Annotated in this window: 47 protein-coding genes; 20 read left to right on the top strand and 27 right to left on the bottom strand. The window is 73.3% G+C overall.

Annotation, left to right across the window (positions count from 1 at the left end):
* Positions 1 to 69: 69 nt before the first annotated feature.
* The 3 genes from ABVB68_RS01495 to ABVB68_RS01485 all read right to left on the bottom strand — a co-directional run bounded on the left by ABVB68_RS01495 (position 70) and on the right by ABVB68_RS01485 (position 2,331).
* Complete coding sequence (locus ABVB68_RS01495; protein ID WP_353598966.1) at positions 70 to 261, bottom strand: DUF397 domain-containing protein; 192 nt, start codon at positions 259 to 261, stop codon at positions 70 to 72.
* Positions 262 to 450: 189 nt separating this feature from the next.
* Positions 451 to 1,308, bottom strand: coding sequence for a helix-turn-helix domain-containing protein (locus tag ABVB68_RS01490; protein WP_353598965.1), 858 nt, complete (start codon positions 1,306 to 1,308; stop codon positions 451 to 453).
* Between the two features lie 267 nt (positions 1,309 to 1,575).
* Entirely contained in the window at positions 1,576 to 2,331 is a 756-nt protein-coding gene (locus ABVB68_RS01485) for a GOLPH3/VPS74 family protein (protein WP_353598964.1), read from the bottom strand.
* A gap of 181 nt (positions 2,332 to 2,512) precedes the next feature.
* On the opposite strand from ABVB68_RS01485, the gene ABVB68_RS01480 reads away from it, so the two are divergent.
* The gene (locus ABVB68_RS01480) at positions 2,513 to 5,407 is read left to right on the top strand and encodes a D-alanyl-D-alanine carboxypeptidase (RefSeq protein WP_353598963.1); all 2,895 of its coding nucleotides are present in this window, start codon (positions 2,513 to 2,515) and stop codon (positions 5,405 to 5,407) included.
* A 219-nt stretch (positions 5,408 to 5,626) separates the two neighbouring features.
* Positions 5,627 to 7,678 carry a DUF8823 domain-containing protein gene (locus ABVB68_RS01475; RefSeq protein ID WP_353598962.1) on the top strand — a complete coding sequence of 684 codons (2,052 nt, stop codon included), beginning with the start codon at positions 5,627 to 5,629 and terminating at the stop codon, positions 7,676 to 7,678.
* Positions 7,679 to 7,751: 73 nt separating this feature from the next.
* Here the strand turns inward: ABVB68_RS01475 and ABVB68_RS01470 are convergent, their stop codons facing one another.
* Positions 7,752 to 8,600, bottom strand: a complete 849-nt coding sequence (locus ABVB68_RS01470; protein ID WP_353598961.1) for a hypothetical protein — start codon at positions 8,598 to 8,600, stop codon at positions 7,752 to 7,754.
* Between the two features lie 99 nt (positions 8,601 to 8,699).
* On the opposite strand from ABVB68_RS01470, the gene ABVB68_RS01465 reads away from it, so the two are divergent.
* Positions 8,700 to 9,488, top strand: coding sequence for an SDR family oxidoreductase (locus tag ABVB68_RS01465; protein WP_353598960.1), 789 nt, complete (start codon positions 8,700 to 8,702; stop codon positions 9,486 to 9,488).
* A gap of 124 nt (positions 9,489 to 9,612) precedes the next feature.
* The gene (locus tag ABVB68_RS01460; protein WP_353598959.1) at positions 9,613 to 11,178 is read left to right on the top strand and encodes a sodium:solute symporter family protein; all 1,566 of its coding nucleotides are present in this window, start codon (positions 9,613 to 9,615) and stop codon (positions 11,176 to 11,178) included.
* Between the two features lie 76 nt (positions 11,179 to 11,254).
* On the opposite strand, the gene ABVB68_RS01455 is transcribed toward ABVB68_RS01460, so the two are convergent.
* Positions 11,255 to 11,707: a BP74-related protein gene (locus ABVB68_RS01455; protein WP_353598958.1), complete on the bottom strand. Its 453-nt coding sequence runs from the start codon at positions 11,705 to 11,707 to the stop codon at positions 11,255 to 11,257.
* Positions 11,708 to 11,969: 262 nt separating this feature from the next.
* On the bottom strand, positions 11,970 to 13,082 hold the full coding sequence (locus ABVB68_RS01450) for an ADP-ribosylglycohydrolase family protein (protein WP_353598957.1): 1,113 nt from the start codon (positions 13,080 to 13,082) through the stop codon (positions 11,970 to 11,972).
* 496 nt (positions 13,083 to 13,578) lie between these two features.
* On the opposite strand from ABVB68_RS01450, the gene ABVB68_RS01445 reads away from it, so the two are divergent.
* A complete protein-coding gene (locus ABVB68_RS01445; RefSeq protein ID WP_353598956.1) occupies positions 13,579 to 14,088 on the top strand; it encodes a DUF2165 domain-containing protein in 510 nt (169 codons plus the stop codon).
* Here ABVB68_RS01445 and ABVB68_RS01440 read toward each other — a convergent pair.
* The 3 genes from ABVB68_RS01440 to ABVB68_RS01430 all read right to left on the bottom strand — a co-directional run bounded on the left by ABVB68_RS01440 (position 14,081) and on the right by ABVB68_RS01430 (position 18,362).
* The gene (locus ABVB68_RS01440; protein ID WP_353598955.1) at positions 14,081 to 14,641 is read right to left on the bottom strand and encodes a hypothetical protein; all 561 of its coding nucleotides are present in this window, start codon (positions 14,639 to 14,641) and stop codon (positions 14,081 to 14,083) included. The genes ABVB68_RS01445 and ABVB68_RS01440 overlap by 8 nt on opposite strands.
* Before the next feature lie 59 nt (positions 14,642 to 14,700).
* Positions 14,701 to 17,286, bottom strand: a complete 2,586-nt coding sequence (locus ABVB68_RS01435; protein WP_353598954.1) for a bifunctional FO biosynthesis protein CofGH — start codon at positions 17,284 to 17,286, stop codon at positions 14,701 to 14,703.
* 230 nt (positions 17,287 to 17,516) lie between these two features.
* On the bottom strand, positions 17,517 to 18,362 hold the full coding sequence (locus ABVB68_RS01430) for an LLM class F420-dependent oxidoreductase (RefSeq protein ID WP_353598953.1): 846 nt from the start codon (positions 18,360 to 18,362) through the stop codon (positions 17,517 to 17,519).
* A gap of 534 nt (positions 18,363 to 18,896) precedes the next feature.
* On the opposite strand from ABVB68_RS01430, the gene ABVB68_RS01425 reads away from it, so the two are divergent.
* Positions 18,897 to 20,279 carry a CehA/McbA family metallohydrolase gene (locus tag ABVB68_RS01425; RefSeq protein ID WP_353599144.1) on the top strand — a complete coding sequence of 461 codons (1,383 nt, stop codon included), beginning with the start codon at positions 18,897 to 18,899 and terminating at the stop codon, positions 20,277 to 20,279.
* Between the two features lie 348 nt (positions 20,280 to 20,627).
* On the opposite strand, the gene ABVB68_RS01420 is transcribed toward ABVB68_RS01425, so the two are convergent.
* The 6 genes from ABVB68_RS01420 to ABVB68_RS01395 form a co-directional block, all read right to left on the bottom strand.
* A complete protein-coding gene (locus ABVB68_RS01420) occupies positions 20,628 to 22,079 on the bottom strand; it encodes an aldehyde dehydrogenase family protein (protein WP_353598952.1) in 1,452 nt (483 codons plus the stop codon).
* Entirely contained in the window at positions 22,076 to 23,806 is a 1,731-nt protein-coding gene (locus ABVB68_RS01415; RefSeq protein WP_353598951.1) for an N-acyl-D-amino-acid deacylase family protein, read from the bottom strand. Before ABVB68_RS01415 ends, ABVB68_RS01420 begins: the two co-directional genes overlap by 4 nt.
* A gap of 87 nt (positions 23,807 to 23,893) precedes the next feature.
* Entirely contained in the window at positions 23,894 to 25,012 is a 1,119-nt protein-coding gene (locus ABVB68_RS01410) for an LLM class flavin-dependent oxidoreductase (protein WP_353598950.1), read from the bottom strand.
* A 110-nt stretch (positions 25,013 to 25,122) separates the two neighbouring features.
* A complete protein-coding gene (locus ABVB68_RS01405) occupies positions 25,123 to 25,893 on the bottom strand; it encodes an SDR family NAD(P)-dependent oxidoreductase (RefSeq protein WP_353598949.1) in 771 nt (256 codons plus the stop codon).
* A 9-nt stretch (positions 25,894 to 25,902) separates the two neighbouring features.
* Positions 25,903 to 26,826 carry an LLM class F420-dependent oxidoreductase gene (locus ABVB68_RS01400; RefSeq protein WP_353598948.1) on the bottom strand — a complete coding sequence of 308 codons (924 nt, stop codon included), beginning with the start codon at positions 26,824 to 26,826 and terminating at the stop codon, positions 25,903 to 25,905.
* A complete protein-coding gene (locus ABVB68_RS01395) occupies positions 26,823 to 28,052 on the bottom strand; it encodes an amidohydrolase family protein (protein WP_353598947.1) in 1,230 nt (409 codons plus the stop codon). The genes ABVB68_RS01400 and ABVB68_RS01395 overlap by 4 nt, the downstream gene beginning before the upstream one ends.
* Before the next feature lie 189 nt (positions 28,053 to 28,241).
* Here ABVB68_RS01395 and afsR point away from each other — a divergent pair, with 189 nt between their 5' ends.
* Complete coding sequence (gene afsR, locus ABVB68_RS01390; RefSeq protein WP_353598946.1) at positions 28,242 to 31,223, top strand: SARP-family global regulator AfsR; 2,982 nt, start codon at positions 28,242 to 28,244, stop codon at positions 31,221 to 31,223.
* A gap of 204 nt (positions 31,224 to 31,427) precedes the next feature.
* Entirely contained in the window at positions 31,428 to 31,610 is a 183-nt protein-coding gene (afsS, locus tag ABVB68_RS01385) for a regulatory protein AfsS (RefSeq protein ID WP_353598945.1), read from the top strand.
* Between the two features lie 155 nt (positions 31,611 to 31,765).
* On the opposite strand, the gene ABVB68_RS01380 is transcribed toward afsS, so the two are convergent.
* The gene (locus ABVB68_RS01380) at positions 31,766 to 33,373 is read right to left on the bottom strand and encodes a FadD3 family acyl-CoA ligase (protein ID WP_353598944.1); all 1,608 of its coding nucleotides are present in this window, start codon (positions 33,371 to 33,373) and stop codon (positions 31,766 to 31,768) included.
* An 86-nt stretch (positions 33,374 to 33,459) separates the two neighbouring features.
* Between ABVB68_RS01380 and ABVB68_RS01375 the strand changes: the two genes are divergently transcribed.
* From ABVB68_RS01375 to ABVB68_RS01365, 3 genes are read left to right on the top strand one after another with little or no spacing between them, the layout of a single operon-like run.
* Positions 33,460 to 34,614 (top strand): lipid-transfer protein, encoded by a 1,155-nt coding sequence (locus tag ABVB68_RS01375; protein ID WP_353598943.1) that lies wholly within the window; start codon positions 33,460 to 33,462, stop codon positions 34,612 to 34,614.
* Between the two features lie 2 nt (positions 34,615 to 34,616).
* A complete protein-coding gene (locus tag ABVB68_RS01370; protein WP_353598942.1) occupies positions 34,617 to 35,024 on the top strand; it encodes a Zn-ribbon domain-containing OB-fold protein in 408 nt (135 codons plus the stop codon).
* The gene (locus ABVB68_RS01365; protein WP_353598941.1) at positions 35,021 to 35,800 is read left to right on the top strand and encodes an enoyl-CoA hydratase/isomerase family protein; all 780 of its coding nucleotides are present in this window, start codon (positions 35,021 to 35,023) and stop codon (positions 35,798 to 35,800) included. The genes ABVB68_RS01370 and ABVB68_RS01365 overlap by 4 nt, the downstream gene beginning before the upstream one ends.
* A 9-nt stretch (positions 35,801 to 35,809) precedes the next feature.
* Here the strand turns inward: ABVB68_RS01365 and ABVB68_RS01360 are convergent, their stop codons facing one another.
* The 3 genes from ABVB68_RS01360 to kbpA form a co-directional block, all read right to left on the bottom strand.
* On the bottom strand, positions 35,810 to 36,475 hold the full coding sequence (locus ABVB68_RS01360; RefSeq protein WP_353598940.1) for a hypothetical protein: 666 nt from the start codon (positions 36,473 to 36,475) through the stop codon (positions 35,810 to 35,812).
* Positions 36,476 to 36,598: 123 nt separating this feature from the next.
* Positions 36,599 to 38,929: an outer membrane protein assembly factor BamB family protein gene (locus ABVB68_RS01355; RefSeq protein ID WP_353598939.1), complete on the bottom strand. Its 2,331-nt coding sequence runs from the start codon at positions 38,927 to 38,929 to the stop codon at positions 36,599 to 36,601.
* Positions 38,930 to 39,098: 169 nt separating this feature from the next.
* On the bottom strand, positions 39,099 to 39,833 hold the full coding sequence (gene kbpA, locus ABVB68_RS01350) for an AfsK-binding protein KbpA (RefSeq protein WP_353598938.1): 735 nt from the start codon (positions 39,831 to 39,833) through the stop codon (positions 39,099 to 39,101).
* Between the two features lie 134 nt (positions 39,834 to 39,967).
* Between kbpA and ABVB68_RS01345 the strand changes: the two genes are divergently transcribed.
* A complete protein-coding gene (locus tag ABVB68_RS01345; RefSeq protein ID WP_353599143.1) occupies positions 39,968 to 40,603 on the top strand; it encodes a TetR family transcriptional regulator in 636 nt (211 codons plus the stop codon).
* A 75-nt stretch (positions 40,604 to 40,678) separates the two neighbouring features.
* Here ABVB68_RS01345 and ABVB68_RS01340 read toward each other — a convergent pair whose 3' ends face one another.
* The gene (locus tag ABVB68_RS01340; protein ID WP_353598937.1) at positions 40,679 to 41,131 is read right to left on the bottom strand and encodes an Lrp/AsnC family transcriptional regulator; all 453 of its coding nucleotides are present in this window, start codon (positions 41,129 to 41,131) and stop codon (positions 40,679 to 40,681) included.
* 82 nt (positions 41,132 to 41,213) lie between these two features.
* Here ABVB68_RS01340 and ABVB68_RS01335 point away from each other — a divergent pair, with 82 nt between their 5' ends.
* Positions 41,214 to 41,831, top strand: coding sequence for a LysE family translocator (locus ABVB68_RS01335; protein WP_353598936.1), 618 nt, complete (start codon positions 41,214 to 41,216; stop codon positions 41,829 to 41,831).
* Here ABVB68_RS01335 and ABVB68_RS01330 read toward each other — a convergent pair.
* Together ABVB68_RS01330 and ABVB68_RS01325 are read right to left on the bottom strand one after the other, a co-directional pair.
* A complete protein-coding gene (locus ABVB68_RS01330) occupies positions 41,828 to 42,328 on the bottom strand; it encodes a nitroreductase family deazaflavin-dependent oxidoreductase (RefSeq protein WP_353598935.1) in 501 nt (166 codons plus the stop codon). The two genes, ABVB68_RS01335 and ABVB68_RS01330, sit on opposite strands and share 4 nt — an antisense overlap.
* On the bottom strand, positions 42,328 to 43,512 hold the full coding sequence (locus tag ABVB68_RS01325; RefSeq protein WP_353598934.1) for an acyl-CoA dehydrogenase family protein: 1,185 nt from the start codon (positions 43,510 to 43,512) through the stop codon (positions 42,328 to 42,330). The genes ABVB68_RS01330 and ABVB68_RS01325 overlap by 1 nt, the downstream gene beginning before the upstream one ends.
* A 113-nt stretch (positions 43,513 to 43,625) precedes the next feature.
* Between ABVB68_RS01325 and ABVB68_RS01320 the strand changes: the two genes are divergently transcribed.
* Entirely contained in the window at positions 43,626 to 44,798 is a 1,173-nt protein-coding gene (locus tag ABVB68_RS01320) for a thiolase C-terminal domain-containing protein (protein ID WP_353598933.1), read from the top strand.
* Between the two features lie 139 nt (positions 44,799 to 44,937).
* Positions 44,938 to 45,606 carry a pyridoxine/pyridoxamine 5'-phosphate oxidase gene (locus ABVB68_RS01315; RefSeq protein ID WP_353598932.1) on the top strand — a complete coding sequence of 223 codons (669 nt, stop codon included), beginning with the start codon at positions 44,938 to 44,940 and terminating at the stop codon, positions 45,604 to 45,606.
* Between the two features lie 162 nt (positions 45,607 to 45,768).
* Here ABVB68_RS01315 and ABVB68_RS01310 read toward each other — a convergent pair whose 3' ends face one another.
* The gene (locus ABVB68_RS01310; RefSeq protein WP_353598931.1) at positions 45,769 to 46,167 is read right to left on the bottom strand and encodes a Zn-ribbon domain-containing OB-fold protein; all 399 of its coding nucleotides are present in this window, start codon (positions 46,165 to 46,167) and stop codon (positions 45,769 to 45,771) included.
* Complete coding sequence (locus tag ABVB68_RS01305; RefSeq protein WP_353598930.1) at positions 46,167 to 46,616, bottom strand: DoxX family protein; 450 nt, start codon at positions 46,614 to 46,616, stop codon at positions 46,167 to 46,169. Before ABVB68_RS01305 ends, ABVB68_RS01310 begins: the two co-directional genes overlap by 1 nt.
* 354 nt (positions 46,617 to 46,970) lie before the next feature.
* On the opposite strand from ABVB68_RS01305, the gene ABVB68_RS01300 reads away from it, so the two are divergent.
* The 4 genes from ABVB68_RS01300 to ABVB68_RS01285 all read left to right on the top strand — a co-directional run bounded on the left by ABVB68_RS01300 (position 46,971) and on the right by ABVB68_RS01285 (position 52,399).
* On the top strand, positions 46,971 to 48,149 hold the full coding sequence (locus tag ABVB68_RS01300) for a flavin-containing monooxygenase (RefSeq protein ID WP_353598929.1): 1,179 nt from the start codon (positions 46,971 to 46,973) through the stop codon (positions 48,147 to 48,149).
* A gap of 107 nt (positions 48,150 to 48,256) precedes the next feature.
* On the top strand, positions 48,257 to 50,488 hold the full coding sequence (locus ABVB68_RS01295) for an acetate--CoA ligase family protein (protein ID WP_353598928.1): 2,232 nt from the start codon (positions 48,257 to 48,259) through the stop codon (positions 50,486 to 50,488).
* 209 nt (positions 50,489 to 50,697) lie between these two features.
* On the top strand, positions 50,698 to 51,462 hold the full coding sequence (locus ABVB68_RS01290) for an enoyl-CoA hydratase/isomerase family protein (RefSeq protein WP_353598927.1): 765 nt from the start codon (positions 50,698 to 50,700) through the stop codon (positions 51,460 to 51,462).
* A gap of 340 nt (positions 51,463 to 51,802) precedes the next feature.
* Positions 51,803 to 52,399, top strand: coding sequence for a flavin reductase family protein (locus ABVB68_RS01285; protein WP_353598926.1), 597 nt, complete (start codon positions 51,803 to 51,805; stop codon positions 52,397 to 52,399).
* A gap of 10 nt (positions 52,400 to 52,409) precedes the next feature.
* Here the strand turns inward: ABVB68_RS01285 and ABVB68_RS01280 are convergent, their stop codons facing one another.
* The gene (locus ABVB68_RS01280) at positions 52,410 to 53,714 is read right to left on the bottom strand and encodes an MFS transporter (protein WP_353598925.1); all 1,305 of its coding nucleotides are present in this window, start codon (positions 53,712 to 53,714) and stop codon (positions 52,410 to 52,412) included.
* Between the two features lie 71 nt (positions 53,715 to 53,785).
* Between ABVB68_RS01280 and ABVB68_RS01275 the strand changes: the two genes are divergently transcribed.
* Positions 53,786 to 54,904, top strand: a complete 1,119-nt coding sequence (locus ABVB68_RS01275) for a GlxA family transcriptional regulator (RefSeq protein WP_353598924.1) — start codon at positions 53,786 to 53,788, stop codon at positions 54,902 to 54,904.
* On the opposite strand, the gene ABVB68_RS01270 is transcribed toward ABVB68_RS01275, so the two are convergent.
* Both ABVB68_RS01270 and ABVB68_RS01265 read right to left on the bottom strand, forming a co-directional pair.
* A complete protein-coding gene (locus tag ABVB68_RS01270) occupies positions 54,826 to 55,875 on the bottom strand; it encodes a Zn-dependent alcohol dehydrogenase (protein WP_353598923.1) in 1,050 nt (349 codons plus the stop codon). The genes ABVB68_RS01275 and ABVB68_RS01270 overlap by 79 nt on opposite strands.
* On the bottom strand, positions 55,875 to 57,023 hold the full coding sequence (locus ABVB68_RS01265) for an acyl-CoA dehydrogenase family protein (protein WP_353598922.1): 1,149 nt from the start codon (positions 57,021 to 57,023) through the stop codon (positions 55,875 to 55,877). The genes ABVB68_RS01270 and ABVB68_RS01265 overlap by 1 nt, the downstream gene beginning before the upstream one ends.
* Positions 57,024 to 57,166 lie beyond the last annotated feature (143 nt).

Genomic DNA, 57,166 nt, shown 5'->3' with positions numbered 1-57,166 from the left:
GCTTGTGCAGTTGTGTCGGCCGGACCGCGTGGTCCGACGCGTCTAGGGACGAGGGTCAGGGAGGGCCCCCTACGCCTTGACCGAGTCGACGAAGGCGTTCCACGCCGTGGCCGGGAAGGCCAGGATCGGGCCCTCGGAGACCTTCGAGTCACGGACGGCGAGTTCGGCGGTGGTGGGCGACTTGACCTCGACGCAGGCGCCGTTGCCCGCGGAATAGGAAGACTTCATCCACGTCTCCGAAGCGCCCTGAATCAGTGCCATGTCCACTCCTGTTACGAGTTGCGGTGGTGCGGTTCACGCCAACCTTGTCGTCTGATTGGCGTGATCGACGCTACCGGGCAACAGCCTCGACCGGAGGGGCCGTTCACTCAACCGGATGGCATATTCCAGGTGAGCCTTCCACTGGAGTGGACCGACGGTGTACGATCCCGCGCCTCCTGTGACTGCAGTTCATTCGGCGTAGTCTTTGGCACGTTCCGCGATGAACTGTCGGGATTGCTCCACATTGAGGGACTGCGCCCGCAGATGTTCGTACATCACGGCGTACTTCTGCACGTCCTGCGCCTTCTCCAGGTACAGGTCGCTGGTCACGCCCTCCAGGTACACCACGCTGGAGTCGGCCGCGTCCGTGAACTCCAGGATCGCGTACTGGCCGTTCAGCCCCGGATGCGCGCCCACCTCGAACGGCAGCACCTGCACGGTGACGTGCGGGAGCTGGGACATCTCGATCAGGTGCTCGAGCTGTTCCCGCATCACCAGTTTGCTGCCCACGACCCGGCGCAGCGCCGCCTCGTCCAGCACCACCCACAGCCGGAGCGGGGTGCCTTCGGCGGTGATACGTTCCTGTCGGCGCATGCGCACCTGCACACGCTTCTCGATCTCGGCCGTGGACGTCTCCGGCAACGCGCCCTGCACGAGGGCCTCCGCGTAGGCGCGGGTCTGCAACAGACCGGTCACCAGCTGCGGTTCGTACACCCGCAGCGACTCCGCGTCCGTCTCCAGGCCGATGTACACGCTGTACGGGATGTCCCCGAACGTGTGCCACCAGCCCTGCTGGCGCGAGTCACGGGCCATCTCCATCAGCGAATCGACGATCCGCTGGTCCTCGACCTCGTAGACCCCGCACAGGTCGCGCACATCGCGCTGGCTGATGCTTCTGCGGCCGTTCTCCAGCCGGCTGATCTTCGACTGCGACACGAGCAGCCGCTCCGCGACCTCTTCGGCCGTCATGCCCTTGAGCTCACGGAGCCTGCGCAGCTCCTGGCCCAGTCGGCGCCGCCTGACGGTGGGATTGACATTGGACGCCACGGGACGTGCACCTCCGGCTGCCTGCCTGTTACTTGACACTTTGCGTATCTGCTGTTGAGCAGACTGCCACCAAGGTGCTTTCTACCGCTGGCAAACGAGGGATATGCAGTGCGTATGCGTCAGTTCGGAAACGGAACCGACGATCCGGCCCCGGTGACGGCCGTCGACGGGACGCAGTCGAGCGGGGCGGCGGGATCACGGGGATCGCGCCGCCCCGCTCGGACCGAGCGGCTCCCGAACCGGGTCCGCGTGGACCGGGGGTGCGGATCAGTGGGCCACGGCGCGTGCCATGGGCCCGCGGTGCGGCTGCATCGGAACACCGCGTGCGGGTTCCGTCACGGGCCTGGCCGTGGGGGCGGCCGGCCGGCCGGCCGTGGCCGGGCCGCGGCGCGGCTGTGCGGCCGCTCCGTTCTGCACGTCCATGACGGCGTGCGCGACGAGCCCGCCCATCGGATCGTGCCGGATCAGGTCCCGCAGCCGGGACCTGGACGAACGCCCCTCGTTGCCGGGGTAGAGATGCTTGCCGAGCCCGACGGCGTGCGCCAGTGCGGCGAGCGCCGCGGTCCGCGGGTCCGGCGGTACGCCGGTGCGGATCGCGGAATCCAGCCGGGCTCGGATCTCCCGGCTGATCTCGTTGTCCGTCGCCTGGTAGCGCGTCGTCGGCAGCACCCCGCACATCTGGCCCGCCACGGCATGCACCATGCCGCACCGCTCCAGATGCGAGAGATACGTCTGGCGGAGCCCCAGCCGGGGTCCGCCGATCCAATGGACTGCCCGTACCGGAGCGCCACGCCTTCGCAGCAACTCCAACGCGCAGTCCAGAGTCGGATCTCCTGTCGGCCGTGGTACCACCACGGCGATACGATCCCCGTCTGGGGCTATCCGTCCGGCCAGCGCCAGCTCCACTAGCTGTGCACCGGCCAGACCGAGGTCGAGCGACTGCGGCTGCGCAGTGGTACCCGTGGTCGGGTCCAGTGCGAGCAACAGAAGCTCCTCCGGAATTGTTCTGCGGCTCCTGCCCATCCATGCCTCCCCGCGTGGATGAATGACAGGGTGACCCCTCTCACATTGGTCTGTCGAGGGCGCGTGACCGGTTCGTAAGGGAACCGGTAGGTATGTCGTTCTCGTCTACCGCAGGGGTCAAGTCCTCACACAGGACACTGGTACATGGTTCGGACAGGGCGCGCGTGCGAGCGTGCGGCGCATGGAGGAGGCATCGGTGGCGGGCGAGTCCCCCGACAGGTCGAAGCAGCGCGAGTCGTCGGCGGAACCGACGTCGGGGAGTGGGGATCCGGTTCCCGAGGCGCGCGATCCGCGTCTCTCGGTGGCCCGGGAAAAGGATTCCTCGGGCGGCGTCTCGGACACCGCGACGCGGGTCCTGTCGGTACGGGACGCCGAACGACGGCCCACTCCCGCCGAGCCGGCGAAGGCCCCCGAGCCGGCGGGCGCGGAGGATGCGGGCGCGGAGGATGCGGGCGCGGAGGATGCGGCCGGGGATGCGGGCGACTCCGGGTCCCGGCAGAGGCCCAAGCAGGACGCCGCACTGCGTGAAGCGGTCTCGGCGTGGGTGCGCGGGGCGGACGGAACAACCGGGGAGCAGCAGCGGAAAGCCGACGCGACCGCAAAGGCGGGAAAGAGCGGCGACTCCGAGAGCGCGGGCACCGAGGCCGACGAGCGGACTGACGCCGACTCGAAGGGCGGCCTCGGCTCCAAGGCCGTGACTGACGCCGGCTCAAAGGGCGACGCGGGCGCCAAGGCCGACGCCGACACGAAGGCCGACACGAAGGCCGAGGTGGGCGCCGAGGCCGACGCCGACGCTGAGGCAGGGACCAGCGCCAAGACTGGCCCGGAGCCCAAGGCCGACGCCAAGCCCAAGACCGACCCGGAGCCCAAGGCCGACGCCAAGCCCAAGACCGACCCGGAGCCCAAGGCCGACGCCAAGCCCAAGACCGACCCGGAGCCCGAGGCCGACGCCAAGCCCAAGACCGACCCGGAGCCCGAGGCCGACGCCAAGCCCAAGACCGACCCGGAGCCCGAGGCCGACGCCAAGCCCAAGACCGACCCGGAGCCCAAGACCGACGTCAAGCCCGCAGCGGACGCCGACGCCGGAGGTGACGCCGACGCCCGGGGCGAAGGGACCACGGACGCCCGGGGCGACGAGGGGACGGGCGAAGGTGAGACGGGCGAGGCCAAGGCGAGCAAGGACGAGGCGAGCGAAGACGCGCCCGCCGAGGACGGGGAGGACGACGAGGACGGGGAGGACCGCGACGTAGCGCCCGCCGGGCCGCATGTCGATCAGCCGACCGCCGTCTTCAAGGCCCCGCGCCCGAAGAAGCCCGAGGTCGACCAGCCGACGACCATGCTCAAGCTGGGCGGCACCCCGAAGGCTCCCGCTCCCAACGCGCCGGAGTCCGACAGCGAACGCACCAGCAAATTCGTCGCGCTGAAGGACGACATGCGGCCGGGTGTGAGGCCACGGCCCGCCACCAAGCCCGCCGGCACCGGCCGCGACAGCGGCAAGCCCGGCACCACCGGACCCGGCACCACCGGACCGGGCACCACCAAGCCCGGCACCACCGGACCCGGCACCACCGGACCGGGCACCACCAAGCCCGGCACCACCGGACCCGGCACCGCCAAGCCCGGCACCACCGGACCCGGCAGCAAGTCGGCCGGCACCGGAACAGCCGGTGCAGGAGCGGCCGGTGCTGCGGCAGCCGGTGCCGGGGCGGCCGGTGCCGGACGTGACGTGGCCAAGGCCGAGGCCACCACCGTGCTGCCGCAGGTGGGGCCCGAGCGCACCACCCAGCAGCCGCTGCCGCCCAAGCCCCCGCTGGACCTGCTGGCCGAGCTGACGAACACGCCGCCGCCCCCGGAGACCCCGGTCCGCACCTTCGTGCGCCGGGTCAAGATCTGGACCCCGCTGGTCCTGCTGCTGGCGATCGTCGTCGCGGTCGTACAGGCGGTGCGCCCGCTGCCGTCCCCCACCCTCGCGCTGACCGCCGAGGACAGCTACACCTTCGGCGGCGGAAAGACGAACCTGCCGTGGCCGGGCGAGGGCCAGGGCTGGATCGACGGTGACGGCATCGGCACGATGGGCAGCTTCGGCAAGCAGACGCCCGTGGCCATCGGCTCGGTCGCCAAGACCATGACCGCGTACATCATCCTCAGGGACCACCCGCTCAAGCCGGGGCAGGAGGGCCCGCAGATCGCGATCGACCCGAAGGCGGAGAAGGAGGGGGGTTACAACAAGGTCGGCGAGTCCACGCTCAACACCGTCAAGGCCGGTGACCACCTCACCGAGAAGCAGGCGCTGTCGGCCGTCATCATCCCGTCCGCCAACAACATCGCGCGGCTCCTCGCCCGCTGGGACGCGGGCTCGGAGGCGGCGTTCGTCAAGAAGATGAACGCCACCGCCAGGGAACTCGGGCTGTCCCACACCACCTACACCGACCCCTCGGGCCTGATGGAGACGACCGTCTCCACCGCCGAGGACCAGGTGAAGCTCGGCCGCGCCTTCGTCAAGGTTCCCGCGCTGGTCGCCATCAGCAGCGCGGCCAGCTGGACCGACCCGTCCGGCAGGTTCTGGCCCAACTACAACGAGTTGCCCTTCCATATCGGCGCGATCGGCATCAAGACCGGCAGCACCAGCAAGGCCGGCGGCAACCTGCTCTTCGCCTCCCGCAAGCAGGTCGGCGGGCAGACGGTCACGATCGTCGGCGCGATCCTCGGCCAGCACAAGCCCGACATCCTCAAGACGGCCAACGAGGTCAGCCAGACCGCGCTGCTCGCCGCCCAGTCCGCGCTGACCTCGGCGAAGATCCTCAAGAAGGGCGACGTGGTCGGCTACGTGGACGACCGGCTCGGCGGCCACACCCCGGTCGTGATCACCCAGGACGTCACGGCGGTCGGCTGGGCGGGCCTGAAGGTCCGGCTGTCGTTCGTCTCCGGCGCCGTGACGCACACCGCGAAGGCCGGCACCAAGGTCGGCACGCTCACGGTGGGTGACGGCACGGCTCGTTCGGTGAAGGTCCCGGTGGCGTTGCAGAAGGATCTGGCCGAGCCCGGCTTCGGTGCCAAGCTGACGCGTCTGGGCTGACCGTCCCGACGCGTCCGGGTTGCCGGCGGCGGCAGCGGCCGCCCGTGCACCCCGTCGACGGAGCCCCGTCCGGGAGCCCGTCGGCGGGGTGCGTGCTAGCGTCACGAATCGGGGCAGGTCGCCGGTCACGGGACAGGGCCGCGAACTGGACGGGAAGCGGCCGGGAACACCGAGGGACGCGGCCGAGAACAGAAGACGGGACACGGGGAGTGCCTTCAGGTGGCGACAGCGGAGCCGACACGTGCCGACGACGCCGATCCGGACCCGGGATCCGGCCCGCGAATACGCGGGTGCGCGACCGACACCGGCGGCAGGAACGGCACACACGGTGATCTCGGTGCGCACGGCGACAGCGGTACACACGGTGACGCACGTGCCTACGGTGACACCGGTACCCATGGGGTCGCCGGTACGCACGGTGACGCCGGTATGCACGGGGTCACCGGCACGCACGGTGACGCCGGCATGCACGGTGACGCCGGTACCGACAGCCGGCCGGACGCCCGTCCGGTAGGGCAGGGGTCCGGCGCCCTCGCGCGCCTTCTGGCCGCCGCCGAGCCCCTGCGGCAGCGGCTCCTGCTGCACCCCGTGCTGTCCGTCACCGCGCTCGCGGGCGTGCTCCACATCATCTGGTTCTTCACGTTCGCGAACAGCGGCGGCGATCTCGCGGCGCAGGACGCGTGGGCGGAGTTCGTCGGCCGGCACCCCGACTCGGCGTACAACCTCGCCTGGTACGGCGGCATGCACCCGGTGTCGTACAGCGTGGTGTCGCCGTATCTGATGTCGCTCCTCGGTGTCCGTACGACGATGATGATCGCCGGAACGGCGTCCGCGGGCCTGCTGACGCTGGTGCTCATCCGCAGCCGGGCGGTGAAGAACCCGCTGTGGGCCTCGCTCGCCGGGGTCTTCGCGCTCCTGTGCAACGCGATATCCGGCCGGGTGACCTTCGGGCTCGGCACCATGTTCGCGCTCGGCGCGACCGCGGCCGTCTTCTGCTGGCCGTACCGGTGGCGGTACAAACGCTGGGCGAAGGCCCTGGTCGCCGCCCCGCTGGCGGCGCTCGCCACGATGTCCTCGCCGGTCGCGGGGCTGTTCGTGGGCCTGATCGCCGCCGCGCTGTTCCTGCAGAAGCGACGGCCGGGCGCCTGGGCGCTGGGACTCGCGCCGTCGGCCGTGGTCGCCGTGTCCGCCTGGCTGTTCCCGTTCTCCGGCACCCAGCCGATGACCATCGGCTCGGTGATAATGCCGCTGCTGTACGGCCTGCTGTGCCTGTTCCTCGTACCGAGGGACTGGGTGACCGTCCGGCTGACGGCCGGCGTCTACAGCCTCGGCGTCGTGCTCGTGTGGCTGATCAACTCGCAGATCGGGTCGAACATATCGCGGCTGCCGATGCTGTTCGCGGGCGCCGTGCTGATCGCCGCGCTGCCCTACACGGTGCCGAAGTCGCGCAAGTGGTACGTGACCGTTCTCGCGTTCCTCGGCTTCGTCGGCTGGATCGGCTTCAAGTCGGTGGACGACATCATCCACACCACCCCGGCCGCCTCCTGGGCCCGGGAACTCGCCCCGCTGGTCAACGAGCTGCAGAAGGTCGGCGCCGAGAAGGGCCGCGTCGAGGTGGTCCCGGCACGCTCGCACCGCGAGGCCTCCGCGCTCGCCCCGTACGTCAACCTGGCGCGCGGCTGGAACCGGCAGGCCGACATGGAGCGCAACCAGCTCTTCTACGACGACACGCTCAACTCGGCGAACTACCACGAGTGGCTGCAGCGCTGGGCGGTGCACTTCGTGGTGCTGCCGAAGGACAACCCGGACGGCGACGGCGGCGTACGCGAGCGTCAGCTGCTGCAGCGCGGGATGCCGTACCTGAGGCAGGTCTGGGGCGACGCCAACTGGCAGCTGTTCCGGGTGACCGATCCGGCGCCGCTCGCCGAGCCGAACGCGACGGTGGTCCGTGCCGACCAGGGCGAGATGGTCCTCGACGTGGCCAAGGCCGGGCGCGTCCTGGTCAAGATCCCGTACTCGCCGTGGCTGAGCGTCGTCGACGAGCACGGCAAGAGCCTGAAGCCTCCGCAGGAGACCGAGAAGTCCAAGCACCGGGCTCCGGGGACGGCGAAGTCGTACGACAACGTCAACGGCTGTCTGATGGAGACGCCCGAGGACGCCGACGGGGACAAGTGGACCGCGCTGCTGGCGCCGCGGGCCGGTACCTACCGGCTGGCCGCGCCATATCAGCTCCCTCGCGGCACTCCCTGCCCGGACGAGCTGAAGAAGTGAGCTCCCGGCACTCCCTGCCCGGACGAGCTGAAGAAGTGAGGCCAGCCGCCCCCGGCCGGCCCGGGGCGGACGGTCAACGCGGTCCCCGCAGTTCGCCGACGTACGTGTCCGTGCCCGGGATCGTCGGGATGAAGGGGGCCACCAGCTCCAGGCGTCCCAGTCCCGAGCCCGCGATGTCCGCCTCCAGGCCGGTGAAGTGCTCCTCCCAGCACTCCCGCGGGTCCCTCTCCAGGAACCACAGCAGTGTGAGGCGGGTGTCCACGCCCTCGACCTGCTTGACGTAGGTCATCCGGTCGCCCGGCAGCGGGGTCGGCCGGAACACCGTGACCATCGCGGACGGGGAACCCGCGAGGCGGCGCGGCAGGTGCCGGGCGCGCAGCCACCGCAGCAGCTCGGCCCGCCGCTGTGCCGACTCGGCGTCGACCACCTCCAGCACCAGGCCCGCGTAGGGGTGGTCGAGGGCGTGCACGTCGCGCGGTCCGGCCGCGCCGTCCCGGTAGACCGTCGTCTCGTGGTCCTGGAAGGCCGTGAAGACGTGGGTGCGGGCGTGGTGGACGCGGGCGTCGCGGTTGAGGCGCTTGTTGATGGCGACCGTCCACTTCATGTGGTCGGCGTAGCGGCCCGCGGTGATCCAGTACGTGGACAGGTAGCAGCCGGCGGTGACCGGCTGGGCCACCGCCGACCTCTCGGGGCGGCGCAGGAGCTGCAGATCGCGGGTGGCGACCCAGCGGCGGCCCGCGTACATCCAGGGCATGGCCATGGCGCCGGCGTAGTAGTGGTCGTCCTCGTACCAGCGGTTGTAGGCGTACTCGTGTCCGGGGTGCGGCTCGACCATGGTGATCAGGGCGTGGCCGGGCCGCACGCCGTACGGGCCCACGGCGGCCAGCTCGGCGTACACCTCGCTGCCGGTGTCCTCGCTCATGCGGTTCCCCTCCGGCTCGTGCGGACTCTCTTCCGTCCTCCCGCGGTGGCCCATACTCTGACGGTCCGTCAGGTAGAACGCCATACCCCGGAGGCGCCGATGTCCCTGCTCACCGGCAAGACCGTCGTCGTCTCGGGCGTCGGCGCCGGACTCGGCCACCGGGTCGCCGCGGCCGTCGTACGGGACGGGGGGAACGCGGTGCTCGGGGCGCGCACCGAGGCGAATCTCGCCAGGAGCGCGGCCGGTATCGACCCGGACGGCACGCACACGGCGTACCGGGCGACCGACATCACCGACGAGGGGCAGTGCGAGGCCCTCGCCGCGCTGGCGCGGGAGCGGTTCGGCGCCGTCGACGCGGTGGTGCACGTGGCCGCCTGGGACTCGTACTTCGGCGGGCTGGAGGACGCCGACTTCGCGACCTGGCTGTCGGTCGTCGACGTGAACCTGCTGGGGACGCTGCGGATGACACGGGCGTGCCTGCCGGCGCTGCGGGCGGGCGGGGGCGGTGCGGTGGTCTTCATCGGGACGCAGTCGGCGGTGGCGGCGCCCTCTCAGGTGCGGCAGGCCGCGTACGCCGCCTCGAAAGGGGCGCTGACCAGTGCCATGTACTCGCTCGCGCGGGAGCTGGGGCCGGACCGGATCCGGGTCAACACCGTGCTGCCGGGCTGGATGTGGGGGCCGCCGGTGCGGGCGTACGTACGGTTCACGGCGCGGACGGAAGGGGTGCCGGAGGAGGAGGTGCTGGGCCGGCTGACCGAGCGGACGGCGCTGCCAGAGCTGGCCACCGACCAGGACGTGGCGGACGCGGCGGTGTTCCTCGCCTCGGACCGGGCGCGGGCGATCACCGGGCAGCAACTGCTGGTGAATGCCGGAGAGTTGATGAGATAGACCGTTTCGGACCGGTCATTCCGTTCAGCTACTTGAACCTAGGTCATCAAGTCGAACGATTTTACCTTGACTTGACGTACCTCGCGCTTGTCGCGTTCATGTACCCGGACCCACGATCGGGCACATGAACAGTCTCGACTGGGCCGTGCTCATCGGCTACTTCGGCGTGATGGTCGCGATCGGTGTCTGGTCGCACAAGCGGGTGGAGGACGTCTCCGACTTCTTCACGGCCGGCGGCAAGATGCCCTGGTGGCTGTCCGGCATCTCGCACCACATGTCGGGCTACAGCGCGGTGATGTTCACCGGATACGCGGGCATCGCCTACACCTACGGCGTCACCTCCTTCATCACCTGGTCCTTCCCCATCGCGCTCGGCATCGCCATCGGCTCCAAGCTGTTCGCGCCGCGCATCAACCGGCTGCGCTCCCGGCTGCACGTGGCCTCCCCGCTGGAGTACCTGAAGAACCGCTACGACCTGCGCACGCAGCAGGCCCTCGCCTGGTCCGGCATGCTGCTCAAGATCGTGGACGTGGGCGCCAAGTGGGCCGCGATCTCCACCCTGTTGTCGGTGTTCACGGGCGTCTCCCTGAACCAGGGCATCCTCATCACCGGCGCCATCACCGCCGTCTACTGCACGATCGGGGGCCTGTGGGCGGACGCGCTGACCGAACTCGGCCAGTTCGTCATCCAGTTGCTGGCCGGCGTCTCCATGTTCGTCGCGGTCGTGATGAAGCTGGGCGACAAGCACATCGGCTTCCTCGGCGCCTGGGACGAGCCCGCGCTGCACGGCCACGGCAAGCCGCTGGTCGGCCCGTACAGCACGGTGTTCCTGCTCGCCTTCCTCTTCATCAAGCTGTTCGAGTACAACGGCGGCATGCTCAACCAGGCCCAGCGCTACATGGCGACGGGTAGCGCGCACGAGGCCGAGCGCTCCGCGCGGCTGTCGGCGATCCTGTGGCTGGTGTGGCCGGTGGTCCTCTTCTTCCCGATGTGGATGTCGCCGCTCCTGGTCCACGCGCAGAAGCCGGACGGCTCCGACTCCTACGCCCTGATGACCGAACAGCTGCTGCCGCACGGTCTGCTGGGGCTCGTCATCGTCGGCTTCTTCTCGCACACCATGGCCATGTGCTCCTCCGACGCCAACGCGATCGCGGCGGTGTTCACGCGGGACGTGGCGCCGGTGCTGTCGGCCAGGGCGCGGGCCTGGGGCGAGCGTTCCGGACTGATCGCGGCCCGGGTGACCACGGTCGTCTTCCTCGGCCTGTCGATGGCCGTGGCGACCCAGGTCAACTCCCCCGCCTTCAAGGACATCATCACGGTGGTCATCAAGTGGGTGGCGGGTCTGATGGGCCCGATCGCGATCCCGATGATGCTGGGTCTGCTCCGCCCGTTCCGCCGCTCCGGCCCGACGGCGGCCCTGACCAGCTGGGCGGCGGGTCTGCTCGCCTTCTGGCTGGTCAACTACCCCATCAGCTGGAACGTCGACGGCGGAGTCCCGCTGCAGTACCAGGTCTCGGTCCCGCTGGCGGTCTCCCTGGTGCTGTACATCCTCATCGGCCGGCTGAAGCCGGAGGACACCCCGGAGCGGCTGGCCGTCATCGAGAGGGTCAACTCCGACGGGGACGCGGCGGCGGTGCCGGCGCCCGCGGGGGCCGGCGACGACGTGATCGGGACGCCGGTGGCGGACTAGCGGACCGGCGGACGGCCGGGGGCGCGGTCGCGGCACCCGCAACGGGTGGGGACCGCGCCCTCGGCACTCGCGCCCGCTACGGCTGATTCACCTCCCTCACCAGGTGTGACGACCACGGGCACCAGTACAGGCCGGGCAGGAAGGCGCCACCCGCCTCGTCGAGGTGGTCCTCGGTGTAGGGGATCGTCGCGTCGCAGACCTCGATCGCGTAGTCGAAGAAGTCGATGGTGTCGGAGTTGAGGTGGTAGCTCCACCGGGGGTTGTAGGGGCGCGGGGTCTTGACGATGCGTCCGATGACGTGCGGGCGCTCCGACGTCTCGCCGGCGAGCAGCTCGCGGGCGTGCTGGATCTTCTCCGGGGCGGTCAGCCGGATCGTGAACTCGGAGCGGGTGCTGTCCCGGAAGACGAAGTACGCGGCGTCGTCCGCACGCGCCTTGGCGGGTTCGGCGTGTGCGGACGCCTGTGCGCCGGTCAGGGCGAGCAGGGAGGCGGCCGCCAGTCCGGCGAGCTGGGTGAGCTGTCGACGCACAGAGCACTCCTGTGATGAGAAGGAAGGGGCAGGGAAGGGCAGGGAAAGGCGGGGAAGGGAAAGGCGGGGCAGGGCGGGGCCGCTGAAGGACCGCGGAGGGGAGAGGCAGGGCCCTCGGAAGGACGGCGGAAGGGAGACCGGAACGCGATCTTCTTGTTCCACTTCTCACCGTAGCGAGTCGATGACCCGCTGTGACCTGGTCTGTGAAGCAGTCGCCCCTACGTGGGTAGGCAGAGCACCTAAACCGCCGGCAGGGGTGCGCCTAGCGCGGATAGCGCGCGAGCCAGCCCGGCGAGGACCCCGCGGGCCCGTGCAGCGCGGGGCCCTGGGTCATCTCCATGGCGAAGTCGTCGGCGAGTTCCAGCAGCGTCGGACGGCCTTCCAGCTCGGCCAGCCAGGCCGGCGGCAGCGCGGTCTCGCCGTGCAGGGCGCCGAGGAGGCCGCCGGTGAGGGCGCCCGCCGCGGCCGAAGGGCCGCTCTGGTTCACCGCCAGGCACAGCCCGTGCCGTACGTCCTCCCCCACCAGCGCGCAGTACACCGAAGCGGCCAGCAGTCCGTCCGCGGTGCCGTCCCCGGCCAGTTCCTCCACCCGGGCCGGTCCGGGCATCCCCTGCCGCACCGCGCCGAGCGCGTGCTGGAGGGCGTCGGAGACGGGCTGGTGGCCCGGGCGGGCGGCGAGCAGGGCGAGGGCCCGCTGGACGGCGCCGTCCAGGCTGTCGCCGCGGGCGAGGCCGTGCACGATGACGGCGTACGCGCCCGCCGACAGGTAGGCGATGGGGTGCCCGTGGGTCTGGGCGGCGCACTCCACCGCGAGCTGGGCGACGAGCTGGGGCTCCCAGCCGACCAGCAGTCCGAAGGGCGCCGAGCGGGCCACGGCCTCCGGCCCCAGCTCTCCGGGGTTCTTGGGCCGCTCCAGGGTGCCCGGGGTCTCGTCGCCGAAGCCGAGGAGCAGGGCGCGGGCCGGCTGCCGGCGGGCGTACAGCCACTCCTCGCGCGCGAGCCAGCCGTCGTCCTTGCGGCGCTCGTCCGGCCCCCAGTCCCGCTGGGTGGCCGCCCAGCGCAGGTACGCCCGGTGCAGATCGGTCGGCGGATGCCAGGCGCCGGTGTCGCGGCGCACCTGGGCGCGTATCAGCCCGTCCACGGTGAACAGGGTGAGCTGGGTGTGGTGCGTGACCGTACCCCGCCGCCCCTGCCCGAAGGCCAGGTCGAGCAGTCCCTCGGGGCCGTAGGCCGCCCGGATCTCCTCCAGGGACAGCGGATCGGCCGGACCGCCCAGCGCATCGCCCATGGCCGCCCCCAGCAGGGTGCCGCGCACCCTGCTGCGGAAGTCCTGCTGTTCGGCACGGCCCCAGACGGCACCGGACGTCGCACCCACCAGACCTCCCCAGAGCACCGTCCGCCTGTACGACGCTCAGCACTGTAATCGACCAGGAACGGCGCGTTCAGCGGGGCAAACCGGCGCTGACGGACATTACCGCCCAGCTCGCCACCGGCTCGGCCCGGCCCTCGGCCCGGCGCTTCGTCCGGCCCTCCGTGCGGCCCTCCGTCCGGCTCTCGGTGCGACCCTCCGTGCGGCCCTCCGTCCGGCTCTCGGTGCGACCCTCGGCCCGGCCCTCCGTCCGGCCGCGGTCCGCGAGCCGCTGCCGGACGTCCGCGCGGAGCACCTCGACCCCGGCTTCCTGGAGGTCGCGCGGGGAGCACGGCTCCTGCCGCGGGTACGGGAACCGGGCCGTCTGTCCCGACTGCGGCGAACTGGGCCGGTTCGAACGGCAGTTGCGGGCGGGCCGGAATCGCCTCCCGCCCGAATCCGGCGTGGTTTCTGGCGCATTGGGCGGTGGGAGAAGCGGGGTCCGTCGGGGAGAATCCAGCTCATGACCACCACCCCCACACGCCACAGCGGCCTCAGACTTGCCGCCGGTGCGCTCACGGGCATACTCGCCCTCTACATCGCCCTGGTCGCCCTCGGGAACATCACCGACTTCGGGACGAACCAGCAGTTCGTCCGGCACGTACTGGCGATGGACACCACGTTCAGGGACGACGGCCTGATGTGGCGGGCCGTCACCAGCACCGCCCTCGAGGACACCGCCTATGTGCTGATCATCGCCTGGGAGACGGTGGCGGCCCTCGTCCTCGTCCGGGGCACGTACCTCTGGGCGCGGCGGGACGTCGAGCGCGCCCGGCGTTCCTCCACCTACGGGCTGCTGATGCTCCTGGTGCTCTTCGGCGCCGGCTTCATCGCCATCGGCGGCGAGTGGTTCGCCATGTGGCAGTCCAAGAGCTGGAACGGCCTGGACGCCGCCACCCGGATCTTCCTGATCAGCTCGGTCGCGCTGATCGTCAACCAGCTGCCGGGCACCGGGCGGCAGGACGTCAGCTGACGACCGTCACCGTCGTCCCCTTGGCGCCGAAGGACCACAGTGCGGCCCCGTCCTGCTTGTGGAGGCGGATGGCGCCCAGCTTCTGGCCGTTCGCGGGCGGCGGCGAGGAGCCGTCGAGGGCGTTGGAGAAGGCTATGTACACGCCCGACACCTTGTTGAAGTACAGGACGTGCTCGACCTGGACGCCGTCCGATCCCTTGAGGGACTGGGTGCGCTGGGTGACGGAGTAGCGGCCGGGCCGCGGGTCCACCGAGCCCGGCCACACGGTGAACGTGCGGGTCGCCTTGTCACCGGCGTCGACCATCCAGACCCGCCTGCCGCCGAGCGAGTAGACGATCCGCCGGCCCGTCCCCGACCGGGCCGGCACGTCGGGCGCGGCCGGCGTCTTCGGGGTCGCGGAGGCGCGGGCGCCCGGCGCCGAGGCGCTGGGCCTGGCCGCCACGGCCGTGGGATGCGGCCCGCGGTCCGCCTGGACGCCGAGGGCGACCACGGCCGCGGTCGCCGCCACCGTCAGACCGGTGACCCAGGCCCACGAGGGCAGTCGGGCAGCCACGGGTACGCATCTCCTCCGCTATGGGGCCCCTGCTCTGATCGGGGGTCGGATCATCGTACTCAGTCCAGGACCGGCAGCAGATCCGGCAGGTGCCCGTCGGACGCCTCGGCCGCCCGCTGCCGCTCCTCGGGGACCTCGCCGTAGAGCGTGGTGCGCGGCCTCGCCGGGCGGCCGGCCGCCTCGGCCACCGCGACCAGGTCGCGAACCGACTTGTAGGAGCCGTAGGAGGAGCCCGCCATGCGGGAGATCGTCTCCTCCATCAGGGTCCCGCCGAGGTCGTTCGCCCCGGAGCGGAGCATCTCCGCCGCCCCCTCGGTGCCCAGTTTCACCCAGCTTGTCTGGATGTTCGGGATCCAGGGGTGCAGCAGCAGCCGCGCCATCGCCGTGACCGCGCGGTTGTCCCGGATCGTCGGGCCCGGGCGGGCGATCCCCGCCAGGTAGACCGGGGCGTTCGTGTGGATGAACGGCAGCGTGACGAACTCCGTGAAGCCGCCCGTCTCGCGCTGGATCCCGGCGAGCGTGCGCAGGTGCCCCAGCCAGTGGCGGGGCTGGTCCACGTGCCCGTACATCATCGTCGAGGACGAGCGGATGCCCAGCTCGTGGGCCGTTGTGATCACCTCGATCCAGGTGGCCGTGGGCAGCTTGCCCTTGGTGAGCACCCAGCGGACCTCGTCGTCCAGGATCTCCGCCGCCGTACCGGGGATGGAGTCCAGGCCGGCTTCCTTCGCCGCGGTCAGCCACTCGCGGACGGACATGCCGGTGCGGGTCGCGCCGTTCACCACCTCCATCGGCGAGAAGGCGTGGACGTGCATGCCGGGGACGCGCTTCTTGACCGCCTCGGCGATGTCGAAGTACGCCGTGCCGGGCAGGTCGGGATGGATGCCGCCCTGCATGCAGACCTCGACGGCGCCCACGTCCCAGGCCTGCTGGGCGCGGTCGGCGACCTGCTCCAGCGACAGCGTGTAGGCGTCCGCGTCCGTGCGGCGCTGGGCGAAGGCGCAGAAACGGCAGCCGGTGTAGCAGACGTTGGTGAAGTTGATGTTGCGGGTGACGATGTACGTCACGTCGTCGCCCACCACCGACCTGCGCACGTCGTCGGCCACCTGGCACAGGGCGTCCAGCGCCGGGCCGTCCGCGTGCAGGAGGGCCAGCGCCTCGGCGTCGGTCAGTCGCGTCGGGTCGTCGGCCGCGGTGCGCAGGGCCTGCCGCACGTCGGTGTCGATGCGCTCCGGCGCCATGCCGGGGGCGGCCGCCTCGCGCAGCGCCTCCCAGTCGCCGTACACCTCGTCGAAGTCGTCGCGGCGGTCGGCGGTACGGCCCTCGGTGTCGATCGTGCGGTGCAGGTCCGTGCGGCCGGCCGGTACGAAGGCCTCCTCCGGCTCCTGCCACGGCAGGCCCGCCGGGAGCGCGCCGGGGCGGGCCAGGCCGGTCTCCGGGTCGGCCAGCGCGTCCACGTGCGGGCGCAGCCGGGGGTCCAGCCAGGGCTCGCCGCGCCGGACGAACTCCGGGTAGACGCAGAGGCGTTCGCGCAGCTCGAAGCCGGCCGCCGCGGACTTCTCGGCCAGTTCCTCGATCTGCGGCCAGGGGCGCTCGGGGTTGACGTGGTCGATGGTGAGCGGGGAGACCCCGCCCCAGTCGTCGATGCCGGCGCCGATCAGCCGCTCGTACTCGGCGTCGACCAGGTTCGGCGGGGCCTGGAGGCAGGCCGACGGGCCCATGATGTGCCGGGCGACGGCCACCGTGGCGATGAGTTCGTCCAGTTCGGCGTCCGGCATGCCGCGCATCGCCGTGTCCGGCTTGGCGCGGAAGTTCTGGATGATCAGCTCCTGGATGCCGTGGTAGGCCCGCGCCACCTTCCGCAGCGCGAACAGGGACTCCGCGCGCTCCTCGTACGTCTCGCCGATGCCGATCAGCAGACCGGAGGTGAAGGGGACGGAGGATCGGCCGGCGTCCTCCAGCACCCGCAGGCGCACGGCCGGTTCCTTGTCCGGGGAGCCGTGGTGCGGGCCGCCGGGCTCGGACCACAGCCGGGTCGCGGTGGTCTCCAGCATCATGCCCATGGACGGGGCGACCGGCTTCAGGCGCTGGAAGTCCGTCCAGCTCATGACGCCCGGGTTGAGGTGGGGCAGCAGGCCCGTCTCCTCCAGGATGCGGATGGAGATCGCCCGGACGTAGGCGATGGTGTCGTCGTAGCCGTGCGCGTCCAGCCACTCGCGTGCTTCCGGCCAGCGGTCCTCGGGCTTGTCGCCGAGGGTGATCAGGGCTTCCTTGCAGCCGAGGGCGGCGCCCTTGCGCGCGATGTCGAGCACCTCGTCCGGGGACATGAACATCCCGTGGCCCGCCCGCCGCAGCTTGCCGGGGACGGTGACGAAGGTGCAGTAGTGGCACTTGTCCCGGCACAGCCGGGTGAGGGGGATGAAGACGCTCTTCGAGTAGGTGATGACGCCGGCGCGGCCCGCCTGCTCGAGGCCCGCGTCCCGCACCCGGGCGGCGGACGCGGCGAGGTCGGTGAGGGCCGCGCCGCGGGCCTGGAGAAGTACCGCCGCCTCGGCGACGTCGAGGGCGACGCCGTCCCGGGCGCGTTTGAGGGCGCGACGCAGGGAGTTCTCGGTCGGTCCGGTTCCGGAGGTCGCGGAAGTCGTCATTTCTCGAGCATACGGTTGGGCCGGACCGGTCCCCCGGGGCCGGGGGGACCGGAGGGTCCGGTGCGCCCGCCGGTGCGGTTCGTCCCCGGCTCACCGAGACGCGCCGGTGCGGTTCGTCCCCGGCTCACCGAGACGCGCCGGTGCGGTTCGTCCCCGGCTCACCGCGGCGGCCGCGTATCGCCGCGCTCCGGCGCCCCCGGAGCGGCCCACCGGCCCTCCCGGCCCTGCGGCTACAGGAATGCCGCGTACGTGTCGAGCACTTCCAGCACCTCCGCCTCCCCGGCCGCCGGCAGCTGGAGCACGACCTCCTCGATGCCCAGCTCGGCGTAGTGGGCGAGCTTGCCCGGGCTGGGCAGGACCGCGTACGGGACCACCTGGAGGGCGGCGGGGTCGCGGCCCGCGTCCGCCCACACCGAGCGCAGCACCGGGAGCGACTCGCCCAGGCCCCGGCCGCCGATCGGCAGCCAGCCGTCGGCGTACTCGGCGATGTGCGCGAACAGCTTGGGCCCGGCGGCCCCGCCGACGAGCGTCCGGGGGCCGATCACCGGACCGCGCGGCTTCTGCACCGGCTTGGGGTACGCGAGGCTGGCCCGTACGCTGCCGAACTCGCCGTCGTAGGCCACCGGTTCCTCGGACCACAGAGCCCGCATCAGGTGCACCCGGTCCCGCACCAGCTCCCGCCGGGTACGCCAGGTCACGCCGTGGTCGGCGGCCTCCTCCACGTTCCAGCCGTAGCCGAGGCCGAGGGTGAGGCGCCCGCCGGACAGGTGGTCGAGCGTGGCGACCTGCTTGGCGAGGTCGATCGGGTCGTGCTGGGCTGCCAGGGTGATCCCGGTGCCGAGGCCGAGGTCCTCGGTGACGGCCGCGGCCTGGCCGAGCGCGACGAAGGGGTCGAGGGTGCGGCCGTACTCGCGCGGCAGTTCGCCGCCGGCCGGGTAGGGGGTGACCCGTTCGACGGGGATGTGGGTGTGCTCGGGCAGGTAGAGACCGGCGAAGCGGCGCGCTTCCAGTTCACGGGCGAGCCGGGTGGGGGCGATGGTCTCGTCGGTGAGGAAGATCGTGACGGCGATGCGCATGGGTCATCTGTACCGGGTGTGCCGTCGACTGTCCATACCGACTGGTCGGTTGTCGGCCACCGCTCGTCGATCCCCGCTCGTCCATCCTCGCTCGTCCATCCCCGCGCGTCGGACGCCGCTCGTCGGGTACCGCTCTTCGGGTCTTCGGGTACCGCTCTTCGGGTACCGCTGCCGGTGAGCCGCGCGGCGCGGCCCGCGCCGAGCCCGAGCCCGTGCGGCCGGACGGGCGATTCCCGGCGATCGCGCCCGGTGCGGCCGGACGGGCGGTTCCCCGCGATCGCGCCCGGTGTGGCCGGACGGGCGGTTCCCCGCGACTCCGCCCGGTGCGACCCGGACGGCCGGTCCCCCGCCACCCCGCCCGGTGCGACCGGCCGACCGGTCCCCCGCAACCCCGCCCGGTGCGACCGGCCGACCGGTCCCCCGCAACCCCGCCCGGTGTGGCCGGAGGGGCGGTTCCCCGCAACCCCGCCCGGTGTGGCCGGACGGGCGGTTCCCCGCGAGTCCGAGCCGGTCTACGTTGAACGGGTGGCGACCATGCGCGGCACTCTCGCACCAGGGGCACCCGACTACGTCTACCTTCCCTTCGACGTACCGCCCGCGACGGCCGAGTTGCGGGTCTCGTACACGTACGACAGGCCCTCCGTCCCGCCCGGCACCCCCGGCAACGCGCTCGACATCGGACTCTTCGACGAGCGTGGCACCGAAGGGGGCGGCCGGGGTTTTCGCGGCTGGTCGGGGGGTGCCCGCACCGAGTTCTTCGTCCGGGCGGACGAGGCGACGCCCGGCTACCTGCCCGGTCCGCTCACCCCCGGCACCTGGCACATCGCGCTCGGCCCCTACACGGTCGCGCCGCAGGGCCTGTCGTACGAGGTGACGGTCACGCTCACCGAGGGGGAGCCCGGCACGACCTCGGCGCCGGTGTACCCGCCCGAGCGTGCGGCAGGGCGGGGGCGGGCCTGGTACCGGGGCGACTGCCATCTGCACTCCTGGCACTCCGACGGCCGCCGGACCCCGGCGGAGATCGCGGTGCTGGCCCGCTCGGCCGGGCTCGACTTCATCAACAGCTCCGACCACAACACCATTGCGTCGCACGCCCACTGGGCCGACGCGGCGGGCGACGACCTGCTGGTGCTGCTCGGCGAGGAGGTCACCACCAGGAACGGCCACGTGCTGGCGCTCGGCACCGATCCGGGCACCTTCGTCGACTGGCGCTACCGGGCCCGGGACCGCCGCTGGGCGCGTGCCGCCCGGGAGATCCGCCGCGCCGGCGGCCTGGTGGTGCCGGCCCATCCGCACGCCGACTGCGTCGGCTGCGCCTGGAAGTTCGGGTTCGCCGAGGCGGACGCGGTCGAGGTGTGGAACGGGCCGTGGACGCCCGACGACGAGGTGGCCCTGGCCGCCTGGGACTCCCTGCTGGTCGCCTCGGTGCGCGAGGACAGGGCGTGGCTCCCGGCGATGGGCGACAGCGACGCCCATCGCGATCCGGACGTGGTCGGCCGTCCCCAGACGGTCGTCCTGGCCGACGATCTGACCCGGGAGGCGATCCTGGCGGGCCTGCGGGCGGGCCGGTCGTACGTGGCCGAGTCCAGGGCCGTCTCCCTGGCCCTCACCGTGACGGCCGACGGGGGCGGCCGGGCGGGCATCGGCGAGCGGCTGAGGGTGCCGGCCGGCACGCCGGTGACGGTCCGGGTGGAGGCCGCGGGCGCCCCGCGCTGCTCGGTCCGCCTCGTCACCGACCAGGGCGTGCTGTTCACCGGCGGTCCGCTGCCGGTGTCGGGTGCGGGCGCGGTGGAGTGGCGCACGTCGTCTGCCCACGCGGCCTACGTCCGCGCCGAGTTGCGGCACGAGACGGCCGTGGGCCCGATGCCGGGCGCGATGGCCGCGTTCACCAACCCCGTCTTCCTCGGCACCACTTGAGCTGCCGGGCCGCCCCGCGTCCAGCGCGTGGCCCGGCGCCTGGCGGGTGCTCCGGCGCGGGGCGATGATCTCGGCGACCGGTCCGGATCGCCGGCCGCCGGCATCACGGCCCCACCCGCTCAGCCCCACCCGCCGGGCAGGCTCAGCCCCGTCAACCGGGCAGGCTCAGCCCGGTCAGCCCGGTCAGCCCGGTCAGCCCCGTCAGCCCGGTCAGCCCCGTCAGCCCCGTCAGCCCCGTCAGCCCCGTCAGCCCCGTCAGCCCCGTCAGCCGGGAAGCCTCAGCCCCGCACCCCTCCCGCTCGGCCCCGCACCCCTCCCGCTCGGCCCCGCCCGCTCAGCGCCGCCCGCTCAGCCCGGCCACACGAGGGACTGCAGCTCGCTGTAGGCGTACAGGGCGTACACGCCCACGTCACGGCCGACCCCGCTCTTCTTGAACCCGCCGAAGGGGGCCTCCATGTTGCGGCCGACGGTGTTGATGCCGACCCCGCCCGCCCGCAGCCGGCGCCCCACGCGGAAGGCCCTGGCCAGGTCGCCGGACCAGACGTAGTCGATGAGGCCGTAGTCGGAGTCGTTGGCGAGGGCCACCCCTTCCTCCTCGTCGTCGAAGGGGATCACCGTCACCACGGGCCCGAAGATCTCCTCCCGCGCCACCCGCATGTCGTTGGTGCAGTCCGCGAGGAGGGCGGGGGCCACGTAGAAACCCCGCTCGAGCGGGGGGCGTTCACCGCCTGTCACCAGTACGGCGCCTTCCTTGCAGCCGAGTTCGACGTACGACTCCACGCGTGCCCGGTGCTCGGCCGAGATCAGCGGCCCGACGACGGTGTCCGGTTCCCGCGGATCGCCCACCTTCAGCCGGCCGGCGTACGCGCCCAGCCGCTCCACCAGCCGGTCGTACACCCCGCGCTGGGCCAGCACCCGGGTCGGCGCGGTGCAGATCTGCCCGCTGTAGAAGGAGAAGGTGGTGCCGATGCCCGCGACGGCCGAGCCGAGGTCGGCGTCGTCGAAGACCACGGCCGCCCCCTTGCCCCCCAGCTCCATCAGCTGGCGTCGCATGTCCCGCCCGCAGACCTCGGCGATGCGCCGGCCGACGGCCGTGGAGCCGGTGAAGCTGACCATGTCGACGTCGTCGCAGGCCACCACCGCCTCGCCGAGCGCCGTGTCCCGGCCCGAGACGACGTTCACCACGCCCGGCGGCACCCCGGCCGCCTCCAGCGCCTCGGCCATCCGGTAGACGGACAGGGGGTCCTGCGGGGCGGGCTTGACCACCACGGTGTTGCCCATCGCCAGGGCGGGGGCGACCTTGCCGGCCGGGTTGGCCCACGGATTGTTGTAGGAGGTGATGCAGGTGACGACGCCGACGGGCTGCCGTACCGCCAGTGCGCCCAGCACTCCCGCGCGGCCCATCGGGCCTGCCTCGTCGATCTGCGGGAGGAGCGCCCACTCTGCGGGCTCGACGGTGGCGTACCGGCGGAAGCGGGCCGCGGCCACGCCGACCTGCATCGCGCGGGCCGTCCCGGCCGTCGCCCCGGTCTCGGCCCGGGCGAGGTCGGCGTACGGCTCCAGGGAACCGCGAATGATCTCGGCCGCGCGGCCCAGTACCGCCGCCCGCTCCTCCGGCCGGGTCCGCGACCAGGGGCCGAACGCCTCCCGGGCGGCCGCGCAGGCCGCCCGCGCCTGCGCCGGCGAGGCCTCCGGCGCCCAGCCGACCAGCCCTTCGGTGGCCGGGTCGGTCACCGGGTAGTGGCCGCCGGCCGGTTCGGTCCATTCCCCGCCGACGAACAACCGCTGCCCCTCGCTCACCGGGTGCCAACCGTCCGCGTGTCGCGCCCGGAGCGCAGCACCTTCCCCGGTACGGCACCGGTCACCGTGTCGTCCCGGATCGTCTCGGTGCCGTTGACCCACACGGCCCGCACCCCGAGCGCCCGGGAGTCCAGCCGGGGGCTGCCGCCGGGCAGGTCGTGCACCAGCCGGGCCGGGCCCGCGTCGATCCGCTCGGGGTCGAGGAGGACGAGGTCCGCGTGCCAGCCCTCCTGGATCCGGCCGCGCTCCCGCAAGCCGAACAGCCGCGCCGGGTCGTCGGTCAGCATCCGCACCGCCTGCTCCAGACCGACCAGCCTCCGCCCGCGCAGGCAGTCCCCGAGGAACCGGGTGGTGTACGGCGCCCCGCACATCCGGTCCAGATGGGCGCCCGCGTCCGAGCCGCCGAGCAGGACGTCCTCGTGCTGCCAGGTCTCGGCGCGCAGCGCCCAGGAAGCGGGGTCGTTGTCGCTCGGCATCGGCCACAGCACGGTCCGCAGTCCGTCGTTGAGGCAGATCTCCACCAGGCAGCCGAACGGGTCCTGCCCGCGTTCGGCGGCGATGTCCCGCACCATGCGCCCGGTCAGTGCCTGGTTGGCCTCGCTGTAGGTGTCGCCGACGACGTAGCGGCCGAAGTCCGACAGCCGCCGGAAGACGCCCGCCTCCTTCGAACGGGCCCGCCGCTCCATCTCCGCCCGGACGTCCGGGTCGCGGAGCCTGGCCATCCGCTCGGGCACGGGCAGCCCGAGGACCGGCCCCCAGCCGGGTATGAGGTTCAGGGCGCAGAAGGTGCCCAGGGACATGTTCATCGGGGTGAGGATCGGCATGGTGAGGGCCACGACGCGGCCGCCCGCCTTCCGGGCGCGCTCGCTCGCGGTCAGCTGCCGGGGCACGCGCTCCGGGACGGCCGCGTCGATGGTGAGGACGTTCCAGTTCAGGGGCCGGCCGGCGACCGCGCTCATCTCCACGAGCAGCTCGATCTCGGCATCGCTGAACTGGTCCAGGCAGCCGGCGACGATCGCCTCGATCTGGGTGCCCTCGTGCTCGCCGACGGCCCGCGACAGCGCCAGCAGCTCCTCGGGCCGGGCGTGCCGGGAGGCGACCGGCTGCCCGTCCCCGTCGGAGTGGGAGGAGGACTGGGTGGTGGACAGCCCCCAGGCGCCGGCGTCCATGGCCTCGTGGAACAGGCCGAGCATCCGCCGGAGCTGCTCGGGGTCCGGCTGCCCGCCGACCGCGTCCGGGCCCATCACGTACCGGCGCAGGGCGCAATGCCCCACCATGAAGCCCGCGTTGACGGCGATCCGTCCTTCGAGGGCGTCCAGGTACTCCCCGAAGCCGCGCCAGTCCCAGGGCGCCCCCTCCTCCAGCGCGACCAGGGACATCCCCTCCACCTTGGACATCATCCGCCGGGTGTAGTCGGCGTCCTCGGGGCGGTCGGGGTGCAGCGGCGCGAGGGTGAACCCGCAGTTCCCGGCGGCGACGGTGGTCACCCCGTGATGGAGGGAGGGGGTCGCGTACGGATCCCAGAAGAGCTGGGCGTCGTAGTGGGTGTGGGGGTCGACGAACCCCGGGGTGAGCACGAGCCCGGCGGCGTCCTCGGTGGTGCGGGCCGGTTCACCGACCGTGCCGACGGCGGCGATACGGCCGCCGCGGATGCCGACGTCGGCGGTGCGGGCGGGCGCACCGGTACCGTCCACGACGGTGACGCCCTTGATGAGGTGATCGAGCATGGGGCTCCCCTTTCGGCTCCGGTACGGCGAAGGGGGCGCGGGGGACCGCGCGACCGGCCGCGGACGACCCGCACCCCGCGACGGCGGTTACCAGGCGGCCCGGAACCGGCTGGTCCGGTGCACGGGATCGGTGTCGATCTTGGGGATCACGTGCTCCCCGATCAACCGGATCGTCTGCAACGTCTCCTCCTTCGGCACCCCCACCGGCAGCCCGAAGCTCAGCTGGTCCGCCCCCGCCTGCTCCCACCGCTTGCACTGGCGCAGCACCTCGTCCGGATCGCCGCAGATCAGCAACTCCTCCTCGATCAGCAGCTCGACGAACTCCGGCGTGTACTCGGGCAGCGTCTCCGGCCACACCGGGAAGCCCTCGGGGCGGGGGAACGTGTCGTGGTACCGGAAGACCAGCGAGGGCAGGTAGTGCAGTCCGCCGCCGACCGCGATCTCGATCGCCTGCGCGTGCGTCGGTGCGCAGATGGCCGTGGTCGTCACCATCACGTTGTCGTTGACGAAGTCCCCGACGGGTTCCGCGTCCACGACCGCCGTCTTGTACTGCTCCAGCACCCACTCCATGTCGGAGACCTTCTGGATGCTGAAGCCGAGCACACCGAGCCCCTTCCTCGCCGCCATGGCGTACGAGGGCGGGGATCCGGCGGCGTACCACATCGCCGGGTGCGACTTCCCGTACGGCTTCGGCAGGATCTTGCGCGGCGGCAGCTGCCAGTGCTTGCCCTGGAAGCCGGCGTACTCGTCCTGGAGCCACATCTTGGGGAACTCGGCGATGGTCTCCTCCCAGATCTCCTTCGTGTGGTTCATGTCGGTGATGCCGGGCAGGAAGCCGAGGATCTCGTGGCTGCCGGCCCCCCGTCCGCTGCCGAACTCGAAGCGGCCCTCGCTGAGGTGGTCGAGCATGGCGACCTTCTCGGCGACCTTCACGGGGTGGTTGACCTGGGCGAGCGGGTTGAAGATCCCGGAGCCCAGGTGGATGCGCTCGGTGGCGTGGGCGAGGTAGCCGAGGAAGACGTCGTTGGCGGAGAGGTGCGAGTACTCCTCCAGGAAGTGGTGCTCGGAGGCCCAGGCGTACTTGAAGCCGGACCGGTCCGCCTGGATGACGTACTCGGTCTCCTCCATCAGCGCCTTGTGCTCGGCCAGCGGGTCGGTCTCGGCGCGCTTGCCCACGTATCCCTGTACAAAGAGCCCGAATTCCAAGGCGGGTCACCGTCCCAGTTCATCTGACGATCCGTCAGGTCTGCCTGTCGGCCGACTGTCGCACCGCGTGCCACGACCGTCAATAGCTGATGGGCAGTCAGATCGGCTGTTCAGATCACGCTGACCCCCGCGAGCCAGCCGCCGTCGATGACGAACGGCTGACCGGTGATGTACGAGGAGTCGTCCGAGGTGAGGAAGAGGGCGAGCCGTGCCACCTCGGCCGGCCGCCCGACCCGCCCGAGCGGCACGAGTCTGCGGTACAGCTCGTCCAGCGCCCGGCTCGTCTCCTCCGGGTCCGCGTCCGGGTCCAGCCGGGCCGGGTTGGACATCGCGGTGTCGACGGCGCCGGGGCAGATGGCGTTGACCCGGATCCCGCGGGCCGCCAGTTCCAGCGCGGCCACCCGCGTCAGCCCGAGCACCGCGTGCTTCGTGGCCGTGTACGCGCCGACGGCCGCCATGCCCGTCAGAGCCGTGTAGGAGGCGGTGTTGACGATCGTGCCGCCGTCGGTCAGCTCCGGCGCCACCGTCTTCATCCCCAGGAAGCAGCCGACCTGGTTGACCTGCACCACCTCCATGAACTCCGCCAGCGGGGTGTCCACGAGGGAGTTGAACCGCAGGATGCCGGCGTTGTTGACCAGCCCGTCGATGCGCCCGTACGCCTGCTTGACGGCCTCGACGGCCGCCCGCCAGCCGTCCTCCGCACGGACGTCGAGGTGGACGTAGTGGGCGCCTATCTCCTCGGCGAGCGCCCGGCCCTGCTCGTCGAGCACGTCCGCCACGACGACCCGCGCGCCCTCCTCGCGGAAGAGCCGCGCCTCCTGCTCGCCCTGTCCGCGGGCCGCCCCGGTGATGACGACGACCCGCCCGTCCAGCTTGCCCATGTCCGCTCCTCAGGTCAGCCGGGGCGCTACCTCCGCCCCGAACGCGGTGATCTGGTCGACGAGTTCGCTCCGGCTCCGGCTGCGGAACCGCACCTGGACCTGGTGCACGCCCATCGCGCTGTAGGCCCGCAGCGACTCGGCGATCTCCTCGGGCGTCCCGGTGAGGGTGCGCCGCCCGACGTGCCAGCCGGCGTGGCCGATGTACAGCGGCTCGGTGAGGGCGCCGATCGTGAGGGGCCCCTCGACGCCGTGCTCCGCGCGCAGCCGCCGCAGTCGCGCGATCTGGCCGGGCAGCCGGTCCCGCGGATCCCCCTGCGGCAGCCAGCCGTCGCCCTTCAGGGCGGCCCGGCGCACGGCCGCGGGTGAGGAGCCGCCGATCCAGACGGGCACCCGGGCCTGCGCGGGCCGGGGCCGCTGGCCCAGGCCGGCGAAGTCGTGGAAGGTGCCGTGGTGTTCGGGGAACTCCTCGGGGCCGAGGGCGGCCCGCAACGCGTCGATGGTCTCGTCCAGCACGGCTCCGCGCCGCTCGAAGTCCACCTGGAGGGCCTCGAACTCCTCGCGCACGTGCCCGGCGCCCACGCCGAGGATCAGCCGCCCGCCGGAGAGGTGATCGAGGGTGGCGTACTGCTTGGCGCTGAGCAGCGGGTGCCGCAGGCCCACGACGGCCACGTGGCTGAGCAGCCGGATGCGCTCGGTCACGGCCGCCAGATGGGCGAGGGTGGCCACCGGGTCGTACCAGACGGTGCTCATCGTCGGGGCCAGCCGGCGGGGCACGCCCACGTGGTCGCAGCAGGCCAGGTAGTCGAACCCGGCCCGTTCCGCGGCCCGGGCGACCGCGACCAGGTCGGCGGGGCCCGCCGTGACCTCCCAGCCCTCGGCGAAGAGGGTGCTCTGGGCCTGCACGGGCAGCTGGATGCCGTAGGCGAGCGTCACGCGGACCCCTTCCACAGCCCGTCCGGCGTCAGCCCCAGCAGCTCTATGGCGTTCCCCCGTACGATCCGCTCGACCACGTCCGCCGCCAGGTGCCCCATCTGCGCCTCGCCGACCTCGCGGGACTTGGGCCAGGTGGAGTCGGAGTGCGGGTAGTCCGTCTCGTACAGGACGTTTCCGACGCCGATGGAGCCGAGGTTGCGCAGCCCGAAGGCGTCGTCGAAGAAACAGCCGTGGACGTGCCCGGCGAACAGCTCGGAGGGCGGCCGGCGGACCTTGTCGGCGACGCCGCCCCAGCCGCGGTTCTCCTCCCACACCACGTCCGCGCGCTCGAGGATGTACGGGATCCACCCGATCTGCCCTTCCGCGTACATGATCCTCAGGTTCGGGAAGCGCTCGAACTTGCCGCTCATCAGCCAGTCGACCATCGAGAAGCAGCAGTTGGCGAAGGTGATGGTGGAGCCGACGGCGGGCGGGGCGTCGGCCGAGGTCGAGGGCATCCGGCTGCTGGAGCCGATGTGCATGGCCACGACCGTGCCGGTCTCGTCGCAGGCCGCGAGGAACGGGTCCCAGTCGTCGGTGTGCACCGAGGGCAGCCCGAGGTGCGGGGGTATCTCCGAGAAGGCGACCGCCCGCACCCCCCGCGCGGCGTTGCGCCGCACCTCCGCGGCCGCCAGCCCGGCGTCCCACAGCGGGACGAGGGTGAGCGGTATCAGCCGCCCGCGTGCCTCGGGCCCGCACCACTCCTCCACCGTCCAGTCGTTGTAGGCGCGCACGCACAGCAGGGCCAGCTCCCGGTCCCGGGCCTCGGTGAAGGTCTGGCCGCAGAAGCGGGGGAAGGTCGGGAAGCAGAGGGCGGACTGGACGTGGTTGACGTCCATGTCGGCGAGCCGGGCGGCCACGTCGTACGAGCCGGCCCGCATCTGCTCGTAGGTGATGACTTCGAGGCGGATCTCGTCGCGGTCGTAGCCGACGGCGGTGTCGAGGCGGGTGAGCGGGCGGCGCAGGTCCTCGTAGACCCACCAGTCGCCCAGCGGGCCGTCCGTGCCGGGTTCGCCCATGACGGGCCTGAAGCGCCCGCCCAGGAAGGTCATCTCCTTGAGCGGCGCGCGCACGATCCGGGGCCCTGCGTCCCGGTACCTCTTCGGCAGGCGGTCCTGCCAGACGGTGGCGGGCTCCACGGTGTGGTCGTCGACGGAGATGATCAGCGGGAACTGTGTGGTCTCCATGCCGCTCACCGTAGCGCCGATCTGACGGATCGTCAGCTACTGTTTCGGCGCCGCTGGATGCGGAGACCGTGTGAGGACCTTGTGCGCCGGGAGCCGCCGCCCTGTGATCGGCGTCTCCCACGGCTGACGCAACCGCCCGGAACAAGGCAAACTGACGGGGTTGTTCGTGACACCGAGGGGGACGAACGCATGGACGCTGGGCCGCGAGTACCCGAGCAGCGGCGTGCCGGCTCCGTGGCCATGGCCGGGACCGGCGCCGTCGCGGGGACGGAGGCTCTGCGCTTCAGCGTGCTCGGTCCGGTGCGGGCCTGGCGCGGCGAGGACCCGCTGGCCACCGGCTCCCCCCAGCAGCGCGCCCTGCTGGCCGCCCTGCTGCTCCGGGAGGGCCGTACGGCCACGGCGGCGGAGCTGATCGACGCCCTGTGGGGCACCGAGCCGCCGTCCCAGGCGCTGGCGGCGCTGCGCACCTACGCCTCCCGGCTGCGCAAGGTCCTGGACCCCGGCGTCCTGGTCAGCGAGTCCGGCGGCTACGCGGTACGCGGCCTCGGCGAGGGCGCCCTGGACCTGGCGGTGGCCCAGGAACGTGCGGCGGACGCCGAGAAGGCGCGCGGGGCCGGGGATCCGGGCCGGGCCCGGTCGCTGCTGAACGAGGCCCTGGCCCTGTGGGACGGCGAACCCCTGGCGGGCGTGCCCGGCCCGTACGCGGAGGCCCAGCGGGCCAGGCTGGAGGAGTGGCGCCTGGGCCTGCTGGAGGCCCGCCTGGACATGGACCTGGAGCAGGGCTGCCACGCGGACGCGGTCTCGGAGCTGACGGCGCTGACGGCCGCGCATCCGCTGCGGGAGCGGCTGCGGGAGCTGCTGATGCTGGCGCTGTACCGGAGCGGCCGGCAGGCGGAGGCGCTGGCGGTGTACGCCGACACGCGCCGCCTGCTGGCCGAGGAGCTGGGGGTCGATCCGCGGCCCGGGCTCCGGGAGCTCCAGCAGCGCATCCTCCGGGCGGACCCGGCCCTGGCGGAGCCCTCGGCTCCGGTGGCTGAGCCGGCGTCGGCCCCCGTCCGCCCGGCCCAGCTGCCCGCCACGGTCCCGGACTTCACCGGCCGCTCCACCTGCGTGACGGAGCTGAGCGAGGTGCTGTCCTGTGCGTCCGAGGCGGAGGGCCGGGTGATGGCGGTCTCGGCGCTGGCCGGTATCGGCGGCGTCGGCAAGACGACCCTGGCGGTCCACGTGGCCCACCGGGCACGCCCGGCCTTCCCCGACGGCCAGCTGTACGTGGACCTGCAGGGCGCGGGCCCCCGCCCGGCCGAGCCGGAGGCGGTGCTGGGCTCGTTCCTGCGCGCGCTCGGCACGGCGGACTCGGCGATCCCGGACTCGCTGGAGGAGCGGGCCGCGCTCTACCGCTCGGTCCTGGACGGCCGCCGGGTCCTGGTCCTGCTGGACAACGCCAAGGACGCGGCGCAGGTACGGCCGCTGCTGCCCGGCACGGAGGGCTGCGCGGCCCTGGTCACGTCGCGGGTCCGGATGCTGGACCTCGCCGGTGCGCACCTGGTCGACCTGGACGTCATGTCCCCCGACGAGGCGCTGGCACTGTTCACGAAGATCGTGGGCGAGGAACGGGTGGCGGCCGAGCGCGAGGCCGCGCTGGACGTGGTGGCCGCGTGCGGCTTCCTGCCGCTGGCGATCCGGATCGCGGCGTCCCGCCTCGCGGCCCGGCGCACCTGGACGGTGTCGGTCCTCGCCGCCAAGCTCGCGGACGAGCGCCGCAGGCTGGACGAGCTGCAGGCCGGCGACCTGGCGGTGAAGGCCACCTTCGAGCTGGGCTACGGCCAGCTGGAGCCGGCCCAGGCCCGGGCGTTCCGGCTGCTGGGCCTGGCGGACGGCCCGGACATCTCGCTGGCCGCCGCGGCCGCGGTGCTGGACCTCCCGGCGGAGCAGACGGAGGACCTGCTGGAGTCCCTGGTGGACACGTCGCTGCTGGAGTCGGCGGCCCCGGGCCGCTACCGCTTCCACGACCTGGTACGCCTCTACGCCCGAGCCTGCGCGGACCGCGACGAACAGCCGCCCAGCGAGCGGGGGGCGGCGATGTCGCGGCTGCTGGACTTCTATCTGGCGACGGCGACGGGCGTGTACGCGATGGAACGGCCGGGGGACCGGACGGTCGCCCATCTCGAACGTGCCGAGGTCCCGGGCATCGCCTTCGCCGGTGCCTCGGCGGCCCTGGACTGGCTGCACACCGAGGCCGAGCCCCTGCTCGCCTGCGTCCAGCAGTCGCTCGACGCACCCACCCTGCGACGGGCCGTCGACCTTCTGCTGGCCACCATAGACCTGGCGGAGTCCGGGGCCAGTGCCCGCCGGTACAAGACGACGGCCGTCGCCGCGCGGGACGCGGCGGCCCGGCTGCGTGACGCGCGCGCCGAGACCAGGTCGAGGATCACCCTGGCGCAAGTCCTCAGCCAGTCCGGACGGTTCGACGAGGCCCGGCTGGAGGCCGAGCACGCCGACGTGCTGAACGAGGCCGCCAGGGACCCCTGGACGAGCAGTACGGCCCCCAACCAGCTGGGAATCATCGCGAACTGCACCGGGCGCTACCCCGACGCGGTGGTCTATCTGCAGCGGGCCATCGAGGCGTTCCGGACCGACGGCAACAAGCCGGGCGAGGCCAGTGCCGTGTGCAATCTCTCCCGTGCGCTGGCCTCCATGGGCCGCAGCGAGGAGGCCGTGGAGCTCGCGCAGCGGGGCGTCGACATCTACGACGAACTCGGCATGTCGGTCCGCCTGGCCAACGCCCACTACGCCCTGGGCATCGTGCAGACCCAGGCGGGGTCCCTGCCCGAGGCCCTGGTGCAGCTGACCGAGGCGCTGCGCATCTTCACCGACAGCCGGCAGCGCCTGTGGGAGGGAACCACCCACTTCCGCATCGCGCAGGTGCACCTGGTCTCCCAGCAGTCCGCTCTGGCGGCCCAGCACGCCGAACAGGCCCTGGCCATCGGCTGCATCGGCGGCGACTGGATGCGGGCCAACGCCCTCACCATGCTGGGCCGGGCCCTGGAGGCGCTCGGCCAGTCCGACCGGGCCCGCGCCTGCTGGCAGGAGGCCCTCGCGCTGTACGAGCAGGCGGGCTCCCCCGAGGCCGACGAAGTGCGCTCCCTGCTCTCCCCCCTGGCAGCGGCGTGAGCGCCTGACGCGACGTCGTTCATCGAACGTTTATGGCCGCCTGCCACTCTCGACGAGTCGATCCGCCGCTGTCGGGGGGCAGACGGATCCGCCGGGCCTCACGGCTACTCTGAGGCCTCCTGGAACGCCCGTTCGGCGACCTTCGGGGGAGTCGCCGAACGGGCTCTCCTGCCCGTGCGTCACATATCTCTTGGAGTACCAGCCATGAGCAACGACGAGAAGATCACCACGTTGGACCAGCACACGCCCGCTCCGCCCGCCCTGGACGAGCCGGTCACCACGATGGACCAGCACACCCCGGCCCCGCCCGCCCTGGACGAGCCGGTCACCACGATGGACCAGCACACCCCGGCCCCGCCGGCCCTCGACCTCGACGGCCGGAAGTAGGGCCACCTTCCCGACGGGGGGACCGGCCGCGGCGGCGCGGAGGGGAGTCGCCGCGGCCCGGGTGTGTTCGGGGGTGCGACCTCGCCCTGGGGGGGCGGGGTCGCCGTGGCGTTGCGGGGCGTGGGGCGCGTGCCGGCCGCTTCTCGTCGAGGCGGTCAGTCCCCGCCCTTCCCGCGCAGGCCTTCCTTCAGCACCTTGCCGCTCGCGTTGCGGGGCAGTGACCCGACGAACTCCACGGTTCTGGGCACCTTGTAGTTCGCCATCTCGCGGCGGGACCAGGCGATCAGGTCGTCGGCGGTCAGGACGGAGCCCGGCCGGCGGACGACGAAGGCCTTGCCGACCTCGCCCAGGCGGGCGTCGGGCACGCCGACGACCGCCACGTCCGCCACGTCGGGGTGGCCGCCGAGGAGTCGCTCTATCTCCGCCGGGTAGGCGTTGAAGCCGCCGACGACGAACATGTCCTTGATGCGGTCCGTGATGCGCAGGTTGCCGGACGCGTCCAGGACGCCCACGTCGCCCGTGCGCAGCCAGCCGTCCGGTGTCACCGTCCGTGCCGTGGCCGCCGGGTCGGCGTAGTAGCCGCGCATCACGTTGAAGCCGCGCACCAGCACCTCCCCGGGGCTCCCGGCCGGGACCGGCGCACCCGTCTCCGGGTCGGCCACGCGCACCCGCGTGCCCGGGATCGGCCGGCCGGAGGTGGCGGCGATCACCGACGGGTCGTCACCGCGCCGGCACATCGTGACGATGCCGCTCGCCTCGGAGAGGCCGTAGGCCGTGAGGACCGTGCCGACGCCGAGTTCCCCGCGCAGTCGTTCCACCAGGCGCAGGGGGACCACGGCCGCGCCGGTCACCACCAGCCGCAGCGCCGACAGGTCGTGGGCGTCGCGGGCCGGGTGGTCCAGGAGGGCCTGGTGGAGGGTCGGGGGGCCGGGCAGGACCGATATGCGTTCGGCCGCCGTGTTCGCCAGCGCCGTCGCCACGTCGAACACCGGCTGCGGCACCATCGTCGCCCCGCGCATCAGGCAGGCGATCACCCCGGCCTTGTAGCCGAACGTGTGGAAGAAGGGGTTGACGATGAGGTAGCGGTCCGTCGTGCGCAGACCCGCCAGGTCCGCCCAGATCCCGTACGCCCGCAGGGTCTGCCCGTGCGTGGTCATCACACCCTTGGGGCGGCCCGTCGTACCGGACGTGAACACGATGTCCGACAGGGACGAGCCGGTCAACCGGTCGCCGCGGGCGCTGACTTCGGCCGCCGACCGCTCCTCGCCCGCCGCCAGGAAGTCCTTCCAGGTGCGGAAGTCCGGTGGCGCGTCGTCCGACAGGACCACCACCTGCTCCAGCGCCGGCAGCCCCGGCAGTGGGCCCTTGCCGGCCGGCGCCCCCTGCCCCGCCGCCCGGCGCAGGGACGCCACGTACGACGTGCCGAGGAACGTGCCCGTCACGAACAGCAGCCGGGCCCCGCTGCGGCGCAGCACGTCCGCCGCCTCCGCGCCCTTGAAGCGGGTGTTGAGCGGGACGAGGACCGCGCCCGCCGAGACGGCGCCGAGTGCCGCGACGATCCAGTCCAGGGTGTTGGGTGCCCACACGGCGACCCGGTCACCCACCTCGACCCCGCAGGCCAGGCAGGCGGCGGCCGCCCGTTCGACGCGGGTGCCGAGTTCGGCGTACGTGATCCTCGTGCGGCCCTCGACCACCGCCTCGGCGTCCGCGTACCGCTCGGCCGACGAGCGCACCAGTCGCGCGATGGTGCCCCGGTCACTCACGGCAGGCCTCCCCGAAGCGCTACGGCTTACTGACGGATCGTCAGGTTAGCGGTAATCTGACGCTCTGTCAGGAGAGGGGGTTTCGCATGACGGGAACGGGACTCAAGGACGCCACCGCCATCGTCGGGATCGGGCAGACCGCGTTCGCCAGGCATCTCGCCGAGGACGAGAGGACGCTCGCCTGCCGTGCCGTGCTCGCCGCGCTCGACGACGCCGGGATCGCACCCGGCGAGGTCGACGCCCTGGCCTCCTACACCATGGAGCAGACCGACGAGGTGGAGCTGGCGAAGGCCGTCGGGTTCGGGGATCTGACCTTCTTCGGCAAGGTGGGGTTCGGCGGCGGCGGCTCCTGTGCCACCGTCGCCCACCTCGCCGCGGCCATCTCCGCCGGGCAGGCCACCGTGGGGGTCGCCTGGCGGTCGCGGAAGCGGGGCAGCGGGCCGCGGCCGTGGGCCGGCACCGCCGTGCAACTGCCCACACCGTCCCAGTGGACCCGGCCGTTCGGGCTGCTGCGGCCGGCCGACGAGATCGCCATGCTGGCCCGGCGGTACATGCACGAGTACGGCACCACCCGCGACCATCTGTTCAACGTGGCCCTCGCCTGCCGCAACCGGGCCAACCAGAATCCGGCGGCCGTCATGTACGAGCGGCCGCTGACCCGCGAGATGTACATGTCCGCGCGGTGGATCAGCGAGCCGCTGTGCCTCTTCGACACCTGCCTGGAGACCGACGGCGCGCTGGCGTGTGTGGTCGTCGGCCGGGAGCGGGCGCGGGACTGCGCGAAGAAGCCCGTGTACGTCCACTCCGCCGCCCAGGGACTGCCCGCGCAGCACCACGGCATGGTCAACTACTGGAACGACGACCCGCTCACCGGCCCCGGCTGGACCGCCGCCCGGCACCTGTGGAAGCACGCCGACTTCACCCCGGACGACGTGGACGTGGCGCAGATCTACGACGCCTTCACGGCCCTCGTACCGCTGTCGCTGGAGGGGTACGGCTTCTGCGGGCGCGGGGAGGGGGGCGCCTTCACCGAGCGGGGCGCCCTGGAGATCGGCGGCCGGCTGCCCGTCAACACGGGCGGCGGCGGGCTCAGCGAGGCCTACGTGCACGGCTTCAACCTCGTCAACGAAGGGGTGAAGCAGCTGCGTGGGACCGGTACCGCGCAGGTCCCCGGTGCCGCCACCTGCCTGGTCACGGCGGGCGAGTGCGTCCCCACCTCCGCACTGCTGCTGAGGAGCTGACCATGCTGAGTCCCGTCACCGACGCCGACGGCGCACCCTTCTGGGAGTACGCGGCCCGTGGCGAACTGCGCGTCCAGACCTGCGCCGACTGCGGCGAGCCCCGCTTCCCGCCCCGGCCCTGCTGCCCGCACTGCCAGTCCTTCGCGAGCGGGTGGCGCCCGGTGTCGGGGCGCGGGCGGGTGTGGTCGTACGTCGTGCCGCATCCGCCGCTGCTGCCCGACTACGCGGCGCAGGCGCCGTACACGGTGGTGGTCGTGGAGCTGGCGGAGGCGCCGCGGATACGGCTGGTCGGGAACCTGGTCTCCGGTCCCGGGGCGCCGCTCGGCTCCGTGGACCGCGAGCGCGTCCGGATCGGCGCCCGGGTGCGGGTGGTCTTCTCCGACGGGCTGCCGCAGTGGATGCTCGCGTGAACACCGTGCGCCTGGAGGTCGAGAAGGACACCGGGGTCGCGATCGTCACGCTCGACCGGCCCGGGCGGCTCAACGCCGTCGACCTGGAGATGGCGGCCGAACTCGGCGCGGTCTGGCGCGGGTTGCGGTTCGATGACTCCGTGCGGGCCGTGGTGCTCACCGGGGCCGGGGAGCGGGCGTTCTGCACCGGCATCGACCGGGACGCCGCCGTCCCGCAGCCGTCGTCGCCGTACATGCAGGACGACCCGCTGCTCGGTGTCGGGCCGAAGGCGAACGGCCTGTGGAAGCCGGTGGTCGCGGCCGTGCGCGGGATGGCCTGCGGGGGTGCCTTCTATCTGCTGGGCGAGAGCGAGTTCGTGGTAGCGGACCCGACGGCCGTCTTCTTCGACCCGCACACGACGTACGGCATGGTCAGCGCCTACGAGTCCGTGCTCATGGCGGACCGGATGCCGTACGGGGAGGTGGCGCGGATGATGCTGATGGGTTCGGCCGAGCGGATCTCCGCCCGGCGGGCCCACGACATCGGGCTCGTCTCCGAAGTCACGGAGGAGGGAGGGGCGTTGGCAGCGGCCCTGCGCTGCGCCGCCGTCGTCGCCTCGTACCCGCCGGAGGCGGTGCAGGGGACCGTGCGGGCACTGTGGGCGGCGAAGGAGGCGGCGCGTGCGCAGGCGTTCGCGCAGGCGCCGCAGCTCATCGCGCTCGGGAATCTGCCGACGCAGCGACAGGCCGAGCTGTTCGCCGGCAGACGGTCCGCCGGGCGCTTCCGGCTGCGGTGAGCCGGGCGGTCAGCCCGCGTCGGCCTCCGGTTCCACCCGGCAGTGGTCGATCAGGTCCGCGTTCCCCGAGCCGGGCTTCACCCTGACCGTCGCCCTGCCCTTCGCCGGCACGGTGACATATGTGTAGCCGTAGTCGGTCTCGGCGTCGGAGTCGTCCCGGAAGGAGACGTCGACACTGAAGGCGCCCTTGCGGCCGTTCGGGTTCGTGACCTCGACCGTCGCGTACGGCTTCTTCTCGGTCGCACAGCTGATCAGTCTCGCCGTCCCGTCCCGCAGCGGCTCGGCACCGCCACCCGAAGGAGTGGCGGTGGCCCGGTGGGTGGGGCGCCGCCCGTAGTGGCTCCCGCCGGTCGTACCGGTGCCGCCGGTCGCCGCCGTGCTCCCGGTCGTGGCCGTGCTCCCGGTCGTGCCCGTGCCGCCGGTCGTGCCGGTGCTGCCGTAGTAGTCGTCGTCCGGGTCGTCGTAGGAGCCGCCGCCCGAGGTGGATCCCGACGTGGACCCCGAGGACGAGGTCGAGGTGTCGTGGTCCTGGTGGGAGCTGCCGCAGCCACCGCCCCCGCTCCCGCTCCCGTGGTGGCCGCCGTGCCGTCCCGTCGAGAAGCCCGTGAGGCTGAGGACCACGAAGGCCAGCACGGCCGTGTACCTGAGTGTGCGCGTCCGGGTGTGCATGAGCATGCCAGCACCTTACCCAGCCACGGTCCACCGTTCGGCGGACTCCGGCACCACGAGTGGCGTCGGCGCCGGGACGGCCGCCGTCCGCCCCTTCCGTGGAACCCGGTACGACGGCCGTCACGCGCCTCAGGCGGTGCGTGCCGTGCCCGTGCCCTTCTCCGCGTCCAGCGCGTACACGCACCGGTCCTTGCTGCACGCGTACACCACGCCGTCCTGGACCACCGGGGAGCCGGTGATCTCACCCCCGGTGGCCAGCTTCCAGCGCAGCCGGCCGTCGTCGGCCTTCAGGGTGTACAGCAGGTGGTCGGTGGAGCCGAAGTGGATACGGCCCTCCGCCACCACGGGGGTGCCCACGACGTCGCCGCCCGCCTGGAAGCGCCACTTGGGGGTGCCGGTGACCGCGTCCAGGGTGTACAGGCCCTTGCCGCTGCCCACGTGGACGTGGCCGCCGGCCACCAGGACCGGCTCGATCGAGGAGCGGGCCTCGGTGGCGATGCGCCAGCGGTCGCGGCCGTCGGTGGCGTCGAGGGCGTAGACCGTGCCGAGGTAGTCGGCGAGGTAGATGCCGCCGCCGGTGACCGCGGGGCCGGGAGCGAAGGCCGGCGGGCTCAGGAACACCGCCGGGGCCTCGAAGTGCCAGCGCACCCTGCCGCTCGCCGCCTCGACGGCGAGGACACGGCTGCCGGCGGAGACGTAGACGTGGCCGTCGGACGCCGGGGCCAGGCGGACCGGGACGCCACCGCAGGAGGCGGCGTCGCCGATGGGGTACGACCAGCGCTCCTCGCCGGTGCGGGCCTCCAGCGCGCGCAGCCGGGCGTCCTGCCAGACGTAGACCGTGCCGTCGTGGACGAGCGGGCCGGCCTCGGGGGACTCGAAGTCGGTCTGGCAGCCGGCGATCTCCCACAGCTTCTGCCCGCCCGCCGCCTCCCAGGCCTGGACGCCGCCGCCGCGGGTGCCGGTGACGACCGTGCCGCGGTCGGCGGTCAGGGAGTACACCCAGGCGTCCGTGGACAGCCGCCACAGGTCGCCGCCCTCGCGGGCGTCCAGGGCGAACAGGGTGGGCCCGTCGGAGGCGTGGATACGCCCGTCCGCGACCGCCATGGACCAGGCCACGTCCCGGGTCTTGAAGCGGCGGCGGCCCGTTGCCACGTCCAGGGCGTGCACCTCGAAGGAGGTGACGTAGACGAGGTCGCCGGCGACCGAGGGGGTGCCCCAGACGTCGTTGGACATACGGAACCGCCAGGGACGCCAGCCGCTCGCGGCGTCCGGGGCGACGGCCGGGACGGGCGGTACGGCGGGGTCGGCGCCGTTCGTCCCGGGCCGGGGACGGGACCAGCTGGCGACCAGGCCGGCCTCCGGCGGGGGCGCCTTGACGGCGGCGGCACGGGCGTCGGCCACCCGGGGGCCGGGGCCGATCGGCACGTGGGCGCCGGTCAGCTGGACGGGGCCGCCGGCCGGGTCGGAGGCCGGGACCGGGGGGTCGTACGGCGGCGGCGGGGGCACGGCCGCGCGGCCACCGCTGCGCGGCCCGGGCGCGGTGGGGGCGGGCTTGACCGCGGGGCGGCCGCCGCGGCGGGTCTCGATGAGGCCGACGGCCTTCTCGGGCAGCCAGGCCGAGGCGGTGCCGCTGTCGTCGGAGCCGGAACCGAAGAGGTGCGGGGCGAGTTGGGCCTGGAGGTCGGCGGGGGTGGGCCGGGCGGAGGCCTCCATCTGCATGCACAGCTCGATGAGCGGGCGCAGCTCGTCGGGCAGACCGGTGAGGTCCGGGCCCTCGCGCAGCAGCATGAACACGGTCTCGACCGGGTTGGCGCCGTGGAAGGGCGGGTGACCGGTGGCCGCGAAGACCAGCATGGAGCCGAGGGAGAAGACGTCGCTGGCGCCGGTGACGCTGCGGGAGTCCTTGGCCTGCTCGGGCGACATGTAGGCGGGGGTGCCGACGGCGACGTTCGTCATCGTCAGACGGGTGTTCGAGACACCGGAGGCGATGCCGAAGTCGATCACCCGGGGGCCGTCCTCGACCACGAGCACGTTGGACGGCTTGAGGTCGCGGTGGACCAGCCCGGCGCCGTGGATGGACTGCAGGGCCTCCGCGACCCCGGCGGCGAGCCAGCGCACGGCCTGGGCCGGCATCGGGCCGCACTCGTTCACTATCTCCTCGAGCGAGGGCGCGGGGACATAGGCGGTGGCGAGCCAGGGCACGGCGGCACGCGGGTCGGCGTCCACCACGGCGGCCGTGTAGAACCCGGAGACCGCGCGGGCCGCCTCCACCTCGCGGGTGAAACGCACCCGGAAGAGCTGATCCTCGGCCAGCTCGGTGCGCACCGTCTTGATCGCCACGCGTCGGCCGGACGCCGAGCGCGCGAGATAGACCAGCCCCATGCCGCCGGCACCCAGCCGGCCCAGCACCTCGAACGGCCCGATCCGCCGCGGATCGTGCTGCGTCAGCTGATCCACCACTTGCCTGCCACCTCCCCGTACGAGCCGCGCCACCCACATATGTACGCGACCGAAGTGCAGCGTCTCACCACCGCACCGCCGCGGCGGCACGCACCCCGATTCTTCCTGGCCGGGCCGCCGGTTGCGAACCCGGTGACAAAGCGGGGTGTCTCATGCCAAAGCAGACGTATCAGCGCTGCAGCAGTGCGAACGACGCCCCTTGATTGTCGGTGACGACGGAGACAAGTCCGTACGACGTGTCGAAGGGCGGCGCCTGCACCCGCCCGCCGAGCCCCCGCACCGTTTCCAGGGCGTCGGCCAGGTCCGTGACCCGGAAGTGGGTGAGGAAGTGCGGGGGCATCTCGGCCGGGAAGACGTCGGTGACGTGTGCGCGGCCGAAGTCGGCCGCGGGGCCGGCGCCGAAGAGGGCCTCGTGGAAGAGGTCGCCGTAGAAGGCGTTCGCGGCGGCGGTGTCCCGGGTGTACAGCTCGGCCCAGACGAAGGTGCCGGGCTCGCGCCGCCGCCCGAAGCCCGCGTGGCTGCCGGCCTGCCACAGCCCGAACACCGCACCCCCGGGGTCGACGGCGAGGGCGGCGGTGCCGAGGTCGCCGAGCGGGAACGGGGGCAGCACGAGCTGCCCGCCGGCCGCGGTGATCCGCCGGCCCAGCGCCCGGGCGTCGGGGGTGGCGAAGGACACCGTCCAGACGGTGGGCATCCGGCCGTCCGTCTTGGGCGCGAGGGAGGCGACCGGCTCGTCACCCAGCCGGGCCCACACCGAGGAGCCGTACGCCTCCTCGAAGGACCACCCGAAAAGCTCACCGTAGAACCGCTTGCCCGCCTCGACGTCGGCGAGCTGGGCGTCCACCCAGCAGGGGACGCCCTCCGGGTACGTCTCTTCGTGCAGGGATGCCCTGTTTTCGGCCATGTCGTCAAAGTAACCGGGCCGCGCGCACCCCGCAGACCAGGCACACCGCCCCCAGAGCCCCCGCGCACCCCATTTGCAGTCGGCCGAATCGCGCTCCGATCACCCCTCGGTAAGCTGACGGCATGACAGGACAAGTGCGTACCGTCGACGGCCGCGTGGCCGGTCGGCGTGGGCAGGCGACCCGGCAGAAGCTGCTCGACTGCCTCAGCGAGATGCTCAGCACCTCCCCGTACCGGGACGTCAAGGTCATCGATGTCGCCCGCAAGGCGGGCACTTCGCCCGCGACCTTCTACCAGTACTTCCCGGACGTCGAGGGCGCCGTCCTGGAGCTCGCCGAACAAGTGGCGGCCGAGGGCGCCGGTTTGACCGAGCTGCTCGAGGGGCGGTCCTGGACCGGCAAGGCGGGCTGGCAGACCGCTCAGGAACTCGTGGACGGCTTCCTGGAGTTCTGGCGCAGGAACGACGCCATCCTGCGCGTGGTCGACCTCGGCGCGGCCGAAGGGGACAAACGGTTCTACAAGCTCCGTATGAAGATCCTGAACCCGGTCAACAACTCCCTCGCGGACGCCATCACGGAACTTCAGGCCAAGGGCAGGGTCGACAAGGAGGTGAACCCGGCGGCGATCGCCGGTTCGCTGGTCGCGATGCTCGCGGCGGTGGCGGCCCACCAGAAGGGCTTCTCCTCCTGGGGCGTGAAGCAGGCCGAACTGAAGCCCAATCTGGCGCTGTTGGTGCACCTGGGGGTCACCGGCAAGAAGCCCAGCAGATAGCGCCCGCTCCTTTTCCAGGTCCAAGTCCTGTCTGGCAGGCGGTGGTTCACCGGATGTGAACCACCGCCTGCGCTGCTATGCGGGCAGTGGCCGGTCCCGCACGACATGCTTCATCACCAGCGTCGACGTCAGCCGCTGCACCCCCGGCAGGGTGGCCAGGCGCTCGTCGTACAGCCGCTGGAAGGCGGCGAGGTCGGCGGTGGCGATCCGCAGCAGGTAGTCGGGCTCGCCGAACAGCCGCTGGGCGTCCAGCACGTGATCCAGTTCGCCGACCGCCCGCTCGAACTCGGCGACCGTGTCCCGGTCCTCCTGCCGCATGGACACGAAGACCAGCGCCTCGAAGGTCAGCCCCAGCGCCGCCGCGTCCACCACCGCGCGGTACCCCTGGATGGCGCCGGAGCGCTCCAGCTCGCGCAGCCGCCGGTGGCAGGGCGAGACACTCAGCCGCACCCGCGCGGCCAGCTCGGTCACGGTCAGCCGCCCGTCCTGCTGGAGCTCGGCAAGGATTTTGCGGTCCACGTCGTCCATGAAGAAGATACTTGCTCAGATTCCGCGATCATGGGCAAACTTCGGGAACACTTTCGGGCCACGCGCGCCTAATGTCCCCATCATGGACTCCGGACTGCTTCTCTCCTTCCTCGCCGTGGACCTGCTGCTGGTGTGCGTACCGGGCGCCGACTGGGCCTACGTCGTCGCGACCGCCCTGCGGGGCGGCTCCGCGGCGCGCGCGGTGGCGGGCCTGGTCTCGGGGTACGCCCTGCACACGGTCCTGGCGACGGCGGGCCTGGCGGTTCTGGTGGCGGGCTCGCCCCGGCTGCTGACGGCCCTGACGGTGGCGGGCGCGGGGTACCTGCTGTGGCTGGGCTGGTCGGTGCTGCGCCGCCCGGCCGTCCCGGGGGCCGCGGACGCGGACCCGCCCGCCGGGCGGCCCTTCCTGCGCGGGGCGGCGATCAGCGGCCTGAACCCCAAGGGCCTGCTGCTCTACCTCTCCGTACTCCCCCAGTTCCTCACCCTGCGCGGCGCCCATCTGCCCGTGGCCGCCCAGACGGCGGTCCTCGGACTCCTCCACATGGCGTGCTGCGCGGCCGTCTACCTCACCGTCGGCGTCCTCGCCCGCGCGCTGCTCTCGGCCCGTCCGGCGGCGGCCCGGGCGGTGACCCGCACCTCGGGCGCGGCGATGCTCGGCATCGGCGCCTTCCTGCTGGTGGAGCGGCTGGCGACGCTCTAGCCCCGCACGCCTTCGGGGGGCGTCGCGGTGATCCGGAACAGCCGGATCTCGCGCGTGACCCGTGACTGGTAGGTGGCGTACGGCGGCCAGAAGCCCACCAGCGCCCGCCAGGCGGCGGCCCGGTCCTCCCCGGTGAGCAGGTGCGCGGTGGCGGGGATGTCGCGACCCTTCCAGCTGATCGAGGCGCCGGGGTGGGCGAGCAGGTTGTGGGTCCAGGCGGGGTGGCCGGTCCGCCCGAAGTTGGAGCCGACGAGGAGCCAGCTCGCGCCGTCGCGCTCGGGCATGCAGGCCAGCGGGGTACGGCGGGGCAGCCCGCTGCGGGCGCCGGTGGAGGTGAGGATCACCCCCGGCAGCAACCGCGCGCTGAGCAGCACCCGGCCCCGGGTGAGCCGGTGCACACCGCGGTCGAGGGCCGGGACGACATGCGGGGCCACCTTCGCGAACGCCCGGGTGGACGACATCCTCTGCACGAGCCGGACACCGGCGGCGAGGGCCATCAGACCGCCACCTCCCCGTGGCCGAAGAGCCCGGCCGTGTCGGCGGCCCGGTCCCGCAGCCGGTGCACCGGACCGAACAGCAGCTCGTCCCCGGCGGCCCGCTTGAAGTACAGGTGGGCGTCGTGCTCCCAGGTGAAGCCGATCCCGCCGTGCAGCTGGACGCCCTCGGCGGCGGCGAGGCGCAGCGCCTCCAGCGCCTGAGCGAGGGCGAGGCCGCCCGCCCCGTCCCCGCGAGCGCTCGCCCAGGCGGCGTAGTAGGCGGCCGACCGGGCCGCCTGGACCGCCACGTACACGTCCGCCAGCCGGTGCTTCACCGCCTGGAAGGAGCCGACGGGCCGCCCGAACTGCACCCGCTGCCCGACGTACTCCACGGTCCGCTCCAGCACCCGGCCGGCCGCCCCCACGGCCTCGGCGGCGAGCACGGCGGCGGCGCGGTCCCCCAGCGCGGCGAGTGCGGGCAGCACGTCCGTGTCGTCCTCGCCGAGCAACTCGGCCCGCACCTCACGCAGTTGCAGCCGCGCCTGCGGGCGGGTGGCGTCGAGTGCGGTCTGCCGGGCCCGGACCAGTCCCCCGGCGTCCCCCGCCACCAGGAACAGGCGGGTGCGGGACCGGGCGTACCCGCCGGTGTGCGCGGCGACCAGCAGCAGCCCGGCGCTGTGTCCGTCCAGCACCTGGTCGGCCTGCCCGTACAGGGTCCAGCCGGCGTCGGACCGCCGGGCCTGTACGCCGCCCGCCCGCCCGCCGCCGGCGCGGTATCCGGTGTTCGCGCCGGTCAGCGCGAGGGCGGTGGTGAGGGCCGGCCCGGGGACCGCGAGGGCGGCGGTGAGGCCGCCGGAGGCCAGCCGGGGCAGCAGCTCGGCGCGCTGGGCTTCGGTGCCCAGCGCGAGGATCAGCGGGGCGGTGAGGACGCAGGTGGCGAGCAGCGGTGAGGGCGCGAGGGCGCGCCCCGTCTCCTCGCAGGCGAGGACCAGCTCCGTCACCGAGCAACCGACTCCGCCGTACCGCTCGGGGAGGGCGAGCCCGGGCAGGCCGAGCCGGCCGGCGAGGGCGGACCACAGCAGGGGGTCGTACCCGGCCGGACTGTCCACGGCGGCCCGCAGCTCCTGGGAGCCGCAGCGTTCGCGCAGCAGGTCGCGCAGGGTTCGGCGGATCTCGTTCTGCTCGGCGGTGAGGCGCGCGTCCATGGCTGATCCCTCCGGACCTCGTCTGACGGGCCGTCATGTTAGGGCGCCGGTGCGGCGATGCCCAGAGAACCGGCCCTGCCGCTCCGCCCGGAACCTGATGTACCGTCAGATTCATGACCTCAGGGAGCAGGAAGGTCGCCGTGGTGGGCGTGGCCCTCTCCGACTGCGGCCGGGTGGACGACGCGACCCCGTACGCCCTGCACGCCCAGGCGGCCCGCCGGGCCCTCGCGGACGCCGGCCTGGACCGCGCCCGGGTGGACGGCTTCGCCTCGGCCGGCCTCGGCACGCTGGCCCCGGTGGAGGTCGCCGAGTATCTCGGCCTGCGCCCCACCTGGGTGGACTCCACCTCCGTCGGCGGCTCCACCTGGGAGGTGATGGCGGCGCACGCGGCCGACGCGATAGCCGCGGGACACGCGAACGCGGTCCTCCTCGTGTACGGCTCGACGGCACGGGCGGACATCAGGGCGGGCCGCAGGACGGGCGACCTCTCCTTCGGCGCCCGGGGCCCCCTGCAGTTCGAGGTCCCCTACGGGCACACGCTGATCGCCAGGTACGCGATGGCGGCCCGCCGCCACATGGTCCAGTACGGCACCACGGTCGAGCAGCTGGCGGAGGTGGCGGTGCAGGCCAGGGCGAACGCGGCCCTGAACCCCGGCGCCATGTTCCGCACCCCGATCACGACCGGCGACGTCCTGGCCGGCCCGGTGATCGCCGACCCCTTCACCAAGTTGCACTGCTGCCTGCGCTCGGACGGCGGGGCGGCGGTCCTGCTGGCGGCCGAGGAGTACGTACGGGACTGCCGCACGGCCCCCGTCTGGATCCTCGGCACCGGCGAGCACGTCTCCCACGCCACGATGTCCGAGTGGCCGGACTTCACGGTCTCCCCGGCGGCGGTGAGCGGCCGCCTCGCCTTCCAACGAGCCGGTGTCCGCCCCGCCGAGATCGACTTCGCCGAGATCTACGACGCCTTCACCTACATGACCCTGGTGACCCTGGAGGACCTGGGCTTCTGCGCCAAGGGCGAGGGCGGGGCGTTCGTGGGGAAGGGCCGCCTGCTGGTCCGGGGCGGAGACCTGCCGGTGAACACGGACGGCGGCGGCCTGTCCGCCCAGCATCCCGGCATGCGCGGCCTCTTCCTCCTGGTGGAGGCGGTACGGCAGCTGCGCGGCGAGGCCGGCGAGCGTCAGGTGCGGGCGCGCGACGGCGAACTGCCGCGGCTGTCGGTGGCGTCGGGGACCGGCGGCTGGTTCTGCTCGTCGGGCACGGTGGTGCTGGGACGGGGGTGAGGCCGGGCACGTCCCCGGCCGTCCGCCGCTGCGGACGCGGCCCACACGCACCGCCGTTCGGCGCGGTCCGGGACGGGCCGGGCACGCTCGCCGGAGGCCGGACCGGGTCGTCGCCGGGGTGTGCGGCGATACTCGCCCCATGGCACAAGAAGACCTCCAGGAACTGCTCCGGACGTTGCGGGTCTGGGCCCCCGAGACGACCCGGCTGCCCGCCTTCGACCCGGAGACGGCCCCACCCACGCCGTTGACCCTGTTCACGAGCTGGTTCGCGGAGGCGGTGGCGGCAGGGCAGCCGGAGCCGCACACGATGTCGCTGGCGACGGTGGACGAGGAGGGGCGGCCGGACGTCCGGATCGTGATGCTGCACGGCGTCGACGCGGACGGCTGGTCCTTCGCCACGCACGCCACGAGCCGCAAGGGCCGCGCCCTGAGCGCACACCCGTACGCCGCCCTGGCCTTCTACTGGCCGGCGCTGGGCCGCCAGGTCCGGCTGCGGGGGCCGGTCACGTCCGCACCCTCGCAGGAGAGCCAGGCCGATCTGCACGCGCGCTCCACGGGCGCGCTGGCGGCCGCGCTGACCGGCCGGCAGAGCGAGGAGCTGTCCTCGGTGGCGCGGTTGCGGCAGGAGTCCGAGGCGGCCTGGCTCAGGGCCCGGGAGAACCCGGCCGAGCCCTCCCCCACCTGGACCCTGTACCGCCTGCACCCGAACACCGTGGAGTTCTTCCAGGGGGATGCGCACCGGCGCCACGTGCGTCTGGAGTACCGGCGCACGGAGTTCGGCTGGAGCAGGGGGCTGCTGTGGCCGTGAGGGCGCCGGTCACGTTCGGGCGCCGGGATCCGTCAGGGCGGTGAGGGCGGCACCGAGACCCCGAGGGGACGGCGATGGGAACGCGTTCGGTCACGGCGGAGATCCCCCCGGGCCCCTTCGCCCCCATCGCGCTCGCCGCCGAGCCGGTGCCCGGCCGGTCGTTCACCGACCCGTGGAGGTGAACACCGGGACGCCGTCCCGGAACGTCACCTCCAGCGGCATTCCCGCCCGCACGGCGTCCTCCGGGCAGCCCACCAGCTCCGTCATCATCCGCGGGCCCTCGGCCAGGTCGACCACCGCGGCCAGGTAGGGGGTCCGGGCGGTGAACGGGGGGAGGTCGTTGCGGTGGACGGCGGACCAGGTGTACAGGGCCGCGCGACCGCTCGCCTCCTCCCACCCCACGTCCTCGCTCCAGCAGTGCGGGCAGAACTCCCGGGGGTAGTGGTGGGCCCGGCCGCACGCCCCGCAGCGGCGGATCAGCAGCCGGCCCCGTGCGGCCGCCTCCCAGTAGGGGCGGGTGAAGGCGTCCGGTTCCGGGACGTCGTGGCGCGCCGCCTCCATCAGAACCACCCCAGCCACGCGTCCACCGACCAGGTCTGCCACGCCATCCCGAAGAAGCCGACCAGCGAGATCAGCGCCATCATCGAATTCTGGCCCTGCTCCGCCCAGTCGTGGATCATGAGGACGAAGTAGACGGCGTTCAGCAGCAGGCCGCCGATCAGGGCGACCGGGGTCAGGAAGCCGGCGATCAGGCCGAGACCGAGGGCCAGTTCGGCGTAGGCCACGACGTACGCCATGAGTCTCGGGCGAGGTGCGACCACCGCGCCGAAGCCCGCGCGGACCGGGGCCCAGCGGTGCTTCGCCGCCACCCCCGCCGCCCACTCGATCCCGCTCCCGCGCTCGAACCAGGCCTTCCTGTCCTTGTGCCGCCAGCTCTCCAGCCACCACAGGCCGAGGCCCGTGCGCAGCACCGCCAGCCACTGAGCGCCGTCCAGCCCTATCGCGTCCATGCATCTGACGGTACGTCAGATACGGCGGCTTGCCGAGCCTTCCGTCAGGGGTTCGCCTCGTACGCGGTTCACGTCGCCCGCGGTTCACCTCGCCCGCGCCGTACGGCCGGCCGACGGCTCCCGGCGCCGGGCAGCCGCCTCCGCGACCGGGGTCACGGCGGAGGCGCCGACACGACCGGCACCGGGGCAGTGGCCGCGACTGGCACCGGCACCGGCACCGGCACCCCGGGAACTCCCCACCTGTGTGGGCCATGTCACTCGTCGCGACCACTTCTCCGCACACGTGATCAATCCGCAACCAATTCCGGTCTTGACCGAGACCCATCAAGCAGGTGTGTGATTACGCTCCCGCTCATGGCAGCCTCCCGTACCGCCTCCGCGCGCCTCTCCCCCACCCCCGCCGACCGCCCGGTCTACGTCATCGGCGCAGGTCCGGGCGGCCTGGCCGCCGCCTACGCGCTGCGAGCGCGGGGCATACGGGCCGTGGTGCTGGAGAAGGCCGACCACGTGGGCGCCTCCTGGCGCGGGCACTACGACCGGCTGCGCCTGCACACCACCCGGCGGCTGTCCGCGCTGCCCGGCCTCGCCATGCCCCGCAGGTTCGGGCGCTGGGTGGCCCGGGACGACGTGGTGCGGTACCTGGAGAAGTACGCCGAGCACCACGAGCTGGAGATCGTCACCGGCGTGGAGGTCCACCGCGTCGAGCGGACGGAGGACGGCACGGGCTGGCTGCTGCACGCCTCCGGCGGACGCGAGCTGACCGGCAGCGCGGTGGTCGTCGCCACCGGTTTCAACCACACCCCGCGCATCCCCGACTGGCCCGGCCGGGCGGGGTACGGCGGCGAGTTCCGGCACGCCGGCGAGTACCGCAACGCGCAGCCGTACGCCGGGCGTGACGTGCTCGTCGTCGGCGTCGGCAACACGGGCGCGGAGATCGCGGTGGACCTGGTGGAAGGCGGGGCCGCGCGGGTGCGGCTGGCGGTGCGCACGGCCCCGCACATCCTGCGCCGCTCGACCCTCGGCTGGGCCGCCCAGTACACGGGCGTGCTGGTGCGGCGGCTGCCGGTGCGGCTGGTGGACCGGCTCGCCCGTCCGGTGACCCGGATCAGCGTCCCGGACCTGACGGCCCAGGGCCTGCCGCGCCCGGACACCGGCCTGTACAGCAGGGTGAAGCAGGGCTCGATCCCGGTCCAGGACATGGGCCTGATCGACGCCGTGCGCACGGGTGCGGTCGAGATCGTGGCCGCGGTCGAGGCCTTCGAGGACGACAAGGTGGTCCTCGCCGACGGCAGCCGCGTGTCACCGGACGCGGTGATCGCGGCCACCGGGTACGTCCGGGCGCTGGAGGGGCTGGTCGGGCATCTCGGGGTGCTGGACGAGCGCGGCAGACCGGTGACGCACGGCGGCCGTACGCCGGAGCAGGCACCGGGCCTGTACTTCACCGGTTTCACCAATCCCATCAGCGGGATGTTCCGGGAGATGGCGCTCGACGCCACCCGGATCGCCCGGGCCGTGGGAAAAAGGCTCCGCTAGCCCGTACGTCAACTTTGCGGTTCCGCGCCATTCCTGACCTGACGTCAGTTCAGTAATCTGACAGAGCGTCAGTTTTGTTGGGCTGTCTCACAGGAGCGGGCGGACCGATGCTTGGATCAACCCACGGCACCCTCACCACCGACTCCCGCCGGGCCCGGGCCATCGCCTGCGGCGAGCAGCGGCCCGGTCCGGCCGTCCACGGCCGGACCGACGGCGAGACGGACGGCCTGGACGTCAGCGGGCGCCCGTTGTACGCGGACGTACCGGACCTCTCGCGCTTCTTCCGGCCGGAGTCCGTCGCCGTGATCGGCGCCTCGGACGCCGAGGGGCGGCCCAACACGGGGATCACCCGGCAGCTGCTGGCGTGGGCCGAGCGGGTCGGCGCCCGGGTGCACCCGGTGCATCCGACCCGGCCGTCGGTGTTCGGTCTCCCGTGCGTCACCTCCGTCGCCGACCTGCCCGAACAGGTGGACCTGGCCGTGCTGCTGGTCGCCGACCCGCTGCCGGTGATCGGGGAACTGGGCGAGGCGAAGGTGAAGTTCGCCGTCGCCTTCGCGTCCGGTTTCGCGGAGACCGGTGCGGAGGGCGCCGAGGCACAGCGGCGGCTCGCGGACGCCGTACGCCGCTCGGGGCTCCGGCTGCTCGGCCCCAACACCAACCTCAACGCCTTCGAACGCTTCCGGGAGGACCTGACCGGACCGGCCATCGCGCTGATCACCCAGTCCGGGCACCAGGGCCGGCCCGTCTTCGCCCTGCAGGAGCTGGGCGTCCGGCTCTCGCACTGGGCCCCCACCGGCAACGAGGCCGATCTGGAGAGCGCCGACTTCATCTCCTACTTCGCCGAGCAGCCCGGGACCGGTGCCATCGCCTGCTACCTGGAGGGGCTCAAGGACGGCCGCGCCTTCCTGCTGGCCGCCGACCGCGCCGCCCGCCGCGGGGTGCCCGTGGTCGCCGTCAAGGTGGGCCGGACCGAGGCCGGGGCCCGTACGGCGGCCTCGCACACCGGCAAGCTCACCGGCGCCGACGACGTGGTGGACGCGGCCATGCGGCAGTACGGCGTGATCCGCGTCGACGGCCTGGACGAGCTCCAGGACACCGCCGCCCTGCTGGCCCGCGCCCGGCCCCCGCGCGCGGACGGGGTCGCCGTCTGCTCCATCTCCGGCGGCACCGGCGCCCATGTCGCCGACCTCGCCACGGCGGCCGGGCTGCGCCTCCCGCGCCTGTCCGAGGCCAAGCAGGCGGAACTGCACCAGTGGATACCGCGGTACCTGGACGTGGCCAACCCGGTGGACACCGGCGGCCACCCGGTCGGCGACCCGCGCGGCCGGAAGATCATCGACGCCCTCCTCGCCGACCCGGCGATCGGGGTGCTGATCTGCCCGGTCACCGGGCCCTTCCCGCCGCTCAGCGACAAGCTGGTGGCCGACCTGGTCGAGGCGGCCGAGGAGACGGACAAACTGGTGTGCGTGGTGTGGGGTTCGCCGGTCGGCACCGAGCCCGCGTACCGGGAGGTCCTGCTGGGCTCCTCCCGGGTGGCCACGTTCCGGACGGTCGGCAACTGCCTGACCGCCGTGCGCGCCTGGCTGGACCACCACCGCTTCGTGAGCGGGTACCGCTCCCCCTTCGACGAGGCCCCGCGCACCCCGTCGCCCTCGTTCCGCAAGGCCGAGGCCCTGCTGCGGCCCGGCCGGCAGCTCAGCGAGCACGCGGCCAAGCAGCTGCTGCGCGCGTACGGCATCCGGGTACCGCGCGAGCAGCTGGTGACCAGCGCGGCGGCGGCCGCGCGGGCGGCCGGGCAGGTCGGCTACCCGGTGGTGATGAAGGCCTCCGGCGGCCAGATCGCCCACAAGACCGAACTCGGCCTGGTGAAGATCGGGTTGACCTCGGCCAGCCAGGTCCGGGACGCCTACCGCGAGCTGACCGACATCGCCCGCTACGAGGGCGTCCAGCTGGACGGCGTCCTGGTGTGCCAGATGGTCGAGCGGGGCGTGGAGATGGTCGTCGGGGTCACGCACGACGAGCTGTTCGGGCCGACCGTGACCGTGGGGCTCGGCGGGGTGCTGGTGGAGGTGCTGCGCGACAGCGCGGTCGGGGTCCCCCCGTTCGGCGAGGACCAGGCCCGGGACATGCTCGACGGCCTGCGCGGCCGGGCCCTGCTGGACGGGGTCCGGGGCCGCCCGCCGGCCGATCTCGACGCGCTGGTGGAAGTGGTGCTGCGGGTCCAGCGCATGGCGCTCGAACTCGGCGACCACATCGCCGAGCTGGACGTCAATCCGCTGATGGTGCTGGAGCGGGGACAGGGCACGGTGGCACTCGACGCGCTGGTGGTGTGCCGATGACCGGCACGGGAGGCACCCCGGCGACAGGACCACAGGACGCGAGGGCGACCGGCACGGGAGGCACCCCGGCGACGGGACCGCAGGACGCGAGGGCGACCGGCACGGGAGGCACCCCGGCGACGGGACCACAGGACGCGGGGGCGACCGGCACGGGAGGCACCCCGGCAACGGGGCCGCGGGGCGCTGCGGTGGGCGGGGTCGGGCAGGAGGTGCGGGAGCACGTCTCGTACGTCACCCTCGACCGCCCGGACGCGCTGAACGCGCTCACGCCCGCCATGCGGGACCGGCTCGTCGAGCTGCTGGGGCAGGCGTCCGCGGACCCGGCCGTACGCGCGGTCGTCCTGACCGGCACCGGGCGCGGCTTCTGCGCCGGAGCCGATCTGCGCGGAACCACCGGAGGCGGCGAGCGGATCACGGGCGACGTGGCCCGAGTCCTCCGCCTCGGCGCCCAGCGGCTGATCGCGGCCGTGCTGGACTGCGAGAAGCCGGTGCTCGCCGCCGTGAACGGCACCGCGGCGGGCCTCGGCGCGCAGCTCGCCCTCGCCTGCGATCTGGTCCTGGCCGCCGAGTCGGCCCGGTTCATCGAGGTGTTCGTGCGGCGTGGACTCGTACCGGACGGCGGCGCGGCCTATCTGCTGCCCCGGCTGGCCGGCCCGCGGCGGGCGAAGGAGCTGATGTTCTTCGGGGACGCGGTCCCGGCCGCGGAGGCCGAACGGATGGGCCTGGTCAACCGGGTGGTGCCGGACGCCGAGCTGGCGAAGACGGCACACGAGTGGGCCGCGCGCCTGGCCGCCGGTCCGACGAGGGCCCTGGCACTGACCAAGCACCTCGTGAACGGCGCACTGGACACCGACCGCCCGGCCGCCTTCGCGGCGGAGGCGTGGGCGCAGGAGATCAACATGACGACCGAGGACGCCCGGGAGGGCCTCCGGGCCTTCGCGGAACGCCGCGGCCCGGAGTTCCGGGGGCGGTGACGGGGCGGGGCGATGAGGGGGGCGTGCCAGGGGCGGGGCGGTGCGGGCCCGGGTTCCGGTGACGGTGACGGTGACGGGGTGAGGACGGTGCGTGTCGGTCACCGGCGCGGCCGGGCATCCGCGGGCCGCCGCCCGTCCCCGGGTGCGCCGTCCGTCTCCGGGCCGCCGCCCGTCCCCGGGTGCGCCGTCCGTCTCCGGGCCACCGCCCGTCCCCGGGGCGCCGAACCGCCGGGTTGCCATCCGGGTGGGCACCGTCGCGTGCGGCGTCGGCACGGCGCACCCTACGGGTCCTTCCCCGGGGTTCTCATCTGACGCCGCGTCAGCTTCAATGGGAGGCGTGATGGGACACGCAGGGGCGGCCGCGGCCGCCGTCCGGTATCTGGGGCCGAGGCCCGTGGAGGCGTTGCCGCGCCCGGAGCTGCGGTGCGTACGGGAGGACGAGCGGGCGCCCGTGGACCAGGCGGAGTTCCGGCGGGTGCTGGGGTCCTTCCCGACCGGCGTCACCGTGATCACCGCCGGGCCGGCCGGCGCCCCGGGGTCCCCCGCCGGCTTCGCCTGCCAGTCCTTCTCCTCGCTCTCCCTGGACCCGCCCCTGGTCTGCTTCATGGTCGGCCGCACCTCGGCCACCTGGCCCCGCATCGCCCGCGCCGGCGCCTTCTGCGTCAACGTCCTCGCCGCCGGGCAGGGCGACCTGTGCCGCGCCTTCGCCGTCAGCGGCGCCGACAAGTTCGCCGGGGTGGCGTACGACCCGGCTCCCGTCTCCGGCGCCCCGCGCCTGACCGGTGCCGCCGCCTGGATCGACTGCACCGTCCACGCCGTGCACACCGGGGGCGACCACCTGATCGTGGTGGGCCGGGTGGACGCCCTCGGCGCGGCGGGGACGGGCGAGCCCCTGCTCTTCCACCGGGGGCGGTTCGCCCGGCTCGGCGGCGACTGAGCGGGGCCGTTCAGGCCGTGGCCGGCAGCGTCGCCGCCGGGGCGCGCCGGATCACCAGGGACATCAGCGCCGCCGCCGCGCACAGCGTGCCGGAGGCGTACCACACCGGGTCGTAGGAGCCGAAGACGTCGCGGGTGAGACCGCCGAGGTAGGCGACGAGCGCCGCGCCGACCTGGTGGGAGGCCAGCACCCAGCCGAAGACGATGGCGCTGTCCTCGCCGAACTGCTCGCGGCACAGGGCCAGGGTCGGCGGCACGGTGGCCACCCAGTCCAGGCCGTAGAAGACGATGAAGAAGAGCATCGGCGGGTGGACGGCCGGCCCCAGCAGCATCGGCAGGAACACCAGCGAGATGCCGCGCAGGGCGTAGTAGACGGCCAGCAGGCGGCGCGGTTCGAAGCGGTCGGTGAACCAGCCCGAGGCGATCGTGCCGACCACGTCGAACACGCCGATGACCGCGAGCAGCGAGGCCGCCGTCGTGACCGGCATGCCGTGATCGTGCTCGGCGGGCACGAAGTGGGTCTGGACCAGTCCGTTGGTGGAGGCACCGCAGATCGCGAAGGTGCCGGCGAGCAGCCAGAAGGTGCCGGTGCGGGCGGCCGAGGCGAGAACCGACAGGGTGCGCCGGGCGGCGCCGGTGACCGGCGCCGGCTTGGGCACGAACTCCGTGGCGCCGTAGGGGCTTTGGCCGACGTCGGCCGGGTGGTCGCGCAGCAGGAGCCAGACGAAGGGGACCACGGCGAGGGCGGTCAGGGCGACCGTGACGGCGGCGGGGCGCCAGCCGTGGTGCTCGACGAGCCAGGACAGCAGCGGCAGGAAGATCAGCTGGCCGGAGGCGGAGGCGGCGGTGAGGATGCCGCTGACCAGGCCGCGCCGCTCGGTGAACCAGCGGTTGGTGACGGTCGCCGCGAAGGCCAGCGCCATCGCGCCGGTGCCGAGGCCGACCAGCAGGCCCCAGCACAGCCACAGTTGCCAGGCCGCCGTCATCCACACGGTCAGGCCGGAGCCGACGGCTATCACGGTCAGCGCGATGGCGACGACCCGGCGGATGCCGAAGCGGTCCATCAGCGCGGCCGCGAAAGGGGCGGTGAGGCCGTACAGCGCGAGGTTGACGGAGACGGCCCCGCCGATCGTGGCGCGCGACCAGCCGAACTCCCGGTGCAGCGGATCGATGAGCAGGCCGGGCTGGGAACGGAAGGCGGCCGCGCCGGTGATCGTGACGAAGGCGACGGCGGCGACGAACCAGGCGCGGTGCACACGGGGGCGCCGGGCGGGCGGGTCCTGGACGGGGGCGGCGGCGGGGCTTGTCTGAGTCACGTCCTAGAGCGTCCTTTTTCCTTTCCCGTGCATCGAGTGGCCCGCAGGACAGCATTCGCTAGGATCGGGCCATGACCGCCTCCGAGGGACACCGTCCGCACCGGGTCGTCGTCCTCGCCCTCGACGGGCTGCTGCCCTTCGAGCTGGGCATCCCGCACCGCATCTTCGGCCGCCCGAAGGACGCCGCGGGCCGGCCCCTGTACGAGGTCGTGACCTGCTCCGTCCGGCCGCCCGGCGTGGTGAGGACGGACGCCGACTTCGACGTGCACGTGCCCTGCGGCCCGGAGGCGCTGGCGACGGCCGACACCGTGATCGTCCCGGCGTCGTACGAACTCGGCCCGGTCTTCGAGGAGGGCCGCCTGACCCCCGAACTGGCCGCCGCCCTGGCCCGCATCCGCCCCGGCACCCGGCTCGTCTCCATCTGCACCGGGGTGTACGTCCTCGCCGCCGCAGGCCGCCTCGACGGCCGCCGGGCGACCACGCACTGGGCGGACGCCGAACGCTTCCAGCGGCTGTTCCCGAGGATCAGGGTGGACGCGGACGTGCTGTTCGTCGACGACGGGGACGTGCTGACCTCGGCCGGGGTGGCCGCCGGGATCGACCTGTGCCTGCACCTGGTGCGCCGCGACTTCGGCACGGCGGTCGCCAACGACGTCGCCCGGCACACGGTCGTACCGCCCCATCGCGACGGTGGCCAGGCCCAGTACATCGACCGCCCGGTCCCCGACCCCCAGCTGGCCACCACGACCGCCGCCCGCGCCTGGGCGCTGGCCCGCCTGCACGAGCCGATCCAGCTGCGGGACATGGCCGCGCAGGAGGCCATGTCGGTGCGCACCTTCACCCGCCGGTTCCGTGAGGAGGTCGGCGTCAGCCCCGGCCAGTGGCTCACCCGGCAGCGCGTGGAACGCGCCCGGCACCTGCTGGAGTCCACCGGTCTGTCCATGGACCGGGTGGCCCGGGACGCGGGCTTCGGCACGGCCCAGTCGATGCGGCAGCACCTCCAGCAGGCGATCGGGGTGACGCCGACGGCGTACCGGCGCACGTTCCGGGCCGAGGCGGGCGGCGCCGGGGACGGGCACACCGAGGTCACGGCGGCGGCGGGCGTCCCGGGTCAGAAGGTGAGCACCGCCCGTGCCACGCGGCCCGCCTCCGCGTCCGCGCGGGCCTTGTCGAAGTCCTCCACCGGGTAGGTGGCGGTCACGAGTTCGTCGAGCAGCAGGCGGCCGTCCCGGTACAGCTCGGCGTACAGGGCGATGTCCCGCTGGGGGCGTGCGGAGCCGTAGCGGCAGCCGAGGACGGACTTGTCCAGGTAGAGCGAGGAGACGCGGAAGGACGCCTCGGCCGTGGCCGGGGGGACGCCGAGCAGGACCGCCTGGCCGCGGCGGTCCAGGAGGTCGATGGCGGCCCGGATCAGCTCCACCCGGCCGACGCACTCGAAGGCGTGGTCGGCGCCCGTGGGCAGCAGGTCCCGCACGCCGTCCACGGACGAAAGGAAGTCGGTGGCGCCGAACCGCCGGGCCACCGCCTCCTTGGCCGGGTCGGCGTCCACGGCCACGATCCGCAGCGCACCCGCGAGCCGCGCGCCCTGCAGGACGTTCAGCCCGATGCCGCCCGTGCCGATGACGACGACGCTGTCCCCGCGGTCCACCCGGGCCCGGTTCAGCACCGCCCCCACTCCGGTGAGCACCCCGCAGCCGATCAGCGCGGCGGACGCCGGCGGGATGTCCCGGGGTATCCGCACCGCCTGCACGGCCGTGACGAGCGTGCGTTCGGCGAAGGCGGAGTTGGCGGCGAACTGGTACACCGGCTCCCCGCCCCGGGTGAACGGCCGGCCCGGGCGCCCGATCGCCCGCCGGCACATCGTCGGGCGGCCGCGGTCGCAGTCCGCGCAGGTGCCGCAGTTGGCGAGGGTGGACAGCGCCACGTGGTCGCCGGGCGCGACATGCCGGACACCGGCGCCGACCGCCTCCACCACACCGGCGCCCTCGTGGCCCAGCACCACCGGCACCGGGAAGGGGATGGTGCCGTCCACCACGGACAGGTCGCTGTGGCACAGGCCGGCCGCCGCGACCGCCACCAGCACCTCACCGGGTCCCGGCTCCCGTACCGCCAGGTCGTCCACCACCCGTACCCGCGCGCCGTCGAACACCACACCACGCATCACACGGCCCCCTTGGGCTCTGTGGGCAGACCGAGCACGCGCTCGGCGATGATCGTGCGCTGGACCTGGTCCGAGCCGCCGTAGACGGTGTCGGCCCGGGAGAAGAGGAACAGGTGCTGGGCCGGGTCGAGGGTGTAGGGCGCGGCGGGCGACCAGTCCGCCGGCCCGGCCGCGGCCGCCGTGCCCCGTGCCTGGACGGCCAGTTCGCCCAGCCGCTGGTGCCAGCCGGCCCACAGCAGCTTGGCCACGCTGGGCGCGCCCGGGTCGGCCGGGCCGCCGAGGGTGCGCAGGGCGTTCCAGCGCATGGTCCGCAGCTCGGCCCACTGCCGGACGAGCCGCGCCCGCAGGACCGGGTCCGCCACGGCCCCGCTCTCCGTGGCCGCCCGCACCACGTTGCCCAACTCCGCGGCGAATCCGATCTGCTGGGCCAGCGTGGACACCCCGCGCTCGAAGCCGAGCAGGCTCATCGCCACCTGCCAGCCCCGGCCCTCGCCGCCGACCACGTGCGCCGCGCCGGCCCACGCCCCGTCGAAGAAGACCTCGTTGAAGTCACTGGTGCCGGTCAGCTGTCGGATGGGCCGGACCTCGATGCGGCCGGGCTGGTCCATCGGCACGAGCAGGAAGCTCAGGCCGTGGTGGCGGCGGGAGTCCGGCTCGGTGCGGGCGAGCACGAAGCACCAGTCGGCCTCGTGGGCCAGGGAGGTCCAGATCTTCTGGCCGGTGATCCGGTAGCGGGTCCGCTCCCGTACCGCCGCCGTGCGCACACCGGCCAGGTCGGAGCCCGCGCCCGGTTCGCTGTAGCCCTGGCACCACAGTTCCTCGCCGGCCGCGATCGGGGGCAGGAAGCGGGCCTTCTGCTCGTCGGTGCCGTGGGCGAGGAGGGTGGGGGCGAGGAGGTTCTCGCCGATGTGCCCGGAGCGCGGGGGCGCGGCCGAGCGGGCGTACTCCTCGGCCCAGACCACCTGCCGGGTGAGGCCGGCGGTGCGGTTGCCGTAGCCCGGCTCGGGCCAGCCGAGGCCGATCCAGCCGGCCTTGCCGAGGGTGCGCTCCCAGGCGCGCCGGTCCGTCCCCGACCCGGCGTGCGCGGCGAGCCAGCCGCGGGCCTCGGCGCGGAAGTCCTCGTCGTCCTGGCTGAAGCCGAAATCCATGTCGACCACCTTCTGATCGGGTACCCGGAGCCGGTGCGGCGCCTGGAAGGGGCAGGGGGACCGCGCGACCGGCCGCCCGGACCCGCGGCCGCCCGGCACCCACGGCCACGGACCGTCGCGGCGACCGCCCGGGACCCACGGCC

The organism is Streptomyces sp. NPDC096012, from assembly GCF_040426375.1.
GTDB lineage: Bacteria > Actinomycetota > Actinomycetes > Streptomycetales > Streptomycetaceae > Streptomyces.
This window is presented reverse-complemented; position numbering and strand designations above follow the sequence as displayed.

Coding starts and splice junctions, on each gene's coding strand:
- ABVB68_RS01495 (WP_353598966.1), bottom strand. CDS start 261: ATGGCACTGATTCAGGGCGCTTCGGAGACGTGGATGAAGTCTTCCTAT.
- ABVB68_RS01485 (WP_353598964.1), bottom strand. CDS start 2,331: ATGGGCAGGAGCCGCAGAACAATTCCGGAGGAGCTTCTGTTGCTCGCA.
- ABVB68_RS01480 (WP_353598963.1), top strand. CDS start 2,513: ATGGAGGAGGCATCGGTGGCGGGCGAGTCCCCCGACAGGTCGAAGCAG.
- ABVB68_RS01470 (WP_353598961.1), bottom strand. CDS start 8,600: ATGAGCGAGGACACCGGCAGCGAGGTGTACGCCGAGCTGGCCGCCGTG.
- ABVB68_RS01465 (WP_353598960.1), top strand. CDS start 8,700: ATGTCCCTGCTCACCGGCAAGACCGTCGTCGTCTCGGGCGTCGGCGCC.
- ABVB68_RS01460 (WP_353598959.1), top strand. CDS start 9,613: ATGAACAGTCTCGACTGGGCCGTGCTCATCGGCTACTTCGGCGTGATG.
- ABVB68_RS01445 (WP_353598956.1), top strand. CDS start 13,579: ATGACCACCACCCCCACACGCCACAGCGGCCTCAGACTTGCCGCCGGT.
- ABVB68_RS01435 (WP_353598954.1), bottom strand. CDS start 17,286: ATGACGACTTCCGCGACCTCCGGAACCGGACCGACCGAGAACTCCCTG.
- ABVB68_RS01430 (WP_353598953.1), bottom strand. CDS start 18,362: ATGCGCATCGCCGTCACGATCTTCCTCACCGACGAGACCATCGCCCCC.
- ABVB68_RS01425 (WP_353599144.1), top strand. CDS start 18,897: ATGCGCGGCACTCTCGCACCAGGGGCACCCGACTACGTCTACCTTCCC.
- ABVB68_RS01415 (WP_353598951.1), bottom strand. CDS start 23,806: ATGCTCGATCACCTCATCAAGGGCGTCACCGTCGTGGACGGTACCGGT.
- ABVB68_RS01405 (WP_353598949.1), bottom strand. CDS start 25,893: ATGGGCAAGCTGGACGGGCGGGTCGTCGTCATCACCGGGGCGGCCCGC.
- ABVB68_RS01395 (WP_353598947.1), bottom strand. CDS start 28,052: ATGGAGACCACACAGTTCCCGCTGATCATCTCCGTCGACGACCACACC.
- afsR (WP_353598946.1), top strand. CDS start 28,242: ATGGACGCTGGGCCGCGAGTACCCGAGCAGCGGCGTGCCGGCTCCGTG.
- afsS (WP_353598945.1), top strand. CDS start 31,428: ATGAGCAACGACGAGAAGATCACCACGTTGGACCAGCACACGCCCGCT.
- ABVB68_RS01375 (WP_353598943.1), top strand. CDS start 33,460: ATGACGGGAACGGGACTCAAGGACGCCACCGCCATCGTCGGGATCGGG.
- ABVB68_RS01370 (WP_353598942.1), top strand. CDS start 34,617: ATGCTGAGTCCCGTCACCGACGCCGACGGCGCACCCTTCTGGGAGTAC.
- ABVB68_RS01360 (WP_353598940.1), bottom strand. CDS start 36,475: ATGCTCATGCACACCCGGACGCGCACACTCAGGTACACGGCCGTGCTG.
- kbpA (WP_353598938.1), bottom strand. CDS start 39,833: ATGGCCGAAAACAGGGCATCCCTGCACGAAGAGACGTACCCGGAGGGC.
- ABVB68_RS01340 (WP_353598937.1), bottom strand. CDS start 41,131: ATGGACGACGTGGACCGCAAAATCCTTGCCGAGCTCCAGCAGGACGGG.
- ABVB68_RS01335 (WP_353598936.1), top strand. CDS start 41,214: ATGGACTCCGGACTGCTTCTCTCCTTCCTCGCCGTGGACCTGCTGCTG.
- ABVB68_RS01330 (WP_353598935.1), bottom strand. CDS start 42,328: ATGGCCCTCGCCGCCGGTGTCCGGCTCGTGCAGAGGATGTCGTCCACC.
- ABVB68_RS01325 (WP_353598934.1), bottom strand. CDS start 43,512: ATGGACGCGCGCCTCACCGCCGAGCAGAACGAGATCCGCCGAACCCTG.
- ABVB68_RS01320 (WP_353598933.1), top strand. CDS start 43,626: ATGACCTCAGGGAGCAGGAAGGTCGCCGTGGTGGGCGTGGCCCTCTCC.
- ABVB68_RS01315 (WP_353598932.1), top strand. CDS start 44,938: ATGGCACAAGAAGACCTCCAGGAACTGCTCCGGACGTTGCGGGTCTGG.
- ABVB68_RS01310 (WP_353598931.1), bottom strand. CDS start 46,167: ATGGAGGCGGCGCGCCACGACGTCCCGGAACCGGACGCCTTCACCCGC.
- ABVB68_RS01305 (WP_353598930.1), bottom strand. CDS start 46,616: ATGGACGCGATAGGGCTGGACGGCGCTCAGTGGCTGGCGGTGCTGCGC.
- ABVB68_RS01300 (WP_353598929.1), top strand. CDS start 46,971: ATGGCAGCCTCCCGTACCGCCTCCGCGCGCCTCTCCCCCACCCCCGCC.
- ABVB68_RS01295 (WP_353598928.1), top strand. CDS start 48,257: ATGCTTGGATCAACCCACGGCACCCTCACCACCGACTCCCGCCGGGCC.
- ABVB68_RS01285 (WP_353598926.1), top strand. CDS start 51,803: ATGGGACACGCAGGGGCGGCCGCGGCCGCCGTCCGGTATCTGGGGCCG.
- ABVB68_RS01275 (WP_353598924.1), top strand. CDS start 53,786: ATGACCGCCTCCGAGGGACACCGTCCGCACCGGGTCGTCGTCCTCGCC.
- ABVB68_RS01270 (WP_353598923.1), bottom strand. CDS start 55,875: ATGCGTGGTGTGGTGTTCGACGGCGCGCGGGTACGGGTGGTGGACGAC.
- ABVB68_RS01265 (WP_353598922.1), bottom strand. CDS start 57,023: ATGGATTTCGGCTTCAGCCAGGACGACGAGGACTTCCGCGCCGAGGCC.